Genomic DNA, 52,266 nt, shown 5'->3' on the forward strand with positions numbered 1-52,266 from the left:
GTGTCGGTGCCGTCGCTGGTCTGCACGCGCACCGAGTAGGAACCGGCGGCGAGGGCGGAGGCGTCGTTGGCGCGCAGCGAGCTGCCCGAGATGTTGAAGGAGGCGTTGTTCGTGTCGCCCGTGCCGGAGACCAGTGTGTAGGTGTGGCTGTCACCGCTGTCGGAATCGGTGGTCGACAGGGTGCCGACGGTGGCGTTGGTGCCACTGGACTGGCTGACCGAGGACGCGCTCAGCGCAATGTCCGTCGGGGCCGCGTTACCGGAGGCTTGCTTGAGATTGATGGCCAGGTGGAGGAGGGCCGCGCCGTCGTGGGACCAGTTCATGGTGACCGAGGTGGCACCCGGTTTGAAGGCGGTGGTGTAGGTGCCATATCCCGAACCAAGGGGAATTTTTGAGTAGCCGGTCAGGGTGCGCGCGGTCGTGGGGGTCAGGGTCGCGGGCCCGCCACTACGATAGACGTCGAAGATTTCATACACCAAATCGCCGGTCGCGCTGGCGACCGTAAGGGAGGACGTGGTGCCACTGGTGGTTTGGGCGGTTTGGAGTCCGGAGGTCGGACTTGATTGGTCAACTCCGGAGAACGCTATGGCGTGGATGAATTGGATGTCGCCGCTACCCGCGTGGGTCACGACCACGTCGCCCGTGTCACTGGAGGCGGAGGTGCCCAAGGCTCGCACCCAAATGGAGTCGACGGCGGTGCCATCCTCCCGTTCGCCAACTTGCGTCATGGCATTGCCGCCGAAGGTCACGCCGGTGATATCGGTGGAGCCGGAGTTGCTGGCGACAACCAGCAACACGCGATCGGTTCCGGCCGGAACTTCATAGCTCTCGAGGGTGAGGTCGTCGGCGCGGAGTGACGTGCGCGGCCCGCCGATCGGCAGGACCGCAGGTGAAATATCGTCACTGACGGTCAGCGCGGAAATGGTGGATCCCGTGGCGTAGGGCACGTCTTCGTCGCTGTCCCAGTTGGCGGGATTGTTGAGCGAGTAAAGGAGCTGTGTGCGAGTGCCGGCTGTGAGGGCACTGAGCTTGTAGCGAGCGTTGTCTATCTCGCCATAGTAAGTCTTGCCAGTGAGCAGGGTGTCGTCAGCTGTGACGTTGTAGTCGGCGGAACCAAGTTCGCGGTGCGCGGGGTTAGGGAAGAGGGAAATGACGTTGGCCCCGTTGGTCATGCCGGTGGGCAGGGCGGAGTCTGCGGTGGAGGTGGTGTTGATCTGATTCCAAGTGGTGGTGGGGTTGTATTTCCCGACCGCCCAATTGTAGTCGGCGTGGATGCCGGCGACGAAGTTGGGCGAGGCGGGGGCGGCACCCGTAGAACTGGTGTAAACCAGAATCTGATCACCGGCCAGCAGGCTGAAGCCGCTGTTCAGAGCCAAGCTCATCGTGCCGCCGCCACCGGAGACCGTCAGCACATCAGCGGTGGCGGACTCATCGACGTGGACTACGGTGCCTTTGCTCAGTCCACCCGCAGGCGTGGTGTAAAGATAGTGGGGTTCGCTGGTCGATTGCCAGGACGAGCCCAGCCAGCCTTGGTCGGTGAAATAGAACGTGGCGCCAGCCGGGATATCCACGAGGGTCACGAAAGAATAGCCGTCGTTCCCGTCCGTGTTGTAGCGCACGAAGGCGATGTCACCCGGGTTAAGCGATGCCGGAGCGGCCATCGTCGCCGCACTGGTCATGAAAATGAGGCATGCGACCGACAGTGAGCGCTTGGACAAGAGTAATTTGATCGAGCTAAACATAACGAGTTGAGGGGGTAAAAGTGGAATGGGCCGGTGCGCCTGTGGGTGACCGCGGTAGGGAAGGAAGATGCTGTGGGTCCTGAGAGTGGGGTCGCCCACTTACGGATGAAAGATACGGATCTCGGTATTGTAGCGCTTTCAGCTGTGGCTACCTTTGGAAAGGCTAAATTGTCGTATCAGGCGTGACTTTACGTTCTCGCCACAGAGAGACTTGTCCGGCCGACTGGTGGGCACGATAAATTTTTGGCCAGTCGCTGTTTGGGGAGAACTTGGCGGGTGAAATTTCATCCGATTTACGGAGCCTGATCGGGGGGCATCGCCGTTCGACGGCTGAGCGGAGAAATGGCCTGGGTGCAGCGGTGAGTGCGCTGCCTACGGTGCGCACGGATCGGGTGGGGAGTCGGTCGCTTGGCATGCTGACTGCGTGGTGGTTCGGCACCTCGACGCTGAACTTTAGAACTTCTCCCTGGAACTGAGTTTTCCGCAGCGGCTTCGAGCTTGGCAAGGGGCCGGAGCCCGAAGGATGTTGCGTGCGATGAATATGAGTGGCGAATCTTCGGCCGCATTGGCCTCTTCCTGGAATTGGGCGGTGCGCCTGCTCGTGCGCTGGCGCGACGACGAGGAGCGGCTCGATTGGCTGTTGGAGTCGTTGCCGACGGATCTTTCCTCGGGGGAGCGGGCGCGGATTCAGGCCTTGCTGGTCGGCGCGGTGCGCCACCTGAGCCGGATCGACGGCCATCTGGATCGCCTGATGACGCGGCCGCCGCGTCCGTCGGTTTGGGCGGGTTTGGTGGTGGCCGGCTTTGAGTTGATTGAGGGTGGTGCCGACGAGGGCCTGACCGCGCGAGTGGGGCACCATCTGGTCGAGCAAGTGAAGCGGCTTGCGACCGCGAAGGAGGCCGGTTTCGCCAACGCGGTGGTGCGCAAACTCGCCGCGGCTTTGGCGGAGGACGTCGCGCCGACAGCGGAATCCGCGCTGGAGGAATGGGCTCGTTGGGCCTCTCACCCCGAGTGGTTGGTGCAGCGGTGGCGGATGAAGTTTGGCCGCGAGGCGGCGCAGGCGATGTTGAACTGGAATCAGTCGGTCGCGCCGGTGGTGGTGCGGCGACGTCGCGGTGATTCGGCTGAGCTGCCGGAGTGGTTGCGGCCGATGGATGGCGCGGCGGGATTTTATGCGGCTGAGTCCGGCCATTGGCCGGAGCTGTTTGCGTTGATCGAAGCCGGCGTGGTGCAGGTGCAGGACGCGGCGACGCGGCACGCGGTGGAGTTGTTGCAGGTCGAGCCGGGCGAGACCGTGCTCGATCTTTGCGCGGCGCCCGGCGGCAAAAGTTTGGCCATCGCGGATCGCTTAGGCGGCGCCGGGCAGGTGGTGGCGATGGATTTGCCGGGCAAGCGGCTGCCGCGTCTGCAGAGCAATTTGCGGGCGGTGCCGGCCGGCGTGACCGCGACGGTGGTGGCAGGCAACGTTGGTCGCGGGGCGGCCCGGGTTTTGGCGGCCAAGCGGCTGCCGGCCACTTATGCGGCGGTGCTGTTGGATGTGCCCTGCTCCAATACGGGCGTGATGCGCCATCGCGTCGATGTGAAGTGGCGCTTGGAGCCGGACAGTTTTCGGCGCCATGCCTTGCAGCAGCTCGACCTGTTGCTGGCCGCGTCGGAGCTCGTCGCCCCCGGCGGCCGTCTGGTCTACAGCACCTGCAGCATCGATCCGGAGGAGAACGAGCAGGTGGTCGCGGCGTTCGTTCGGCGCAGTCGCGGCACGTTCACGCTCGAGGCGTCCGTCGTGAGTCTGCCATGGGAAACCGGCTACGATGGTGCCGGGGCGTTTCGCTTGCGCCGGTCCTGATCCGGACCGGATTACGGCACCAAGACAAAAGTCGCGGCGGAGAGGGGCACCTCGTCGCGGCCCTTGATGAGGGTGTAATCTATCGTGCCGCCGGTTTCCACCAACTGGCGGAAGCGTTCGAGGTCCCAGTTTTCGACCGGGTCTTGGTTGATGCGGCTGATGAGGTCGCCAACGCGAAATCCGGCGGCTTCGGCGGGGGATCCGTTGGCGACGGCGTTGATCTTCCAATACGCGCGCGCCTTGGAGAAACTCAGGCCGGCGCTGTGGCGGGCCGGGGTGGTGATCCGCAGGTCATCGCCGGGGCGGTAGAAGGCCACGCGATTGGTGGATTGATCGAACGTGACCTGGAAGTTTTGCAGAATCTCGCCGCCGATGGAGGTGAGTTGTCCGCTCAAGTCGGCGATGGGTTCGATGAGCTGGTGGTCACCGATGGTGAGCGTGTTGCGCAGGCGGCCGACGATCTGTTGGTGGTTGCCGTGCAGGGTGCCGATGAGCGTGCCGGGGCGCGGCGGGCTGACGAACTCCAGGTCGAGGCCGGCGGGGTCGAGGTTGAGCGAGCCGTCGCTGCCGGTATCGATGAGGGTGACGAGAGAACGCGAGCCGAGCGACAGTTGCACGTAGGGCACGTCGTTGTGAATGGTGACCGGGAGGACGCAGCCGCGCAGCGGCTGATCGTCGTCGAGGGTCGACATCACGACCTGCCGGCGCGGGTAGTCGAGGGTCAGGCGCGCGTTGCCAAACAAGGTGAAACCCAGCACGCCATCGATCTGGACGCCGAGGTGGTCGGAGAGCTCGCCGCAGTCGTAGACGAGCGCGCGAACGTTTCTGAAATTGGCGGGACCGAAGTCGATCTTCTCCAGCATCACCGACTCTACCGGCACGGCCCGGCCGGTGGCGTCGCGCAGCCAGACTTTGGGCGGGTCGGGGTCGGCGGGACGTTGCAGGTTGCGGATCGCGAATTCCGGTGAAACCAAGGTGCGGGAAGCACCCGTATCGATGAGAAAGCGCCAGGGACCGTCGGAGCCCCGCGTTTCCACGACGACCAGGCCACCGATCACCTGCATCGGAATCTCCACGCGGGTGCGCAGCGTGGGTTCGGCGACAACGGGCAGGGGCGCGAGGTCAATCGGCGCGGAGGAGGCACCGGTTCGGCGCGCATCGGACGGTCCCGTTTGGCAACTCACCATGAGCAGCGCCAGGGCGCTGCCGAAGGTGGAGAGACAAACGGCACGCAGGCGGGTCATTTCTGCGGGGGCGGCAGCGTGCGGGCGATCCGCCACGCTCCAAGGGCGAGGGCCGACGCGGCGGCGAACACCGCGGTGCCGCTGACCAGCCAGAAAACGACGCCGGCGAGCACGGGCGTGACCGCGCGAGCGAGGGAACCAAGCGAACGAAACACGCCGAGGGCCCGACCCTGTTCCTGATCACCGCTGTAGAGCGAGATGAGGCCGGAGGTGGCGGGGTTCACAAAACCTGCGCCGATCGCGAGGATGGCGAGACCGACGTAGAGGGTGGGCACGTTGGGCGAGAGGCCGACGATGGCGAAACCGACGGTGGCCGTGACCAGCCCGGTGGTGAGCACGCTGATCTCGCTGCGCTTCTTCAGTAAGCGACGCACCAGCATGCCCTGGGTGAGGATCGACCAAAAGCCGAGGTAGGCGAGCATGATGCCGTTGCCCTTGGCGGTGAACCCGAAGCGATCGGCGCCGAGGAAAGTGAGCGAGAACTCCATCGCGCAGAAGGCGAGGGCGAAGGTGAAGCCGATGAAATTCACGCGGCGCGCGGCGGGGGAGGCGATTTCGGCGACGTTGCGCAGGGGATGGCGCAGGCGCAACTGGGCGGGCGCGTCGGTGCGGTTCTCGGCCTTCAGGGTCTCGTCGAAACGGGCGCGGATCCACAGCAGGTTGATCACGCTCAACACCAGGGAAAACAGCGCCGGCACCGTGAACGGGTGAATGCCGAAGCGGGCGAGGTCGGGGTTGTTGGCGAGCAGGTTCCATTGGGCGGTGGCGGCGCCGATCGCCGGACCGGTGACGAGACCGAGGCCAAAGGCGGCGCCGACCAAGCCCATCGCCTTGGCGCGTTCCTCGCGCGAGGTCACATCGGCGACCGCGGCCGTCGCCACCGAAATGTTGCCGCCGAAGACGCCGCCCAGGAGTCGGGCGAGCACGAAGAGCCAGAAGGAGCCGCTGAATACCCAGAGCACATAACTCAGGGCGGTGCCGGCCACGGTGAGGCTGAGGATGTGGCGGCGGCCCTTTTGATCGGAGGAGGCGCCCCAATACGGGGCGAAGACAAACTGGAGCAGGGCGTAGAGTGAACTGAGCACCCCGCCGAGCAGCACGGCCGCGAAGTTGGAGTCCTTGCCGATCAGCGCCGCGACCCACTCGGTCGCGGCCACGGCCGAACCGAGCAAGCCGCCCGTGCCTTCCGTGCCCAGGTAGTGCTGGAGGATGTCGGGGACCAGCGGGAAGATGATCGAGAACCCGATGAGGTCGATGTAGAGGGTCAGGAAAATGACCCCGAGGGAAAGCGGACGGCGGGAGGCTGGAGCGGAGGACGGCACAGGCGACAAAAGGGCAAGGAAGACAAGAGAGGTGGCCGATGGAAAGACTACTCTCGCCGCGAGCGAGACGTGGCGGAGCGATTTTGGTTTCCCCGGGCGGCGGTCGATGCTTGTGCTGGGCCCATGGTTTTGCAGATCGCCCTCGTGCTGATTCTCCTGCGGCTCGTCGCCGAATGGGTGCTGGCCCAGCTCAATCGCCGCGAAGTGGAGCGCCACGCCGAGCAGGCGCCGGCGGCCGTGCGCGCGATCATGGATGCGGAGACCTACCGGAAGTCCGTCGCCTACACGCTGGCCAAGATCCGTTTTGGGAATCTGACGCTCTTGTTCGACGCCGGCGTGCTGGCGCTGCTGTTGGTGAGCGGTTTCCTGCCGTGGCTGTTCGCCCAGGTGGCGGCGTGGGCGCCGGCGGCAAAATGGGACGACGCGCTCTACGTGGTGTTCGTGTTCATGCTGCTGAGTGTGCCGAGTCTGCCCTTTGATTGGTGGGGGCAGTTCCGATTGGAGGAGCGCTTCGGTTTCAACAAAAGCACGGTGACCCTGTGGATTACCGACAAGGTGAAAGGCATGCTGCTCGGGTTGGTGATCGGCTTTCCCTTGCTGTGGGGCCTGCTGGCGTTGGTGGCCTGGGTGGGCCCCAACTGGTGGCTGTGGGCGACGGGTCTACTGTTCGGCTTTCAGCTCCTGATGTTGGTGCTCTACCCGAAGCTCATTTTGCCGCTGTTCAACAAACTCACGCCGCTGCCGGAGGGGGAGTTGCGAGATCGACTGATGGCCTTGGGCGAGCGCACCGGTTTTCTCGCCTCCACCATCGAGGTGATTGATGGCAGCAAACGCTCGGGGCACTCGAACGCCTACTTCACCGGTTTTGGACGGTTTCGCCGCATCGTGCTTTTTGACACGCTGATCGAGCAGCTGCAGCCCGAGGAACTCGAGGCGGTGCTGGCGCACGAGGTGGGCCATTACAAGTGCGGGCACATTCCGCAGCGGCTCGTGATCGGCGCGGTCTCGCTGCTCGGCTCCTTCGGCGTGCTGGCGTGGTTGCTGCAGGCGCCGTGGTTTTTGGCGGGTTTCGGTTTCCCGGGGGGCGAGATGGCGCCGGCGTTGCTGCTGTTCGCCCTCTTGAGCGGCACGCTCACGTTCTGGTTCACGCCGCTGAGCAACCTGTTGTCGCGCAAACATGAATACCAGGCCGACGCGTTCGCCCAGGACGCGATGCGCAGTGCTCAGCCGCTGGTCGGCGCTCTGCGCAAGTTGGCGGAAAAGAACCTCAGCAACATGACGCCGCACCCGTGGTTCAGTGGATTCTACTACTCGCACCCGACCATCGTGGAACGCGAACGGGCGATGGCCGACCGCGCGCCGACCGCATGAAGCGTTTAGGCTGGCGACTGCTTTTGTGCGCTTGGTCGGTGGCCCTCGCCGTCGCCGAGCCGTTGCCAACCTCGTTGTCGGTCGCGACCTACAACGTCGCCAATTACAATCTGACCGACCGGCAAATTGAAGGGGCGTTCATGACCCAATACCCCAAGCCCGAGCGCGAGAAGACCGCGCTGCGGCGCGTGATCCGGGCGCTCGATGTCGATGTGTTGGCGCTGCAGGAAGTGGGCGGGGAGTCCTTCGTGCGCGAGCTGCGCCGGGATCTACGCGCGGACGGGATGGACTACGCCCACGCCTTTGTTTTGGAGGCCAACGATGCGACGCGCCGCCTGGCCGTGCTCAGCCGCGTGCCGTTCACCTCGATCGGCCGTCACACCGATCTGGATTTCAAATATTTCGAAGGCCGCGAGCTGGTGAAGCGGGGTATGCTGGAAGTGCGGTTTGATACCGCGGCGGGCGAGGTGGCGCTTTTTGTGGTGCACCTGAAAAGTCGCCTGACCGAGCGGCGCGACGACCCGCAGGCGAACCTGCGTCGCGGCCGGGAAGCGACGGCGGCGCGCGATCGCATCCTGGAGCTGTTTCCAGAGCCGGCGGCGGCGCGCTTCGTGATCCTGGGCGACTTCAATGAAGGCCCGTTGGGGCGGCCGGTGCGGGCCTTCGCCGAACGGGGTCCGCTGGAGATCGCGCGGGTGGTGCCGGCGGAGGATTCACGCGGCGAGACCTGGACGCACCTGTATCGCCGCAACGACGAATACTCGCGGGTCGATTTTGTGATGGTGTCGCCCTTGCTGGAGCCGGCGGTGCAGGATGGGCAGGGGACGATCCTTGATGGCGACCTGGTGCTGCGGGCCAGCGACCATCGGCCGGTGAAGCTGGTGTTCGATTTCACGCGGCCATAAAAAAACCGGGCGCGGGGCCCGGTTTTTAAAAGAGGGTTGGAAGACGGCGGTTTAGCGGACCGTCACCGGGATGGTGATCTCACCGCCTCCGAAGCCGGTCAGGAAGAGGCTGCCGTTACCGGGCAGGCCACCGCGCACCGGGATGGTGACGGAGTTGCTGCCGGCGGGCACCACGACCTCGGGCATGATGACGCTGTCCGGCACATCGGTGGTGATGTCGAGCAGCAGGCCACCGCTGGGGGCGGTCTGGGGCAAGGTGAAGGTGACGTTTTGGGTCTGGCCCTGGGCGACGTCGATCACCGCCGGGAAGACCTCGATGGCGAGGCCATCGACGCGGAAGGTGCCCACGGGTTGCATGCCGTTGGGGCTCTGCACGGCGACCTGGTAGTTACGGCCGGGCGGAACGGAAGGCACGTAGAAGCTGAGCGAGTTGGTCGAGTCGAAGACAGTGCGGGCGGGGGCGCCGTTGAGCGTCACGACATCCTGCGGGGTGAAACCCTGGCCGACGATGCCGATGCGCGCGCCGACGGGACCGCGGTTGACGACCATGGACAGCACGAGGCGGCCCTGCAGGCTGGTCTTGGTCACGGCGGTGTAGGCCTCGCGTGGGGTGACGGTGCCCTGGAATTTCACGTCGAAAGTGGCGAGGTAGTAGTATGAAACCTCGGAACGGCCCGCCGGAATCTGGTAGTCGAACTCGTAGATGTCCTCGCCGAGGGGGCTCGGCTCCATGGTGTAGATCTTGCCGTCGATGACGATCTGCGGGGTGAGGGAACCTTCCACGTAGCCACGGGACTTGGGGCTCACGCGCGCCGAGAACGTGTAGATCTGCGACGGGTTCACCGGCACGGCCGACGGGGTGAGGTTGGTGATGGCCATCTCTTCGCAGCCGGCGAAGAGCATCAGCGCCATCGCGGCGGCGAGCCATTGCCAGATTCGTCTCGCGTGGGGGATGCGGTTCTTTTGCATGTGCGTTCGCATTAAAAAGTGGTCGATTCGCAACACAATCAAACAGCGTTGGCAATGAGCGAAATGCCTCCTGACGCGTCGAGCGGTGACTCCGGGCCGGAGACGCCGCTCGGTGTGTATGTGCACGTGCCGTTTTGCGCGAGCACCTGCGATTTTTGCGCGTTCTATCAGACCAGCCCGACGGCCGAGGGGGTGCAGGGTTTTCTGAATGGTATTGAAAAGGAAATGACACTGGCGCCGCGCGCGCGCCGGGTGGAGACGGTTTTTTGGGGCGGGGGCACGCCGGGGTTGCTGTCGCCGCGTGATCTCGGCCGGCTCGGAAACCTGGTCCGCGCTTACTGTGGTGACGAGGCCCCGGCGGAATGGAGCGTGGAGATGGCGCCGGCCAGCGTGACCGCGGCGCGCCTGCAGGCGCTCAAGGACGTGGGCGTGACCCGCATCTCGATGGGCGCGCAGAGTTTTCAGCCCGCGCTGCTCGACGCGCTCGGCCGCCAACACACGCTGGAACAGATCCATCGGGCCTACGAGCGCATCCGCGCGGTGGGTTTCGCCAGCGTGAACATCGACCTGATGTTTGCGCTGCCCGGCCAGGATGAGGCGGCTTGGTTGGCCGATCTGGCGGCGGCCCTGGCGCTCGCGCCGGACCACCTCTCGACCTATTGCCTGACCTTTGAGGAAGACACCAAGCTCTGGGTGAAGTTGTCCGAGGGGAAGGTGAAGCTCGACCCGGAGCACGAGGCGCGGCTCTACGAAGTGACGTGGGAGCGCCTCGCGGCGGCGGGTTACGCGCAATACGAAGTATCCAACTTCGCGCGCCCCGGCCATCGCTGTGCGCACAATCTGAATACCTGGGCGATGCATGAGTGGCAGGGCTTCGGTCCCTCCGCGGCGTCGCAAGCCCAGGGTTGGCGCGGCGCGAACACGGCCGATCTCACGCGCTGGCGCGAGCAGGTCGAGCAAGGGCAGCGGATGACGGAGGACCGGGTGAAGCTGACGCCGGCACTGCTGGCCGAGGATGCCTTGATCTTCGGCCTGCGCACGAACGCGGGCATTGATCCCGTGGCGTTGGCGCGACGGTTCCCGGCCGGCAACTGGTCGGCCGCCCGCGGGGTGTTGGCGCGGTTGATTGACCAGGGATTGGCCGCGCGCGGGGAAGACGGCTCGGTGCGACTCACCACCGCCGGCCGACTGGTGGCCGACGCGGTGGGGGGCGAGATCATGGAGGCAATGAGCGCATGAGCGATTTGCGCCAGCGCGGGTTCGTGACTTGGGTGGTCCGGGTGAACCGTTTTGTGGCTCTTTTCGTGATCGCGTTGAGTGCGGTCGTCGCGAGCGTGGCGCAGTCCTCGCCGGATTACCGGCTGCGTTTGGGCTGGCCGACGGCCAACCACGCCTACGCCAACGGCGAAGGGCTGGAGGCTTTTATCCAGCCGACGGTTTCTGGCGAGGTGGAGTCCGGGCTGTTCGGCTGCGTGCGCACGGGTGGGAATCAATTTCATGAGGCCCTCGATTTGATGCCGATCTCGCGTGACCGGCGGGGGGAAGCCACGGACGAGGTGTATGCGGTGCTCGGCGGGGTGGTGCGGCATGTGAATCCGCGGGCCGGCGCGAGCAGTTACGGTCGCTACGTGGTGATTGAGCACGTGGGCACGGCACCATCGATCTACACGCTTTATGCGCACTTGGCGGAGGTGGACCCGGCGATCCAAGTCGGGGCTGGCGTGACGACCTCGCAGGTGATCGGGATCATGGGCCGCAGCGCGGGAGGCTACACGATCCCGAAGGACCGGGCGCACGTGCATTTCGAAATGGGACTGCGGCTGACGGACGGTTTTCAGCGCTGGTATGACTGGAAGAAGTTCGGCAGCAAGAACCAGCATGGGGTCTGGAACGGCATGAACCTGGTCGGCTTCGACCCCTTGGCGTTTTACAACGCCTTTCGTGCCCAACAGGTGGATACGTTTGACGACTATTTGCGCGGCCTGAAGCCGGCGGTGAAGGTGCGGGTGGCGGCGCGGCGCACCCCGGACTTCGTCGAGCGTTACCCGAGTTTGCGGGTGGGACCGACCCCGCCGGGGACTCCGGCCGGCTGGGAGGTGAGTTTCGATCGCTTTGGGCTGCCCTTTGCCTGGCGGCAATTGCGGGCCGAGGACCTCAAGGGCTTTAAGCGCGACGAAGTGCGGGTGACTTGGACCGACGAGGACGAGCTCAAAGTCTGCCGTTGCAAGGACCTCGTGCGCACACGACGTGGTCAGCCGGTGCCGGATCGCGATCTCCAGACCAGTCTGCAGCTGCTGTTTGGCTTGCGGCGCTGAAACGAAAAAGCCGGCCCCACCGCAGCGGGACCGGCTCATTGCAGGTAGGTTGGTGTTTAAGCCGAACTAGTTGCTGATCTGGAAAGCTTCGGCGATGGCGATACCGGTGGTGTCGGCGACGCCATTTACGGTCATCGTGTGCGGGCCGGGCGGCAGAAGCAGCATGGCGGTCGCCTCGGTGTCCATGGTCGGCAGGAAACCCGAGCTTTGGATCGAGCTCAGGTAGAGCGCATCGGCTTTGTTGTCGTTCCAGGCGAGTTGGTTGCCCCAGCGATCGTGCACATAAAGCACGGGATCGGCAAGGGCGCCACTGACGCCGAATTCGGTGAGCACCGGACCGCGGCCGGTGACGACGACCGCGAGCGGCTCCGTGCCTTCCACCACGAATCCAACGACGAGGGACGCGTCCCCGGTGCCGACCATGCCGCGACTGGATACGTTGGCGAGACGGGAGCCCGTGGTGGCGGTGGAGACCCAGAGCTGGCCGCGGATTTCGCCCGGGGCGTAAACGTCGGAGTGCACGTTGATGTAAGCGCCACCATTGAGAAGGGTGAGGATGTTACCGGCGTAGTCGACGTCGCTCCACATTTGGGAATAAGTGTTGCCATTCTGATTGTAGGCATCGGCTGCTCCGAGACCGTTGACCACACCTCCATTGGCGCCGACCGCGCCCTCGTGAATGTGAGAGTTGGCGAGCGTGTTGGTGAAGTTGTAGGCAAAAACCGTCAGGCTGAATTTACCGGTGTTGGGGTTGATCCACATTTGCGCGGCGCCATAGGCGCCGCTCTCGACGGTGGCGGTCTCCTGCCCGGGAGTGAGGTTTGCCCACAGCTTGATCGGGTTGGCGGTGAACTGCCCGCGAATCTCTCCACCAGGGTAGGTGGCGCTGTGCAGGTTGAGGTAGGTGCCGCCACTCAGGAGCGTGGCGGGGTCGCCGCCGTAGGTGAGGTTGGTGAAGGTGGCGGTGCGTTTGTTGCCGTCGCGGGTGTAGACCGACTCATCTCCCAGACCGGTCACCACGCCGCCGGCGGATCCAGCCGGGGCTTCGTGGAGATGGGATCCGGTGATGGTGTTGGCGAAGGCCTTCACATCCACGTCGAGTGTGAAGGTGTTGGCGGCGGTGTCATACCAGAGCGTGGCGGTGCCGAAGGCGGGTGAGCTGCTGGTGGTGGTTTCCTGTTCGGCGTTGAGGGTCGCGTCGAGCCGGATCACGGCGGCGGACAAGGGCAGGGCGATGAGGCACGCGAAGGCGGCGAACAGCGCCCGTTTCGTTGAGTGGATACGCATAGGGTAGGGATTTGGGATTAGTGGTGGGGTGAACCGCCCTACGGTTTCCGGTCGCGCGGGGCGCGAGAAACCCAAATGATAGGGGCAGATGCACGCAATGACCACCTCGCCACGCGCTTGTTCGATTTAATGCCTAAATAATGCAAAAAATTTTCAGGTAACCCGTGCGCCCCGTCGAATGCGGGTGGGCCGGAACTCAGGCGCGGCTCCAGTCAAGCATGCGCTGGATGGGGGCGAGGGCGGCGCTGCGCAGGTCCTCGGGCATCTCGATTGCCGGGGCCATGTTCTTGAGGGCGTCGCGCACCTTCTCGATCGTGTTCATCTTCATGAAGCGACAGTCGTTGCAGGCGCAGGTGTTGGTGGGGCCGGCAATGAAGGTCTTGTGCGGCACGTCTTTTTGCAGGCGGTGCAGCATGCCGCTTTCCGTCACCACAATGATGCGTTCGGCCGGATGTTCCTGGGCAAACTTCACCATGAGTTCGGTCGAGCACACCTCGTCGGCGAGGTCGCGCACGGCCTGGACACACTCGGGGTGGGCGACGACCGGCGCGTCGGGAAACTGCAGGCGGATCTTCTCGATGGCGGCTGTGGTGAACTGCACGTGGGCGTAGCAGCTGCCCGGCCACAGTTGCATCGGGCGGCCGGTCTGCTGGCTGACCCACTGGCCGAGGTTCTGGTCGGGCACAAAGAGGATTTCGCGATCGGCCGGCACCTGGCTGACGATCTTTTTGGCGTTGCCGCTGGTGCAGATGACGTCGGAGAGGGCCTTCACGCCGGCCGAGCAATTGATGTAGGCGACCACGTAGACCTCGGGGTGCTCGGCCTTGTAGGCGGCGAGGCGGTCGGCCGGGCAGGAATCGGACAGCGAACAACCGGCTTCGAGATCGGGCAGGAGCACGGTGCGGCCGGGATTCACGATCTTGGCGGTCTCGGCCATGAAGTGCACGCCGCAGAACAGGATGACGTCTGCCTCGGCGGCCTGGGCCTGGTAGGAGAGGCCCAGCGAGTCGCCCACGTAGTCGGCCACCTGTTGAATGGCTTCGATCTGGTAGTTGTGGGCCAGGATCACGGCGTTGCGCTCTTTTTTGAGCTGCAGGATCTCCTCCTGAATGGCGGTCAGCGCGGGCGGCGCGGCGCGGGGAGCGACGATGAGCGGTTCGTAGTCGAGGACGGCAGGCATGGGCAAAAAGGGAGGCGGGACTACTTCGTTTTCAAGTAGGTGATCAGGTCGTGGAATTCCGGATACTCGCGCAGGCAGGTGAGGTCGGGGTCGTTTTCCATCCAGTCGTAGTCGGCGTAACCGAGTTCGATGGCGTGGCGCAGGGTCCTGATGGCATCGGCCCGGCGGTCGGTGAGGGCGAGGGAGCAGGCGAGGTTGTAGTGCGCGGTGGCGTCCTCGGGACAGAGTTTGACCATGCGGCGATCCATGCGGAGCCCATCGGCGATGCGGCCGGTTTTGGTGTAGAGGCCGCCGAGGATCGCGATCACGTCGATGTAGCGCGGGTCGCGTTTGAGCACGGACTCAAAAAAGCCGATTTCCCATTCCGGGTCTTCTTTGCGGGCCATGGCGGGCGAGGGGAGCGAACCGAATCGGACCGGTCAGGCCGAACGGTGTTTGCAGACTCCGGCGTCGCGCAGCGCGTTGCAGCGGGCGGAAACCTGCAGGCGCTGGGAAACGGGACGCAGGCCCACCTTGGAGGCGACAGAGTTGCCATACCACTCCATGAAGGGCGCGTTGATTTCGAAAATCTTGTCGCAGTCGAGACAGATGACCTGCGCGACCTCGGTGCCGCCCTCGAGGTTGGGCAGGTAATATTTGAGATTCTTGCCGATATCGACTTCGCGCAGGAGCGCGCTCTCCACCATGATCGGCAGGGTGCGGTAAACGGTGGCGCGGGAAACCGAGTCGTCGATGGCGCGGGCGTGTTCGAGCAGTTCCTCCGCGGTGACGTGTTCCGTCTGGGCAAAGGCAGCCTCGAAGATGGCGATGCGCTGGTTGGTCACGCGCAGCCCCTTGGTTCCGAGGTAGGTTTTGAATTTTTCGCGCGCGGCGTCGTTGCTCACAGTCGCAGACTGTCACGGGCCCGCGGCGGGAGTGTCAATGTCGGGTTACGAGCCGGTGGCGGACTCCTGCGCTTGCTTCCGGCGACAGCCCGGCCAATGCAGGGGGCCTCATGATCGTCGGGGTGCATCCCATCGCTGGATTCGACAAACTGCTCCACTACAAGGTGCCGGAGCGCTTGCAGCATGCCGTGGGTCTGGGGTCCTTGGTGCGGGTGCCGATCGGGCGGCGTTTCACGCTCGGGATCGTGGGAGCGGTGGGTGCGCCGAGTGATTTTCCGGTCGATCGGCTCAAGAATCTGGCCGAGCTGGTTTACGACTTTCCGGCCCTGCCGCCGGATCTGCTGGAGTTGGCCAAGTGGATGGCGGTCTACTACGCCGCGCCCTTGGATGGCATCATCGAAACCATGTTGCCGGGGGCGGTACGGCGGGCGGCGGCGCTCAAGCAGGAGAAGCTGTTGGTGGTGGCGGAAAAGCTGGCGCCGGAGGAGGTCGCGGCTTTGGAGCGCAAGGCGCCGCAGCAGGCCAAGTTGTATGGCTTCCTGGTGCAGCAATTTCGGCCGGTGGCAAAGACGCTCGTGTTGAAACGGTTGGGCGTGGGCGCGGCCTCGGCCAACGCCTTGCTCAAACGCGGCGTGCTGCGGGAAGAGACGCGCCGCGTGAACCGCGTGGCCTACCAGGATGACTTTGCCGCCGGCGAACTGGTGGCGGCGCTGCCGCACAATCTGAATCCCGAACAGCAGGCCGCTTACGAAGCGCTGAAGGCGGAGATCGAACGGGACACCTTCGGGGTGACGCTGCTGCAGGGCGTGACCGGTTCGGGCAAAACCGAGGTCTACCTGCGGGCCATTCACGAGGCGTTGGAGCTGGGAGGCGGGGTCGTCTTTTTGGTGCCGGAGGTCGCGCTCACCCCGCAAACGGTGGCGCGGCTGCGCAGTCGTTTGGAGGCCATCGCGCCCGGTCATGCCGCGGTGGTGTGGCACAGTCACCTGAGCGAGGGGGAACGCGTCGATGGCTGGCATGACCTCGCGACCGGGCGGGCCCGCATCGTGGTGGGCGCGCGCTCGGCCATATTTGCGCCGGTGCAGAACCTGCGCCTCATCGTGGTCGATGAGGAACACGAGCCGGCCTACAAGCAGGATGAGACCCCGCGCTATCACGGGCGCGATGTGGCGGTGATGCGGGCCAAGTTGAACCACGCCCATTGTGTCCTGGGCTCGGCCACACCCTCGTTGGAAACTTACGCCAATGCGCAGGCCGGGCGCTACAAACACCTGCGCATGACGCAGCGCATCGACGATCGCCAACTGCCGTTCATCGACGTGGTCGACATGCGCATCGAAGTGATGCGTTCACGCGGGATGGCGACGCTCTCGCAAAAGCTGGTGCGCGAGATGCAGGACCGGTTTGAGAAGCGCGAGCAGACGATCCTGTTCCTCAATCGGCGCGGTTATTCGTCCTCGATGATCTGCCGCTCCTGCGGGCACGTGGAGGAATGTCCGCATTGCAGCATCTCGATGACTTACCATCGCACCGATGAAAGCCTGCGCTGCCACCTGTGCGGCCATGAACGCGGTGCGCCGGTGCGGTGTCCGGAGTGTGATTCGCCGGAGATTCGCTGGCGGGGCCTCGGCACGCAGCGCGTCGAGGAGGCGGTGCAACGGGTGCTGCCGCGCGCGCGCATCGAGAGAATGGATACCGATACCATGACGAAGAAGAACCGCTTTCGGCAGGTGTTGGCGGAGTTTCGGGCGGGCAAGATCGACGTCCTGGTGGGCACGCAGATGATCGCGAAGGGACTCGATTTTCCCAACGTGACGCTGGTTGGCTTGGTCGACGCGGACATCTCGATGCACATGCCGGACTTCCGCGCGACCGAACGCACCTTTCAATTGTTGGTGCAGGTGGCCGGGCGCGCCGGGCGGGGTGATCGGGCCGGCGTGGTGGTGGTGCAGACCTTCACGCCGCAGGCGGAGGCGATCCAGTTTTCGCGCTCGGCGGATTTTGACGGTTTCGCCGCAGGGGAGCTGAAGCTGCGGAAGGACTTTCGGTATCCACCTTTTCAACACCTCATTCACCACTCGTTCCGCGGACCAAATCCGGAGAAACTGCAGTTCTTCGCGGAGCAGTGGGCGCGGAAGGTCGAGACCGAGATGGGGGATCGCTTGGAGGTGCGGGGGCCGTCGCCGTCTCCGATTGAAAAGGTGAAGGACCACTACCGGTTCCAGGTGTGGTATTTCACCCACGGCGTGACGCGGGTGATCGGCGATCTGAATGCGATGCGGCAGGCCTTCGCCTGGCCGGACGACGTGATCCAGGTGCTGGATGTCGATCCGGTGAACTTGGGCTGATCTAGTTCTTTTTGCGCAGGTGGCGGATGTCGAGGGGGGTGTCCGAGGGGTAGAGCGCCAGCAGGTCGGGCATGCGCATGAGCACCCAGGGGGCGGCCGCCCAGGAACCGTTCTTGGTGAAGACGAGATCGCCCGCGATGTGGACGCTGGCATGGAGCACGATTTCCTTCTCCGTCACGAAAAGGAAGAGATCGCCGAGTCGCGGGTCATCGGTGACGGGCAGGTAGTTGCTCTGGTAGGCGTCGCGCACGAATTGGAGGTCGCGGTAGCGGTCGTCCGGTTCGCTGTTGGCGAAGTTCAGCGCCGTCCAATGGCAGTCTCGAAACGGTTCCTGGCCGGGTGGCGGGGGCGAGTCGTAGGTGTAAACCAAGCGGCGGGCGACCGGGGGCAGGAGGTGCACGATATCGATCGTGAAGCCGTCGCCGTCGCGCGGAATCGAGCGCAGGAGCGGGGCGATGTCGCGGTTGCGTTGACTGCCCGACCAGTAGTCGACGATGGCGTTGAGATCCGACTGGGCGTGGATGCGCAGCTTGGCGAATTGGGTGGTGGAGCGGGCGAGGGTGCGCAGCAGAAGCAGACGTTGGCGCTGGGTCTTGATGTCCGCGAGGATCAGCGACAGATCGGAAAAAAGCAGGGAGTTGCCGCGGCGATAGAGCAGGGGCTGCACGATGGCGACCGTGTCCGCGGTCAGGCCGCTGTTGGCGAACCAGTCGTGGGCCGATTCGGCGCGAAAACTGGCGGGAGCCCACTGCCCGTTGTTTTCGCGGAAAGGCGAGAGCACGGCGTAGATGACGCGGCGGGCCTCCGGACTCAGACCCAGCACGATCGGCTTGGGCACGCGCACCACGATACGGTCGCTGCGCAATTGCCAGTTTTGGCGGTCAAGCAGGACCTCACGTTGCTCGGGGTTGAGTTCTTCGTGACTCAGCAGGGCGGTGACCTGCGCCTCGGCGAAACCGGGAAAGTGCCAATCCACAAACTCGATCCGGTGGGCGTCCACCGTGATGAGTTCGTCCGGGGGTTCGATGACGACCCGATTCAGTTCCAACTGCCCCCAGGGGCCAGTCACGATCTGGGTCGGCAAGGCGTCGTGCGTCACGGCCGGCGCGGCCGAGGCGGCCGTCGGGTCGCCGGGCACGGCGGCCGGCGCACGCAACAAAAGAATGGCGACGACCAAACCGCACCAGGGAAGGCCGAGCGCGACGGCGATCCCAAACCAATGGCGGCGTTGGAGCATGAAGCCGGCGGGAGACGTTGAGGATGGCGCGGACCGCATGGTGAAAAAGGGGAGGGCGAGTCTTGCTCTGGCGTGGATTCGCGTTCGCGCCAAGCCTAGTTCATCGGGATGCACCGCGCGGCGGTTCGATACCGGCGGTCGCCCAATGGTATCGGTTCCTGCGAAGTTTTTGCCCTCGCCCCGCCGGTCCGGGGCGCAAAGGTGTCTGGCTTCCCCACCTGCGGCCTTCGAGCCGCGCCCAACCCCATTCCCCCAACCCCACCATGGCCATTGATTACAACGTGGAGCGTCCCGAGGACGCGGCGATCGAAGCAGCCGCCAACAGCGGATTTTTCGGCAAGCTGGCAACCTACGCCAAATTGTCCGGGCCCGGGTGGCTGCAGGGGGCGATCACCCTCGGCGGTGGCAGCCTGGCGGGCTCGCTCTTCATCGGCATCGTGGCCGGCCCCCACCTGTTGTGGATTCAACCCTTCGCGATGCTGTGTGGCATCACCATGCTGTCGGCGATCGCCTACGTGACGCTTTCGACGGGGGAGCGGCCGATGCTCACGGTGAGCCGTCACCTCACGCCGGTGCTGGCGATCGCCTGGGCGTTGGCGACCATTGTGGCCAACGTGGTGTTTGCGCTGCCGCAGTTTGCGTTGGCGACCTCGACCTTCCTGCAAAACCTCACGCCCGGTTGGGCGAACAGCACGGTCGCGCCATGGATCATCGGCGGCGTATTGGCCGTCTTGTCGGTGCTCATCGTGTGGGGTTATGAATCGGGCAGCAAAGGCATCCGCCTATTCGAGCTCGTGCTCAAGGTGCTCGTGGCCGTGGTGGTGTTGTCCTTCTTCCTCGTCGTGGGCATGCTGATCAGTCGGGGGCAGATCGACGTGGGCGCGGCGCTGGCCGGCTTGATTCCCCATCTGCAGCAGTTGCACGAACCGACGCCGCAGCTCGCCGAAGTCGCGGCGGCGACGGGGGCGCACGAGCCGCTATGGCGCGAGATTATTTCCAACTCCCAACGCGACATCATCATCGCGGCCGGTGGCACTGCGGTGGGCATCAACATGACCTTTCTGCTGCCTTACACGCTGCTGCGCCGCGGTTGGAAGCGGAAGCATCGCGAGCTGTCGATGTTCGACCTTTCGCTCGGCCTCTTCATCCCCTTTGTGATTGCGACGAGCTGTCTGGTGATCGCGGCCGGCAGTGCCTTTTACACCAAGACCGACGACGTGCTCGCCGCCGACGGCAGCGTGCGGCCGGCCATGGTGCGCTCCTACAACGCGTCGGCGGACGGTTTCCTGTCCGCCCGCGACGGCGCGGCGTTCAGTAGCCTCGAAGCGGATGGCAAAGCGGTCGCCCGCGCCGCCCTGGCTCCAGCCGACCGCCAGATGGCCGCCATGCTCGCTTCGCGCGACGCGGGGCAACTCTCCGCCGCGTTGGCCCCGGTGCTGGGCAAAGCTGGCGCGAATCTCGTTTTCGGCATCGGCGTGATCGCGATGGCGTGGTCGAGCATCATCATCCTGATTCTGATGAACGGCCTGGCCATCGGCGCGTTGTTCAAGCGCGACGAAAGTCCGACGGTGTTCAAGATCGGCACGCTCATGCCGGCGATCAGCGGTTTCCTTGCGCCGGTGGTGTGGACGGGGGCCTCGCGGGCAGCGGTCGCGATCCCCGCCTCGGTCATCGCCACGACGCTGCTGCCGATCGCCTATTTTACCTTCCTTCTGCTAATGAACAGCAAGGGCGCGCTGGGCGAAAACCGCCCCACCGGTGGCGTTCGGATTGTGACCAACCTGCTGATGGTGGGCGCCACGAGTGCCGCGACCCTGGCCAGCATCTGGGCCCTGAGCAACCGTGGCACGGCCGGCACCTGGGGCCTCGTTGGCCTCGGCCTCCTCTTCGCCATTGGCCTCTACAGCTTCGTGCGTAAGCGCGGCGCGTAGCCGTCCACGCACCGGCGTCTCGAGCTTGGCTTGTGAATTGACCTGACGTATGGAATTTAGAGTCTATACGTCATGAAAACGAAACTCACGCTTCGCATCGATGAGGGCCTGGTTCGCAAAGCCAAACGCATAGCTCATCGCAGGGGGACGTCCGTTTCGCAGGTATTTGGAGAATATATCGCCGAACAGGAGGATGAGGCTGCAGCAGCCGACCTGCCGCCTCTGACGGCCTCAATGCTCGGCGTGATGAAAAACAGTCGGTCGACGGTTGCCGGTGCTGATTACCAAGCCCATCTGGAAAAGAAACATCAGTGAAGGTGCTCATCGATATCAATGTGGTCCTGGATGTGTGGCTCATGCGGGAACCCCATTGGGCGGATTCCGCAGCCGTATTGGCCCGGGTGGAGGCCGGCGAAATCGAAGGTTGGTTGAGCCCTAACACCATCACGACCCTGCACTATCTCGGACGCAAAGCGTTGGGCGAAGTTCGGGCCAGGAGGATGGTTTCGACGCTCCTGAAACTGTGTCGATTGGGTCAACTGAACTCGCGGGTCTTCGGTCAGGCGCTGGAGAGCGATGTGGCCGACTTTGAAGACGCGGTGCAGGAAGCGGTCGCGTTGCAGAGCAAGTTGGACGTCATCATTACCCGCAACGTGCGGGACTTTCGACGTGCCCGCGTGGAGGTAAAGACACCGAGCGAGCTCCTTCGGACTTAGCTCACGCCGAGCTAGATTTGGTCGTCGTCGCGACCAGAGACATAGCGAGTATTCTACTGGTGTCCACGCTCCGTCATCAGCTTCGATTCGTTTTTGAAGTGGTGCCAGAAGAAGGTGAGCAACATCACGCAGATCACCTGGGCGCGGATGAACTCATACTTCGAAACACGATCGTAAGCGGACCACCCGGTAACCATCACGATCGCCACGAGGCAAAACATGACGAGGCAGAGATTGCGGTAGAAATTCATCTGCGCGTGCCTACCTGTTGATGCATTGAATTCTGCTTTGCGCTCGACAGCACGAGACCAGGAGGCATGACCTGAGGTCGTGAACTCCGCCATCATTATTGCCGCGATTATTACGGTTGCCCGTGCGCCCGGGCAGGTCGATGCGGCATGAGCGGTTGATTCAATCCTCGCCAATCTCCCTGAAACCCCGGGCCCGCCGCCCGGGGTTTTTTGTTTTGGCCCGACCTCAGCAAACCGCCAAACCTGATCCTCCCCCTCATGAACAACCAAACAGTCAAGATCTACGACACCACCCTTCGCGACGGCACGCAGGGTGAGGGTATTAGCTTTTCGGTGACGGACAAACTCCTCATCGCCGAGAAGCTCGACGCCTTTGGCGTGGATTACATCGAGGGCGGCTTCCCGGGCTCGAATCCGCGGGACATCACGTTCTTCGCCGAGGCGCAGAAGCTGCAGCTCAAGCACGCCAAGCTCGCCGCGTTTGGTTCCACCCGCCGCGCCGGGGTGAAGGCCGAGGAGGACGCCCAATTGCGCACCCTGCTCGACAGCGGCATGCCGGTGATGACCTTGGTGGGCAAAACCTGGGATCTGCACGTCACCGAGATCCTGCGCACCACCCTCGAGGAGAACCTGGCCATGATTGAGGACTCCGTGCGCTACCTCGTTGCTCAAGGCCGGGAGGTGATCTATGACGCCGAGCACTTCTTCGACGGTTACCGGGCCGATCCGGACTACGCCCTCAAGACCCTGGCTGCCGCGCTGAAGGGTGGGGCGAGCAACCTCACACTGTGTGACACCAACGGCGGTTCGATGGTGAACGATTTTCAGGCCATCGTCGCGAAGGCCGTGGCCGAGTTCGGCGGCGACAAGATCGGCGTGCACTGTCACAACGACTGTGGGCTCGGCGTCGCGCTTTCGCTCGCCGGCGTCGCGGGCGGGGCGACCCTCGTGCAAGGCACGGCCAACGGCTACGGCGAGCGCACCGGCAACGCCAACCTCATCTCGGTGCTCCCGAGCCTCTTCCTTAAGATGGGCAAAACCGCGCCCTGTGCCGCGAACCTCGGCGAGCTGCGCGAGTTGTCGCTCTACTTCGACGAGCTGGCCAACCTGCGCCCCGACACCAAGGCGCCCTACGTCGGCGCCTCGGCCTTTGCCCATAAGGGCGGGCTGCACGCCAATGCGGCGCAGAAGGTGAAGTCGTCCTACGAGCACATCGACCCGGCGCTGGTGGGCAACCGCACCCGCGTGCTGGTCTCCGATATGGCTGGCCGTTCGTCGGTCGCGATGAAGGCCCGCGAGCTCGGCCTCGACCTCGAAGAAAAGGGCGAGGCCATGAAGACGCTCATCGAGGAGCTGAAGGAACTCGAGTTTAAGGGTTACGAATTCGAAGCCGCCGACGCTTCCCTGAAGCTCCTCATCGCGCGCTCGCTGGGGCAGGCCCCGGCTTTCTTCGAACTGGTGAGCTATCGCGTGATGATCGAGCACCAGGCCGGCGAGCTTTGCGCCGAGGCCACGGTGAAGGTGAAGGTCAACGGCGAGGTGGTGCACACTGTGGCGGAGTGCGTTGGTCCGGTCGGCGCGCTCGACAAAGCGCTGCGCCTCGCCCTCGACGGCGCTTACCCGCAACTCCGCGAAATGGAGCTGCGCGACTACAAGGTGCGCATTCTTGAGAGTGGCCTCGGGGCCAATAGTCGCACCCGCGTGCTCATCGAATCGAGTGATGGCGAAGACATCTGGGGCACGGTCGGCGTGAGCGACAACATCATCGACGCGTCTTGGGAAGCCCTGCGGGATGCGGTCAACTTCAAGTTGGTCCAGTCGGTTGCGAGCTGACCCAGTGTCGGCTCCGGCGTCTGGCGATCGGGTATGAATATTTTCCATTGATAGGCGCTTAAGGTTGATCCCCCGGGTCGGGCGCTGTGGGGTTGGGACTTCGCTTTGAATACCCCGTCCGAAGCCGTTCGTCCCAATCCGCTCACCGGGACCCACACACCGACGCAGGAAACCCCGTATTCACGGGGTGAATGGCGAGTGGTGGAGTGTCGGGAAACGGGAATGGTTTTCTTGGAGAACCCGCCCACCTACGATCGGCTGGCCGAGGAGTTCGCGTGGGAAAAGACCTATGCTGCGGAGAAGCAGCGCCGGCGGCGCGAGGAGCCGGTGCTGTCGTGGATCAGCGGCATCGTGAAGTGGATGCGGCTCAACCTCCGCCGTCCCCACATCGTGAAAACGACCCTCCGGCACCTGCGCGATCTGCGGCGCACGATGCCGGGCGAGGAGGCGTTGCGCTTCCTCGATGTCGGCTGCGGGGACGGGAAAAAAACGGTCCAGATTCCGGAGTTGATGCAGCAGCGCGGCGAGGAGCCCGTGCGGCCGGTGGGAATCGAGGTCTCCACCGCGCAGGCAGTTGAGGCGCAGGAACGTTTTTCCGCCTTTGAGGGCGAATGCATCGCCAAGGCGGCGCTGGACGGCATGGCGGAGATCGAAGACCGCAGCATTCACCTGATCGTCCTGTTGTCCTTTCTCGAACATGAGGTGCAACCGGTGAACCTGCTCAAAGCCTGCGGCTCGAAACTGGTGCCGGGTGGCCGCGTGATCATCAAGGTGCCGAATTTCGCCAGTTGGAACCGACGGATTCGACGGGAGCGTTGGTGCGGGTTTCGTTACCCGGACCACGTCAACTATTTCACGCCCGAGACGCTGACGCGGGCGGTGGAGGCCGCGGGCCTGAGGGTGCGCAAGCCGGGGTGGCGCGACCGTTTGCCCACGAGTGACAACATGTGGTTTGTGGTCGAGCGGCCGGCGGAGACCTAGATTCGAGGTTCTCCCTCGGAAAGCGGTGCCGCTGAACGGCCAGCACGCGGCAAAAAATACGCAGTTTTTGCGCTCGCTGCGCTCGGTCGGGCCACCCACGGTCGGACTCCTGTGCCATTTCGTATTCCCGGAACTCAAATCAACTGGACCAACAGCTCGTTTCTAATCGGAACGGGAATCGCGACGCTGACTGCGGTTCCTTACTACATTTGGAAAGTCGGGCTCGATTGGTTCCAGATCTCGCTGTTTCTCGCCTTCTTCATCGCGACGGGCCTGAGCATCACGCTCGGTTACCACCGCCTCTTCGCGCACAAGGCCTTCAGAGCCGCCTGGCCGGTGCGTTTCCTCACGCTGGTGTTTGGCGCGGCCGCGTTTGAAAACTGCGCGTTGGCCTGGGTGTCCGACCACCGTCGTCACCACAAGCACACCGACCACGATGATGATCCCTACGATATCTCGAAGGGGTTTTGGCATGCCCACATCGGTTGGATCCTCTTCAAGATCAACCCGGAGCCGCCGTGGGACAACGTCGCTGACCTGCGCAAGGACAAGCTCGTGATGTGGCAGGACAAGTATTACGTCCCCATCGCCGTCACCGCGGGTTTCCTGATTCCGGCCGCGCTCGGTTGGCTCTACAGTGGCCCGGTCGGCGCCCTCGGGGCCTTCCTGCTGGCGGGTGTTGCTCGCGTCACCGCGGTTCAGCACATGACCTTTTTCATCAACTCCCTCTGCCACAGCGTCGGCAACCGGCCCTACTCGAGCCGCACCAGCGCGCGCGACAGCTGGATCATGGCCCTCTTCACCTTCGGCGAGGGTTACCACAACTACCACCACGAGTTTCAGCACGATTATCGCAACGGCGTGAAGTGGTGGCAGTTCGACCCGACCAAGTGGACGATCTGGGTGCTGCACAAACTCGGTTTGGCGGACGACCTGCGTCGCGTGGATGAGGACAAGATCATTGCCGCTCAGCTTCAGGAAGCGCGCCGCCGCATGAGCGACCATCTGGCGCAGGGCAAACACACCCTCAACGAGCGCACGCGCGAACTGCTGCACGCCAGCCACCAGCGTCTCGAGGAGCTGCATGCCCGTTGGGACGAGCTGCGTGAGCACTACCGCTCCCAAGTCAGCGCGCTGCGCGAGGATTACGCGCACAAGACCGACGAGAAGTGGAAGGAAGCCTGCCGCGCCTTGGACGACATGCGACGTGAAGTGCGCAACGCCGTCGCGTTGCTGGATCGCTTGCCGGCCCTCGCCTGAGCGTCGCTGACCTCGAATTAACCTTTCTGAGGGTCGGGCATCTCGCCCGGCCCTTTTTTGGGCTATAACAACGGGGCGAGCAGGCGGCTGAGTTCCTCCGCCAGATTGCTGAAGATGCGGTAGGGGCGACGACCTGGCGGGGCCCATGCCCGGCAATCGCGCACGAGTTCGCCCGCCCAGCCGCGGATGGCCGCGACGTCGGCCTCGGAGTATACGCCGACGCCGATTTCGAAATTCACGAACAGGCTGCGCAGGTCGAAGTTGGCCGAGCCAAACAAGGCCACGCGGTCGTCCACCACCATGGCCTTGGCGTGGAGCATGCCGGGCGTGTAGAGCAGGACCCGGGCGCCGGCCTGGTGCAGTTCCCGCAGGTATTGGCGGCGGGCGTAGTCGGTGATCTTGTGGTTGGAGCGCGCCGGGACGATGAGCGTCACATCCTTGCCGGCACGGGCTTTCACGAGCAGCGAGCGTTGCAGCACCTCATCGGGGATGAAGTAGGGCGTGATGATCCAGACGCTGTGTTCAGCCTCCTGAATGAGCGACACGATGCCCTCGTAGAGCGGATCGCCTTCGACATCGGGCCCGCTGGCAATGATCTGCAACTCACCCTCTCCGGCCGAGGGAGGGCAACAGGCCTCGCTGTCGTCGCGCAGGGTTTCGATGTCCTGATCCGAGGCGTGACTCCAATCCGCATAAAACACCTCGTTGATGAGGCCCACCGCCGGTCCCTCGATGATCGTGCCAAAATCGGTGAAGCGTTTGGCCCATTGGGTCGGTCCCATGTAGTCGCGGGCCAGGTTGTGGCCGCCGACCACGGCGATGCGGTCGTCGAAGACGGCGATCTTGCGATGGTTTCGGAGATTGGCCGAGTGGCGCGTCGCCAGCGGTGCCACCGGCATGAAGGTGACCACTTCGCCACCGGCTTCGCGCAGGGGATCACAAAAGCCGCGGGCGGCCAGAAAACTGCCCAAGCCATCGAGCAAAAGGCGCACCTTGACGCCGGCTTTGGCGCGCTCGGCGAGCAGCGCGACGATGGCCCGGCCGGTCTCTTCGCGGCCGAGGATGAAGGTGGTGATGTTGATGGTGTGCTTGGCCCCGCGAATGAGGCTGGCGATCTCGTTGAACGCCTTCTCCCCCTGGGTGATGAGCTTCACCCGGTTGCCGCCGACCGGTTCACCGGCCCCGTTGGCCACGATGGCGCGGGCGGCCGGGAGCTGCAGGGTGCTTTCGCGGGCGAGGGGAGCGCCCGCGAGGCGAGGGGAGACGCGGCTTTTGCGGGCGACCAGTTGTTGGATCTTGCGACCACCGATCAGCAGGTAAAGCGGCACGCCGATGTAGGGGATGAGCACGATGCCCAGCAGCCACGCGATGGTGTTACCCGGTTGGCGCTTGTCGCTCATCAGCCGGGCAATCGCGAACACCGCCAGCAGGAAGCCCCCGACCGTCAACAAATGCGACCAGATGCTGGTGGTGACGGCTTCGGTGACAGCGTCCGAGGGCATGGGGGCGACGAGGTGGCTGAAAGAGGGGAGCGAACCGGATTCGCGTGACAGGATCACTGATCCGCCCCGATCGCAACCGGTTCCGGAAATGACCGGAAATGAAAAGTTAACGTTTGGGGTGCCGCGGATTCGACAAGGTTTAAGGGAACAAAACAAAGTGATGGGCGATCTCGCGATGTCGGGCATTTGGATACCTTGCTGTCCGCCCGTCCCATCCGCTCTCCTCCAGCTTCAAATGAAACGTCCATTTCCCCTCCTGTTTGCCGGCTTGCTGCTGAGCGTTTCGCTCGTGCCGAGCCAAGCCCAGTCCAACCGGATTGACTTCCCTGCCGCCAGTCCGGCGGCCGAGTTGCGCCAACGCGTGGGTCTGACCGATTTTGAGATCATCTACTCGCGGCCCAGCGTGAAAGGTCGGGAAATCTTCGGTGAACTCCAAGCCTACGGCGAAGTCTGGCGCACCGGCGCGAACGCCGCGACCAAGATCACCTTTGATACCCCGATCGTCTTTGGCGGCGAGGCCGTGCCTGCCGGCACTTACGGGCTCTTCAGCGTGCCCGGAGAAGATGAGTGGATCGTGATCCTCAACAAGGTCGCCGACCAGTGGGGCGCCTTCAATTACGACGCGACCGAGGATCTGGTCCGCGTCACCGTGCCGGCCCATCGGCTCGCCGAACCGGTTGAAACCCTTTCGTTGTGGTTCAACGACCTGCGCGATGAGAGCGCCACCCTCAACATCACCTGGGAACGCACGACAGTCGCGGTGCCGATCTCGGTCGACGTGAAGGAGAAACTGGTCCCGCAGATCGAGGCCGTCATGGCGTCCGGTCAGCAGCAGCGCGACTACATCTATTTTCAATCCGCCGGGTTCTACTACGACCACAACCTCGACCTGCAAAAGGCCGCCAAGTGGATCGATCTCGCGCTCAAGCAAAACCCCAACGCGTTCTGGATGTTGCACCTGAAGGCCAAGATCCACGCCAAGCTCGGCAACAAGGCCGAGGCACTGGCGGCCGCCGAGGCTTCGACCAAATTTGCCGTGGCCCAGGAAGGCCCGGGCAGTGGCTACAAGGTCATGAACGACGCGTTGATCGCCGAGCTGCAATGACCACCTTCGCCGAACACAACGCCGCCCCAAATGCGGATGCCGAACTCGAGGCGCAGACCGGTTTGCCCGGCGTGTCCACGTGGCGTCGCGTTTACGCCGCGGTGCTCGTGATCTTCGGGATCATGGTGATCGTGATGACGCTCTTCAGCGTCCACTACGCATGACCGCCCTCGATTATATCGTCCTCTTCGGCGCCATTCTCAGCATCGCGGTCTACGGCGTGCTGGCGACCCGTCAGGTTGGCGGGCTCGACACCTATCTGAAGGGGGACCAACGCATCGGCTGGGGCACCATCGGCCTCTCGGTCATGGCTACGCAGGCCAGCGCGATCACCTTCCTGTCGACTCCGGGCCAGGGCTTCGAAAGCGGGCTCGGGTTTGTGCAGAACTACTTTGGCATGCCGCTGGCGCTCATCATCGTCGCGGGCGTCTTTCTGCCGATCTATCGCCGGCTCAAGGTGTATACAGCCTATGAATACCTGGGCAAACGCTTCGACGGGAAGACCCGCCTGCTGGGCGCCGCGCTCTTCCTGCTGCAACGCGGACTCGCCGCCGGCATCACCATTTACGCGCCGGCCATCATCGTGTCGTCGGTGCTCGACTGGCCGCTCGGTCTCACCGTGCTCGGCACCGGCATCCTCGTGGTGGTCTACACCGTGACCGGCGGCAGTGAGGCGGTGAGCCTGACGCAGCGCTACCAGATGGCGGTCATCCTGATCGGCATGGCCATTGCCTTCATCGTGGTCTTGGCGAAGTTGCCCTCCGACGTTTCCTCTGACGATGCCCTCGCGGTGGCCGGGGCCATGGGCAAGCTCAACGCCGTCAATTGGAACTTCGACATCAACGAACGCTACACCGTGTGGTCGGGCATCTTCGGTGGATTGTTCCTGTCGCTGTCCTATTTCGGCACCGACCAATCGCAGGTGCAGCGCTACCTTACCGGACGTTCCCTGCGCGAGAGCCGCATGGGCCTCATGTTCAATGCCGTGCTCAAGATCCCGATGCAGTTCTTCATCCTGCTGCTCGGCGTCTTCGTTTTCGTTTTCTATCAGTTCGACCGCCAACCGGTGTTCTTCAACGAAGCGGTCTGGCAACAGCAACTCGACGGTGAGCACGGCGCGGAGTTTGCGGCCATCGAAGCGCGCTTCGACGCGGCACAGGTCGAAAAACAAGCCGCCATCGAGAGCTTCCTCGCGGCCCGGGACAGCGGCGACGCGGCCACAACCGACGCGGCGCGCACCACCATGCTGGCGGCGCGCGAGCAGTCCGAGACGATCCGCGCCGAAGCCAAGGCCGCGCTCGTCGCGGCCGATGCCGAGTTGGCGGCCAGCGATGCGGATTACGTCTTCATCACCTTCGTGCTGGAACAGCTCCCGCACGGTTTGGTGGGCTTGTTGATTGCGGTGATTTTTTGCGCGGCGCTTTCTTCGACGGCCTCCGAACTCAACGCGCTCGGCTCGACCACCACGGTCGATTTCTACCGCCATATCTGGAATCCGGCTGCGGATGACGCGCACAGTCTCACCGCTTCCAAATGGTTCACCGCCATGTGGGGTGTTGTGGCCATCGCCTTCGCGCTCTTCGCCAATCTGGTCGAGAACCTGATCGAGGCCGTGAACATCCTTGGCTCGATCTTCTATGGCGTGGTGCTGGGCGTGTTCCTGGTCGCCTTCTTCCTCAAACACGTGCGCGGCACGGCGGTCTTCTGGGCGGCCATCGTGGCGCAGGCCCTGGTCATCGTGTTTTTCTTCCAACTCGAGATCAGCTACCTCTGGTATAACTTCATCGGCTGCGGTTTGGCTGTCAGTCTGAGCCTGGCGTTTCAGGTCTTCCTGCCCGGCAACAAACCAAGCGCAACGGCATGAGCACTTCGCCGGTGATCGCCTTTGGGCAGCAGCCCTGTGGTTTTTTCCCCCGCCGCTTTTTGGTGGCGAAGGTTTGGACCGCGCGCCGGTTGCAACAGGAGATGGGCGGCGAGATCGTCTTCTTTTATCACGATGCCGATCATGACCCGCGGGAGACGCAGACCACGCTGCGTCACCTGAAGACCGGCGAGCCGCAGTGCTTCAATTTCAGTTTCGCGAACAAACTGCAGCGCAAATACGCCCCGCTTTACGCGAAGGCGATCGATCTGACCTGGCAGGCCAACATGGCGCGTTCGCTCGGCGCGTATGCCGAACCGGCGGCGGTGGAGGCCTTCAAGGCCGTGCAGGCCGACAACGTGGCCGACTTCTGCCTCGAGCTCTACCGGGCGATGGGAATGTTGGATGGCGTGCGCGTGGTGCGCTCCGGCGATCCGGCGGTGCGCGAGGCCGCGTGCGACATCGATGACTTTTACGTCGACGTGCCGTGCGACGGCGAAACGGTGCGGGCCCGCCGCGTCGACGGTGAACTGAAGCTTCATCAAGGCGGTTCGTCGTGGCGGACCCTGCCGCCGTGCGATTACACCAAGGCGCAAATCAGTCCCGCCCGTGACACCCGCCTGGGGTGGATGCAATCGGTCCTGCATTGCACGCACTACATTGCGGGCGCGGGTGAACAAGCCTACTTGCGCAAGGAAGACGCTCCCGACATCACCTTCGTGGGTCGCGATGAAATCGACCACTCCAGCGAAGCCTATGCCCAGCTCCCCATCTGACCCAGCTCCCTTGCTCGTTTTCGGCGCGCATCCCGACGACATCGAATTTGGTGCCGGCGGGGTGATCGCGGCCGAAACGCGCCGCGGCCGTCCGGTTCACCTGGTGGTCGGCTCGCGCGGTGAGTCCGGCACCAATGGCACGCCGGAAATCCGCACGCAGGAGGCCGAGACCGCCGCCGCCAAACTCGGCGCCACCCTCGAGTGGATCGACCTCGGCGGTGATGCCAATATCGAGAACACCCGGGCCGGGGCGCGCACCATTGCGGCGATCATTCGTCGAGTGAGGCCGGAGATCGTGCTCACGCTCACGACCGAAGAGAACCAGCATCCCGATCATGTGGCGGTCGGCCGCATGACGCGCGATGCGGCGCGCCTCGCGCGTTACGGCGGCCTCGAGCAGCTCCGCGATCTGCCGCGTCATGCGATTCGCCAATTGTTCTATTACGCGGTCACACCCGACGCCGTGCCACGGGACCGACAGCCGTTGCTTTATGCGCTGAGCGACGAGGCCGTCGCGGTTTGGCGTGAGGCCATGGCGGCACACGCTTCACAAATGAAGACCCGTGACTACGGCGCGTTGCAGATCACCCGCGCCAGCCTGCTGGGGCAGAACGCCGGCGGGGGCCATGCGATCGCGCTCTACCCCAACGATCCGCTGATCATCGGCGATCTCGATCAAGTGGGGCAGAGCAGCCGTCACTTCTGAGCCTTCTGGTTTCCCCATGGCTGAGTCTCGTTCCTTACGCGTCGGCATCATTTGTTACCCCTCGGTGGGGGGCAGCGGCATCCTGGCTTCGGGCTTGGGCGACGAACTCGCGGCGCGCGGTCATGAGGTGCACTTCATCAGCTATGAGCGGCCATTTCGGTTGAAGCCGGGCAATGAGCGGGTGTTCTTCCATCCGGTCGAGATCAGCAATTACGAGCTGTTCAAGTATCCCGACTACACCCTGCCGCTCTCCGTGAAACTGGCCGACGTCGCGCAGAGTTTTCACTTGGATGTGCTGCATGCGCACTACGCGGTGCCGCACGCCACCGCGGCGATTCTGGCCCGTTCCATGTTGCCCGAGGGGGAGCGCCCGGCGGTGGTGACGACCCTGCACGGAACGGACACCACGCTACTCGGCCGTGACCCGGGCTACGCCCCGGCGATCCGCTACGCGTTGGAGCAATCCGACGCCGTGACCGCCGTATCCGATTTTCTGCGACGCGAGACCCACCGGATTGTCGGGGTCCAGCGGGAGATCGACGTCATTCACAATTTTTTCGATCCGCGGCCGGCCTCGCGTCCCCGTGAAGCGGTGCGGCAGGAACTGGGCCTGAAGCCCGAGCAGAAACTGGTGTTGCACCTCTCCAACTTGCGGCCGGTCAAACGGGTCGACGTGTTGCTCAACGCCTTGGCCCGAGTGCCGGAGCGCGAGCGCTTCAAGGTTGTGGTGCTGGCTGGCGGCTCATTCACGCCCTACCAAGGTTTGGTGAAGCAGCTCGGCCTGCAGGACACCATCGTGCTGCGTGAAAGTGTTTCGGTGGTGGAGGACTATCTGCAGGCGGCGGACGTGGGCGTGTTCACCTCCGATTCCGAGAGCTTCTGCCTGAGTATCCTGGAAGCGGCCAACTTCGGCTGCCCCAGTGTATCCACGCGAGTGGGAGGCATTCCCGAAGTGATGACGGATGAAGTGTCGGCGTTGTTGGTGCCGGCCGGCAGCAGCGACGCAGTGGCCAAGGCGCTTGATCGGCTGCTGAGCGACGATGACCTGCGGCAACGCATGGGCGAGGCCGCCAAGCAGCGCGCGCGCGCAGCGTTTGCGACCGAACAGATCGTGCCGCAATATGAGGCGCTCTACCGGCGGGTGATCGGTTAGAACTCGAGAGGGGGGGCTACCTCCCGGTTGCGCGGAAGCGTGTTTCCATCGAGACCTGCTGGATGCCTGCGGCACGCACTGCGTCGAGCAAGCGGATGGCGTCGCCGTAGTTGGCGCGGTCGTCGGAGGTGAGCATGACCTTCGGATCAAGTTGGGTCGCGTAGTGGGCGAGTCGCACCTTCACCTCCGGGAAGCTGATCAGCACCTGATTCCAATAGTAGTTACCGCGGTCGGAGACCTGGAGGAAAACGGGTTCGGCAGGTTCGATGACGAGGCGATCCTGCCGATCGGCTTGCGGTAAAATCAGCGGGATGGCCTGAGTGCGATCCAGCGAGAGGGTGAAGAGCACGAAGGTCGCCAGCAAAAAGAAGATCACATCGATCAACGGGATGATTTCGATGCGTGCCCTGGTTTCCGGGGCGGCATCGTAGTCGAAGGGAGAGGTTCCGTTCATGGCGCAAACAAGGTTGGGGGTGAACAGGGGAGGATCACTGCCAAGGGAACAAAGGCCGCTGGCGAACCGAGGTTGGCCAAGCCGGTGGGGAGCGGCGGGTCGCACGGTTGGGAGCGAGCGCCGTCGGGGTATGCCCGAAGTGTGCCCGATCGGGCGGTCGTGGCAAGCGAGCGCTGCGCTTTACCAACCGGCGGCCGCCTTGATTGCAGGCAGCAGATCCAGCGCGATCTGTTCATGCTGGAAGGCGATCGGATGCGGGTCGGTCGGGCCGCCGCGTTGATGACGCAGGGGCGTGAAGCTGACCGTCGCATCACCGTGCTGGTGGCGCCGGGCGACGACGGCCTCCAGGCACTCCCGCAATTGGGCGCGCATCTGCTGACGCACGGTTCCGGGCACGTCGCTGAGTTGCACGGCTTCGCTGAGCACGATCGGCGCCTGGGGGTGCGCCGCGCGCACTTGGTCGAGAAAGGCATCCCACGCCCCGATGTAGGCGGCGCTGTCGACCGGTTGGGCGAGGAAATCGGCGATACCGAAATGAATCAGGATGACATCCGGTTGATACCGATCGTGGTCCCAAAGCGAGGTGGGGTCGTCCGCGTTCGCGAGGGGAAAAAACTGCGGAGCGTTGTTGGTTTCGGTGCGACCGGCCCAGTCGGTCACAATGCCGCGGCCGCCGTAGGCGATGATGTGGTATTGCGCATCCAGCCACTTGGCGAGCAACACCCCGAAGGAGCGGCCGGCGTTGATCGTTTTCTGGTGGGAGTTGAGGTCCTCCGGTGGAAAGCGTTCGATGAACTCCCCGCAGGGAGCGGAATCGCCGATCAGCATAAATTTGCGCGCGGGCAGGTCCGGTGCCTCGAGCAGCGTGCAACCTTCCGGTAGGGTGAGCCCGCCGAAGTCGACGGTGCCCATCCAGGTTTCGTTGCGTCGGACCAGCTCGATCAGCCAACCCTCCGGCGGCGCGGGTGGCAGGGGTAATACGAAATCGTTGGCGCCCTCTTTGAGCCGCAGCGTGACGGGTTCCCAACCGTTGCAGGAAAGGTTGAAGGAGGTGTCGGCCGAGCTCGCATGGAGGTGAAGCATCGGCGCGACTCCGGCGTAGCGAAACCGCAGCGTGACGGCCGGATAGGCCATGGTGAGCGCGCAGTTGTTGGTCGCCACCGTGCGTCCCATCACCGCGACGCGGGAGTCCGTCGCCGGCACCCGCGTTTGCGCCTGAGTGGGGGAAGCGAACAGCGGGCATGCGCACACTGCGACGACACGAAGGAACAGGGGCAAACGGGGCATGCCGGTGAGTCAGCCCGCAAGCATGGCCCAGCGCCACTGGGCTCGCGCTCAACGTTCGACCACCTTCACCCCGTCCCAACAGGACCTAGATCGAAAACCAATAACTGAGCTTCACCAGGAAGGTGTTCTCGGCCGGGGAACGGAAGAGTCGGTCGTATTCGGTGAAGTCGTCGAAGGCGCGAACCAGATCGTCGTTGGCGCGGTTCTGGGTCCAGACCACGTAGAGATTGGATCCAGGCCGGTATTCCCAGCGCAGCACGAGGTTGGATTGCAGCTCGCGCACGTCGAAGTCGGGGTTTTCGAAGGTATAGGCTCCGGTGTCGTCGAGCGAGGTGAAGAGGTCCGAGGCAGCGTCGTAGCTCAGGTTGCCTTCGAGACGTTCGAAACGGTCTTCGTAACGATTGCTCAGCGGATCGGTCACGCGCTTGAAATCGGCAAAGGTGCCGGAGCTCCCAAACAAGCTGCCGAAGTAGGCGAGCGAAAGCCGCGCGGAGAAGTTGACGTCGAGGCGCAGCGTCGTCGCGAGCGTGTGTTGCTGCATGCGCCCGACGATGTAGCGGGTCGGACCGGGCGAGTCCGCGGTGTCACCCACCCATTGCAGGTCTTCCAGGCGCGATTGGTAGGAGACACCGGCCTCCACATTGAGAAAGTCCTTCACGCGGGCACGCACCCCGGGGCCGACCTCCCAGTTCAGCGACGGCGAATTGGCTTCGACATCAAGATCACTTTCCCAGGTGAACTGCAGGTTGCGGGTGGTATCGGTGACAAAGTCGAAGTCGACCGAGTAGCGCTCCGGCATGAGCATCGACGGTCCACCGCGCAGCCGTCGCGCGGCGCGCGTGCGGCCACGATGGGACAGGAAGGTTTCGAAGCGCCAATTGTGATTGGTGCGGCCATTCGCGAACAGGGCCACGAAATGATTTCGTTTCACCCCGTTCCATTCGAACTGGGCGGCGGAACGCAGGCGCAGCCGATACTCGCGCCACCATGCTCCCGGCTCGTCGACCACGTAGTCGACACCGAGCTGCGGTCGGAACTCATCGGCGCGGCGCATGAAGCCCAGGTCGTTCAGTTCGAGTCCGGGAGACTTCCAGGAAAACTCCCCCTCATAGCGCCAGCGGCTGCCGGCATCCCGCCCGATTTTCATCTCGCCGCCCCAACCCTCGAGCGAGGTGGCGGTGGGGTCGACCGCGAGGTGCGCGGCGTCGGGCCGTTGGTATTGATGGGTGGAGTTCTCCATCAGCGTGGTGATGGCGCGGGTGCTGCCTGCCACGTGACTGCCGATGATCGCGCCGTTGAAGAAATACTCCCGGTCGCCCCAGCGGTGTTGCCAATCGAAGCCGCCGGTGACGGCGAGGTCGGTGAGGTCGTCGAGCTGAGTGGGGAGGTCCGGCCGCCAGACCCCGGTGAGCATGCCACCCAAAACGGTGGCACCATTGGCGAAATCCTGTTGCACCCGCGCGGTGGTGTAATGCGTCGCGGGTTCGACCACCTCGCGGCGCCGGGCGCTGGCTTCGTCGATCACGGCCTCTTCCTCGGCGGTCGCGGCGTAGAGCAAACCGACGGCGGTGCCGTGCCGTGATTTGCCGGTTAACTTGGCTGCGCCGAGGATGCGGGTGAAATCCGGCGCGTCGACGTAGCCCGAGCTATCGACGTCGCCGGACGGCGGTCCGCCGATGCGACGCGAATAGAACAACTGATCTCCGCGCAGGCTGAAGTCGAAGAGCCGACGGCCCTCCAGAAAGAACGGACGCTGCTCGGGAAAGAAGGACTCGAAGGAGGACAGGTTGACTTCCGACGGGTCGGCTTCGACCTGGCCGAAGTCGGGGTTGACGGTGAGATCCAGGGTGAAGTCGTTGGTGACGCCGATCTTCGCGTCGGCCCCGAAGTCGAAGGCAAAGGCGTCGCCGGTGCGAAAGGGGTTCCCGGGTTCGGCGGGGTGAGTGTTGTATTGGGCAACCAGATACGGCACGACCTCGATCTGCCGGGCCGGGCGCAGGTCGCGGATGCCGTGCAGCTCGCCGTATTCGTTCACGAAGGCGGGGGTGTCGCGCGGGATGAGCTGCCAGTTGCTCTCCTCGAAGTTGCGGCGCAGGCGGCGCCACACGTGCAGTCCCCAGACCGGCTCGGCGGTGCTGGCGTAGCGGAGCTGGCTGAAGGGGATGGCAAACTCGGCCGTCCAGGCATCGGCCTCGCGGCTCGTGCGCACGTCCCAGACCGCGTTCCATTGCGGGTCAAGGTCGTCGTTGGTGATGACGAGGTCCATTTTGGAGCCGCCGGCGGTGACGTTGAACTGGAAGGACGTGCGCTGATCGAAGTAGCTGTCGAGCGCGATGCCCACGATGTCACCGGTGAACTCGTCACGTTGGCCGCGGATGAAGTCGAGTTGCTCGATTTGGGAATCATAGGCCCGGATCGCCACGTAAAGCTGGGTGTCGTCGTAGAGCACCTTGACCTCGGTGGGCTCGGTGGGCGCGGCGCCCTCGGTCGGGCTGCGTTGCACAAAATCCCCCGCCCAGGAACCCAGCTGCCAGGCTGAGTCATCGAGCTGACCGTCGATGCGGGGCGCGTCGCCCTGCAGTCGGGCCGAGACATACACGCGTCGATCGGCGCGGGTGGGGCGGGGCGTCGGGGCGCTCGTTGACGTCGTTTGGGCCGCCAAGGTGGCCACGGCGGAGCAGCCCAACAAAACACGGCAAAAAGAGGTAAACACGCTGGCCATCAACCGGACATAACACCAGCGGGTGGGGCTTGGCGACGAGGCCATTTCCGCGCAGGCAGACTAAACGTTCAAAATATAGCGCAGGGGACCTTGGTTTTTGGGGTGAATTATCGGCGTGGATCCGTTTCGCTCGTCGGCTTATGTCATCCCTTTATCGCGTTTACCCCTCTGATGGCACCCTCGTGATCGAGAGTGAAGGTGTGTTCAAGCAGGCGCCGGTCGACTTCGGTTTCGATGCGCTCTTCACCGCGGCCGATCCCGTGGCGGCCACCCGCGACGCTTTTGCCGCCGGGGTGATCATCGAAAAAACCGGCACCCCGACGCCGATGATCCAGAATCAGGAAGTCTGGGCGGCGGGCGTCACCTACTACCGCAGCCGCACGGCGCGGATGGAGGAGTCCAAGGACGCCGGCGGCGGCGACTTCTATGACCGGGTCTACGATGCCGATCGTCCGGAACTCTTTTTCAAAGCGACCCCGCAGCGCGTCGTCGCCCCTGGCGATGCCGTGCACATTCGCTCGGACTCGAAGTGGAACGTGCCGGAGCCGGAGCTTACGCTCGCAATCAGCTCCACCGGGCGCGTCTTCGGTTTCACGGTGGGCAACGACATGAGTTCCCGCGACATCGAAGGGGAGAACCCGCTCTATCTGCCGCAGGCCAAGAGCTACGCCCGCAGCGCGGCGATCGGTCCCTGCATCGTCGTGAGCGACACCTTGCCCGGTCCTGACACCGTGATCGCGATCGCCATCAAACGGGCTGGCGCCACGGTCTTTGCGGGCGATACCAAGCTCGACCAGCTCAAGCGTCCCTTGCCGTCGCTCGCCGAGTGGTTGTTCCGCGACAACACCTTTCCCGCCGGCGCGTTTCTGATGACGGGCACCGGCATCGTGCCGCCGGATGAGTTTACCCTCCAAACCGGCGACGAGATCCACATCACCATCGAGCCCGCGGGCACCCTGGTGAACGTGGTTGGTTCCTGATCCCGGCGTCGTGGCCATGGGCGCCAACCCTCTCTTCGATTCCGGCGACGCGTCGATCTACGAACTGCGCACCACCGCGCCCGGGCCGACCGGACGGCTGCCGCTCGGCGCCGAGCAATTGCGCGCCATGTCGAGCGGTGAGCTCTTTGGCTGGACGCAGAACGCCGGCATGGGCTGGGACCCGGCCAAGCTGCGGGGCAAGCAATTCCTCGTGCTGAGCACGCAGGGGGGCCTCCGCGCGCCCGACGGACAGCCCATTGCGCTCGGTTATCACACCGGGCACTGGGAGGTCGGTCTGCTCATGGAGGAGGCGGCCAAGGTTTTTGCCTCGCAGGGAGCCATTCCCTTCGCGGCCTACGTGAGCGACCCCTGCGACGGCCGCACCAACGGCACCGCCGGCATGCTCGACAGCCTGCCGTATCGCAACGACGCCGCCGTGGTATTCAGACGTTTGATACGTTCGCTGCCCACGCGGAGCGGCGTGTTGGGCGTGGCCACCTGCGACAAGGGCCTGCCGGCCATGCTCATGGCGCTGGCTGGAACCCCCGATCTGCCGACCGTGCTCGTGCCCGGTGGGGTGACGCTGCTGGCCGAGGAAGCCGAGGACACCGCCAAGGTGCAGACCCTGGCGGCGCGCTTTGCCCGCGACGAGATCACGCTCGATCACGCCGCCGAAATGGGGTGTCGCGCCTGCGGTTCGCCCGGGGGCGGTTGTCAGTTCATGGGCACGGCCGCGACCACGCAGGTCGTGGCGGAAGCCCTGGGGCTCACCTTGCCGCACGCGGCGCTCAGCCCGTCGGGCGCGCCGATCTGGCGCGACATGGCCCGGCGCTCGGCGCTCGCGCTCATGGGGCTGGAGCAGGCCGGCAAAACGACGCGCGACATTCTCACCGAGGATTCGCTGCACAACGCCATGATCTGTCACGCGGCAGTGGGTGGCTCCACCAATCTCGTGCTGCACATTCCGGCCATCGCGCACGCCGCGGGTTTGCCGCGCCCGACGGTGGCGGACTGGTCGCGCATCAATCGCGAAGTGCCGCGGCTCGTCGATGCCTTGCCCAACGGGCCGCAACACTACGCGACCGTGCAGGTGTTTCTGGCCGGCGGGGTGCCGGAAATGATGCTGCACCTGCGCGAGCTCGGTCTGCTCAAACTGAATGCGCCAACGGTCACGGGCCAAACCCTGGGCGAGAACCTCGAGTGGTGGGAGAAGAGCGAGCGACGCGCCCGCTTGCGCGAGAAGCTGACGGCCTTTGACGGCATCGATCCGGACCACGTCATCATGTCGGCGGAGAGTGCTCGCCAGCGCGGCCTGAGCAGCACGGTGACTTTTCTCGGTGGCAATCTCGCGCCGGAAGGCGCCTTGGTGAAGAGCACGGCGATCTCGCCGCAGCGGCTCAACGCCGATGGCATTTACGACCACGAAGGACCGGCGCGGGTTTTCCCCAGCGAAGCGGCCGCGATCGAGGCGATCAAGGCCGGGGCGGTGCAACCGGGTGACATCATGGTGTTGATCGGCATCGGTCCCGGCTCGGGCATGCCTGAGACCTATCAAGTGACCTCCGCGTTGAAACACGTGAAGGGCGGCGACCAGATCGCGCTCGTAACCGATGGACGCTTTTCCGGGGTTTCGACCGGAGCCTGCATTGGCCACGTGAGTCCGGAGGCTTGGGCTGGTGGTCCGATCGGCAAGGTCCGCGACGGTGACCGCCTGCACATCAAGATCGATACGCGTTCACTTGAAGGCACCGTCGATGTCGTGGGAGCCACGGCCGAGGACCTGGCGGCCAGGGAGATCAATCCGGCGCTCAAGCCTGACCCGCGAGTCCCGGCCGACACCCGTCTGTGGGCGGCCCTGCAAAGCGCCAGCGGCGGCAGCTGGGGTGGCTGCGTCTACGACGTGGATGCGATCGTCGATTTGATGGAAAAGGGCAAACGCGCTTAAGCCCAACGGTGGTCTCTGTAGCCGGGGGCGGTGACCCCGGTTGTTGCCGCTCCATCGACCCACCGGGGTCACCGATCCCGGCTGCAGCTCGGCTATGGCTGCGGACCTTATTTCCGCACGACGCGCATGCGCAGCCACTTGTCGAGCAGGGAACGGCGATCCGGTCCGCTCCAGATGGGAGTGGCGTTGGCGGCGAGGAAGAGGGCGGTCATGAGCACGAGGATGAAGTGCACCGGACCCAGGTTGCGTGGCACCATGCCGGTGGGGAGGATGACCAGCGCCAGCATCAGAAAAAAGGGCAGGGGGCGAATCAGCGCGATGATCAGGTTGGGCCGTTGGCTCGGGTCTTCGGTCGATTGCAGTTTCAGCTTCATCAACGCGAGGCCGGGGCTGCTGCAGGCCTGGCCGCAGATGAGCCAGAAGATCACCGAGAGGCCGAAGAGCGCTTGCATGGCCACCACCGCGCGGGCCGCCGGGGTAGGGGCGCTGGAGGTGGCGGCAATCCACTCCGCAAAGGTGACGAAACCCAAAATGATGAGAGTGTTGATCGCCGCCGCGGCGACGCGCAGGGATGGTTTGGCAGGCTCGGAAGCGGACATGAACCGGCATCCGAAGCGGCGGGGGAGGCGGGGTCAACGCTAGGCAGACCACTCGATTCTATAGTTTGCGGGTCGGTCTCGGTTGCGCCGGGGCGTTTTGCGTTCTGGATTGGAGGCAACCATGACCCCATCCCGACTCCTTCTATCGGTGTTTGCCGCGTGCGGCTTGCTCACCCTTTCGCTGACCGCAGCCCCCTCCGGCGGCCCCTACGGCCCGATTCAGCAAACCTACCCGGTGCCGACGACCGCGGGCACGGTTTATTACGTCGCGCCCGACGGTGATGCCGATGCGACCGGTGCTGCGCTTGATGCACCGACCTCCCTCGAAGCGGCGATCGAGCGCGTCGTGACGGGCGATGCCATCATTCTGCGCGGCGGGGTGTATCGCACCGGCAACCTCCAGCTCAACCAGGGCATCACGCTCCAGCCCTACGCCGACGAGCAGCCGGTGCTGAAAGGCACCTTCGTGGTCGAAGCTGAGCAGGCCGTGAAACAGCGCAACGGCCTGTGGCGCATCGCGTGGGACCATCTCTTCCCGCTCGCGCCGCAACCCTGGTGGCGGCGTGAGCGCCACGGCGACACGACCCCGCAATGGCTCTTCAACAACGACATGGTCTTCGTCGACGGCCAACCCTTGAAGACGGTCGGTTGGGAAGGCGAAGTGGAGGCCGGTTCCTTCTCGGTCGATTACGACGCCGGCAACATCTACATCGCGGTCGATCCAGCCGAGCACCTGGTGGAGATCACCGCCTTCGACAACGCTGTCACGCGCACGATCAACGACGTCCACGGCAAGTCGTCCGACGGCAAGGGTTTTGTCATGCGCGGGCTGACCCTCACGCAATACGCCTACCGGGCGATCGAGATCGAGGGTTATGACCCCGAGGAGATTTCGCCCGAGGACCAACACGGCAATGACGTGATCGGCACCACGCTCGAACACTGCACGATCACGCACTGCTCCCGCGTGGGCGGCTACTTCCGCGGCGACAACATGGTCTTCCGTCACAACCTCATCAGCGACACCAGCACGGAGGGTATCTTCATTCTGGCGTCAGACGACGCGCTGCTGGAGAAAAACATTTTCCGTCGCAACAACGTGGAGCAGATCGAGGGTTATTACCCGGCCGCGGTGAAGATCTTCAACCAGACCCGCCGCGTCGTGGTGCGCGACAACCTGCTGATGGATAACCCGGGTTCCAACGGCATCTGGTATGACGTCGGCAACGTCGACGGCGTCTTCATCAACAACTGGATCCAGGACGGCTACAACGGCTTCTTCTTCGAAATCTCCAAGGGTGTCACGGTCGCCGGCAACGTCTTCGTGAACAGCGGCGCCTGGGTGCTGAACAGCTCCGGTGCGAAGGTTTACAACAACACCTTCGTCAACTCGAGCATGCGCTTCACCCGCGATGGACGCAGCGCCGACGGCGATCACTTTGACTGGCATCCGGCCAGCGGCCCGGGCGTCGAGGAACGCATCGGTCACGAGGTGCGCAACAACCTGTTCGTCAGCGACGGATCGGTCGACGAACCGCTCGCGCGCGTCGAGCAACCCGACTACCTCGCCGAACGCCTCACCGACCAGCCGGCGGCGTGGGATCACAACGTTTATGTGCGCATGGGCGACGCACCGACCGCGCTCTTCCGTTGGGCGCCGGTGCCCGAGGTCGAAGGTGCGCAGGCGGAGTTTGCGTCCCTGGCCGATTTGCAGGCCGTGGTGCCGACGGCCGACCCCCACGGGGTGGAGCTGCAGAACTACCGCGGGCCGCTTTTCCATGGCCTGCAACTCAGCCGCTTCGAGCTGCAGAGCGCCTTTCCGGCGGCCAAAGTCGGCGGCGAGATCCCGGCGGAAATTGCCAAGTTGATCGGCGCCGAGCCCGGCACCGTCGGCGCGTTTCCGGTCGAGTAGGTCAAGCGTCGCGGCGGCTACAAATTCGTTGCGATCCGCGGCTTGCCGCGCGGGTGGTTCATGGCACTTTCGTCGGCCATGAACCGCTCCCGTTTTCTTTTGCTGCTCACCTTCGGTCTTTTCCTCAGTGCCTTCGCCGCCCTGCGCGCCGAGGAGACCCAAACCCGCTCGTGGGGGCCGTGGGAGGCCATCGTGTTCGATGAGACGGTGGTGAAGGATGTGCGCGTGAGCGGTGACGACATTTTCATCATGCTCCAGCCGGCGCATCGCAACGACCAGCTGACCATGAAGGTCTCGATGCAAAAGGGGGCGGGCTACCGCAAATGGTTCACCGGCAACGAGGTTTTGGTCGCTCAGGAAAACTCCGGTCGCGCCGCCAACACGTGGACCGACCGCATCCAAACCTCGGCGAACTACCTCGAGTATTACGCCGGCGACAAACTGTTCCTGCACCTGAAGCGCAAGTAAGCGCGGGGGGCGACGCGACGACGCCCCTCAGTAGGACAACTCAAACTTCACCGTCGGCGGCTCTTCGCTCGCCGGCGGCAGGGTTTCGCCTTCGGGAGCGACGGGCGTGATGTGAATCTGTGGCACCTCGATGGTGCTGGCCGACTCGTCGGATTCAGCCGGAGCAGCGGTGACGGCGACCGGCTTTGGTTCGGGCGCAGATTCGACTTGGATACGCGCGGGCGCTTCCTCCAGCGGCATGGCTTGGAAGGGGCCGCTCGGCAGCTGCGCAAACGCGTCTTCGAGCAGCTCAGCCATCTTGATGTCGCGCTCCTTGGACGTGGGGCTGCCCATGATCACCGCGATCACCCGCCGTCCGTCGCGTTGGGCGGTGGCAACGAGGCAGAAGCCGGCCATGCGGGTGAATCCGGTCTTGAGTCCGTCAACGCCGCGCACGTGGCCGATGAGGTTGTTGTGATTGTCCATCATCACCGGCTTCTCGCGGACCCCCTCACCAAAGGGACGGCGCTCGATGGAAGTATACCGCAGCACGTCGGTTTCGCGCAGTAGCACGAGCGCGAGTTTGGCAAGGTCGCGGGGCGAGGTGACATCCGACTCGTCGATGCGGCGCGAGCTGGGCGGCAGGCCGTGGGGGCTGCGCCAAATCGTGTCGGTCATGCCGATGGCCTGCGCGCGGGCATTCATCCGGCCCACAAACTCCTCGCGTGTGATACCGGCGGCGTGGCTGAGGGCGTGCGCGGCGTCGTTGGCCGATTGGATCATGAGCGCGTAAAGCAGTTCCTCGACAGGGAAAACCTCGCGGTGTTTGAGCCACACCTGGGTGCCGCCCATGCGTGAGTCCGCGGCGGAGGTTTCGACCGGCGTGCGCAGCGACAGCTCGCCGGTGCGCAGCATGTCGTGGACGACCAGGAAGGTCATCAGCTTTGTGACGCTGGCGGGCGGGCCGACATAGTCGGCGCGATCCTCGAAGAGGATGTCACCCGTTGCCGCGTCGAGCACGATGGCGCCCTTGTAAACCTGGGCCGACCCGGTCGCCGCGAAGACCGTGGCGATCACACCGAACAGGAGGGTTTTTACAGAAGGCAAGGCAGGGAACGAAGGCATGAAGGGAGGCGTGTCCACTTCGTGACCTGAGATTCTTCCTGTAAAGGGGCTTTTAGGCGGGCAGCGTCTGACGGGCGACCAGGGCGGCGCCGATACACTGAGAGAGTTCGCCGAGCGTGGCCGGAACGAATTGCACCTGCTCGCGCTGACGCGGGAAGAGGTAGGGCAGCGCCGCGTTGCGGATGCCGTCGAGGTAGCGTTGGCGGAACTCCGCCGTGGTTGACTCGGGGTCGATCAGGCCGCCACCGATGACCACGTAGGCGGGATCGAGGGCGATGATGAGATTGGCGGCGTGCAGACCGAGCGCCTTGGCCTGGAAGTCAAAAATGTCGAGGGCGAGCGGGTCGCCTTGCTGCGCGCGGGTGCGGAGAGAGAGGACCTTTTCCTTCTCGGTCGCGTCGGAGGTGGCGAACTCGTGGTCGGGGTAGCGCTTCAAGGTGTCGCGCAACAACTGGGGCAGGCCGGAGATCGTGGTGTAGGCCTCGATGCAGCCCCAGCCCTTGCCGCATCCGCAGGTGTAGACGGGCGGGTTGCCGAGGAGGTGCAGCGGGGCGGGCATGTGGCCGGCTTCCATGCCGGCAAAGTTGTCGCCGGCGAGGTGCAGACCGTCGGCGTTGACGTAGGCGCAGCCGAGACCGGAGCCCGGGGCGAGCAAAACGACGCCCACCTTGCGCTCGCCGCGCACGGCGTGGGCTTCGCCGACGCCACCGAGGTCACCGTCGTTGCCGGTCGCGACGTGGATCGGGCGGCCGGCTTCGGCCGAAAGGGCGGCGCCGTATTCGGCCAGGAAGTTCCAGCCGATGAAGCTGTCGGGCAGGTTGGCGGATTTATCGAGCACGCCGTAGGCTTGGTAGGGGCCGGGCAGGGCGAGGCCGACGCCGCGAACCTGGTCCCAGGAGAGGTCATTGTCGGCCATGAAGCCCTTCACGCCCTCGACCCAGCCGGCGATGACGGCGGCGGTGCCGCCGACCGAATTGGTCGAGCTCTGGCGCAACTGGTGCGAGATCGGCGTGCCGTCGGCGTAGATGCCGCCGGTCTTGGAGGTGGTCGCACCGCTGTCGGTGCCGATGAAGATGTCGGGTTTGGCCATGGATCGGGGGAACAGATTAAGTGAAACGTCGAATCAGGACGTTCGATGGCGAAAAAACAAGCCCTGCTTCCGGCCCCGCCGGTCCCGTGCGGGAGGCAGACGTTGGGGCTGTTGAGGGCTTCAGGGAGCGGGGGAGAAGCCGTCCTCGGTTTCGGCGTCGAATCGATAGCGGCCCGTGCGCGTGGTGCCGGTGCGCGTGTTGTAGAGCTCAATCACGCGCAGCAGCTCGGACAGATCGATCTCGGCGTTGCGATCGACATCGGCCGAATGGAAACGAGCCAGCCCCGCGGTGGTGCCGCCGGCCACCTCGGATTCGGGGGTGAAGCCGTCCTCCGAGCTGTCGCTCAGGCGATAGCGGCCGGTGCGCTGGGTGCCGTTGCGGGTGTTGTAGAGTTCGATGACGCGGAGCAGCTCGCTCAAATCGAGTTGGAAGTCGCGGTTGATATCCGCGCTGTGACCGAGCTCGCTGGGGTCAACCTGCACTTCGTCGAGCACCACGTCGGCCAATCGCAGACGAAACTGTTCGGCGGGATCCACCAAGTCGGTCACGAGCTCAAACTGCCCGTCCACCACCGCGGCCTCGACATCGACCGCGATCCACGTGCCATCACCCAAACCGAGGTCGCTTTCAACGACTGCATCGATGCCGGCGGCGAGCGACCAGGTGAAGCGCACGCGACCGTCGGGTTGGGGAATCTGCGTGAAGGCGACGTCCCGCAAGGAGGCGAAGTCCACCGTCGCAAGGCGATGGGCGCCGTCGCTCAACTCGGCGTCGATGCTGACGGTGTAGAGACCGGCGCCGAGTTCGCCAAGGGTGGCGGTGTAGATGCCGTCGCCGGCCGCCGCGTCATCGCCGAGGCCATCGTCGAGCAAGGTGAAGGGCACGTTGGCGGCATCGGCGCGGAGCAACGCCGCCGTCACTGTGGCCGGGGCGGGCGAGAGCGGGTCAAGTTGCGCGCTGATGATGGGCGCCCCGGTGTCGGGGTGGAAGTTATGCGAAGTCGTGAGGGTTTGCGCCGCACCGATCTCGACAGCGGCGGCCATCGCGACGATCGGCTCGCCGGAGTTGTTGGTGAGCGTGAGGGTGTAGTCACCGGCCGTCGGCGCTTCGAGCAGCTGTTGACGGAAGAAGGAACCCCAGGTGCCGGCCGCAAGCTCGGGTGTGGGGCTGACGGGGTTGCCCCCGGCATCACTGATCGTGTGCGGAACATCGGCCAGATCGCTCAAAATGAATACCACGGCCCGGGCGGTGGAAACCGCGATCGTGAAGCTCGCGGATTCACCGACGGCGATCTCCGTCTCGGCGAGAAACGAGAGCGACTGCGTATCGTCCTCCAGCGCGGGCAACTCGCCCTCGGTGTGGGGTGGTTCGGCGACGAGTGGGGATGAGGCCGGCAAGCCGACGCCGCTAAGGATCGGTTTTACGAAGCTACTGAAGACGGCGGCGTCCGCCGACTGGTTCAAGTGATTCGATGCCACGACCTCGGCGTTCGCGAAGCTGAGGGTCGGGGTATTGACGGCGAGGGCACTGTCCACCGCGACGATGCCGTCGTTGGGCCGATCCAGCACGGCGAAGGTGCGGATGACTCCGCCAATCAGGGCGTCGCCAGCCGCGATGGAAAAGGGCACGTCGCGCTGCTGGGTGACCCAAGGATTAAAGAGCTGCTTCACCCAAAACGGCTTGAGCTGAAAAATGTTGTAGGGGAACTGCGCGGCATCGCCTCCGCTGCGGGCGTAGAGCAGCGGAAAGGCAATGTCGGCCAGATCGGAACCTTCGTTGGGGGTGCCGAGCATGACGAGGTTGCGGGCGAGCGGGTGCTCGTCTGGCGAATCGGGCATGATCGACTGCAGGTAGCGCCGGGAGATGAGTCCGCCCATGGAGTGGACCACGAGGTCGAAGTGCACCGCGCCGCGATCGTTGCGCATCGCCTCGACGTAGGTGGCGAGCGCCTGCGCGTTTTCGCGCACAGTTTTGGTGCCGATCGCGAGGGTGCCGTTACCGGTGTCCATCAGCCCCGGATAGGTGCCATCGCCCACCGGATAGAACTCCCAATCGTCGCGCTCCGCGGCGACGAAACCGGGATAGGCGTGCCAGGTGCCGGCGCTGCTCCAGAGGCCGTGCGCGGCGATGATGGGACGCGGGCGGACATCGATCGGTGCGTCGAGGGCCGCTGCGAACTCGGTGTTCTCGATCGAGAGCTCGACGCGGAACAGGTAGTCCTCGGCGGGATTGACGCCCAACCACGCCAACCCGTCGGTGTCCCAGTCAAAGGTGACCGTGGTGCTGCCTCCGGCCGGAATGTGACCGGAGGCGGAGGTGCCGGCCAAACCGGGCGGCAGCTCGCCACCGTTGGCCTGCACCAGTCGCGCCACAAAGGTGACGGAGCTGGCACTGCTGTTGGTGCCGGTCACTTGGAGACGCGCTTGGTTGCCGTCGTAGGTGTAGGGCAGGCTCTCGGCGGTGGGAGCCGGCTTGAGCGAGTATTCCGGCGCGGGGGGAGCGAAGTGGAACCACGCGGTCGAGAAGCTGTAGGCGTCGGCATTGAGCGTCGCCAAACCGATGTCTTCCGCGCGGACGAATGCGTCGGTCAAGACGGAGGCAAAGGCGGCCGGTGGCAGGTCGGCTGGGGTGCTGACGCGCGGCGGGCGCGGGGTGGTCTGAATCTGAGTCGTGCCCGGCACGAGGCGGACGTAGTGGGTGCTAGGTTCGATATTGGAAAACGTGTATTCGCCGTCGGCGCGCGTGACGGCGCTCCGGGGTGTGCCGACGCGCGGGTCGGTGTGCTCGAAGGGCACGAGATAAACGGTGATGCCCGCCAGGCCGGGTTCGCCGGCGTCCTGCACGCCGTTGCTGTTCTGGTCGTCAAAAACCACGCCGGTGATACCGCCTTGGCCGGCAGCGTTGACGGCCAGGCCAAAGCTCGGCCCTGTCGCGGTGGTGCCGGTGCTCACGGTCACGGGGCCGGTGCCGCCGGTGGTGGCGGAGTCGCCGGAGTCGGGTGTGACGGTCACGGTGGCCTCGCCGTTGGGCAGGGTGCCGACGACGTAGGTGCCGTCAGGGTTGGTGGTCACGCTGTGTTCCTGGCCGTCGGAGTCGGTGACCACGACGGTGCGACCGCCGAGCCCGGGTTCGCCGTCGTCGCGCACGCCGTTGCCGTTCTGGTCATCGTAGACTTCGCCTGACACTTCACCGGTTGGCGCGGTGATGCTGAATGCGGCGCTGCTGCGGTTGTTGGCGCCATTGGCGTCGAAGTAGCTGGAGGTGACGATACCCTCAAGGGCGGCGGCGCCTTCCTGCAGGCCCTCGATGTCGGCGGTGAGGGTGAGCGATTGGCCGGGCGCGAGTTCGTCGATGTCGATCGTGGCGAAGGCCGAGTCATTGGCGAGGAAGGCGTAGCCGGTGCCGGAGTTGGCGTTGCGGAAGACGTAGCGATCGTTGCCGGAGGAAGGACCGATCGATGCGATGACCCGGGGCACGGCAAGGGCGCCGTGGTTGGTGATCGTGATGGTGACGGTGGAGCGGTCCCCGCGGGGGAAGGAGGTGGGGGCGACCGCGACGTCGATGCCGAGGTCGGTCGGTGCGACGATGCCAAAGTTGACCTCGGAGGTTTGGTTGCCGGCGGTGCCCTCGACGGTTTGGGCCGGCTGGGGATCGGCTTCGGTCGGTGCGGGCGAGGACTGGGAAAGCAAGGCGGGCAGCACGCTGCGCACGTCGAAGGTGGCCGGGGCGAGGTCAAACAGCCGGTAGAAACCCGTCTCGTCGGGGGTGGTGCTGGGTTCCCCGTCGTCCAGCACACCGTTTTGATCCAAGTCGATGTAGATCATCACGCCGTCGGGCGGAGCGCCATTTTCATCCTCATCGCGTTCGCCGTCGTTGTCGGTGTCGAGAAAGGCGAACCCGGCCACGGCGGTCTTGTCGGTGTCGATACTGGTGAACCCGAGCGGCGGCAATTGCACCGGCTCGCCAGGGGTGACCGGAACGACCAGCGGTTCGAGGAAGGAAGGACTCAGGCCTTCCGGAGGATGGAACCGGACAGTGATGTTGGTGGCGGGTAGCAGAGGGGAGAAAAATTCTCCGTTGGAGAACGAGTGCGTTTCGCCGAACTTTTCCTGAGAGGCCGTTTCCAGAAACTCGATGAACATCGTATTGAGGCCCGGTTCCCCCTCGTCTTGACGATTGTCGCCGTCGGCGTCGGCAAAGACCTTGCCGTGGATTTTTCCGACTTCGTTCGGATCAACCCGGAGGTTGAAGCTCGAAGAATCGTTTTCGTTGTTCGTGTCTGTCAGCGTCGACGAAGCAACGCTGGCCGCACCTGCGACGTCGCCAGAAAAGAGCATTCTTGCCGATCCCGTGATGCGGACGGATTCGAGAAACGGCAGCGCTTCGATCTTAACGGTGAAGAGGGCGGGGTTGCCGCCCAATCTGGGGGTGATGGTGACTCCGGCCGGCAGGGGATCGAAAATGTATTCGGGCTCATACTCGGCATCCATGCCGGCGCCCACTGTGATGTTGGTGGCGTTCTCGCTGCCATGGTTGGTGATCACGATTTCGAAGCCGACGCGTTCGCCGAAGGACGGCATTGTTTTGTCAAAGGTGATCCGGACGCCGAGATCGGTGGCGCCGGGTCGGGGAGCACGGTTGGTCTGGGCCAGATTGTTCTCAATGTTCGGATCGGTCGTGGTGGCTGCCGCCGCGCTGCGAACCGGGGCCAAGTTGTCGGGGAACGCGGGCGGGGTGATCAGCATCACCGTAACCACCAGCTCGGCGGTGGCATCGGCGTTAAACGCCGGGAATTCGACGTCGACGTAGTGGAAGACCTCATCGCTGCTGAGGCCGATTGTGCCCGACACCACGCCATTGATTCGGGTATCCAGAATCTTGAAACAGACCGGGATGTCGGTGAAGAGGTTGGCGTTGTCGGCGGCATCGGGACCGTTGTTCTGAATCGGGAAGACGATATCGAAGGCCTCCCCGTATGGCACCTGGGTATAGGCTGCGGGGAACTGGGGCGCGCCCACTTGCAGATCGGCTGCGGCGGGCGGACCGAGCAGAAAACCAATGGCCCAGAATGCCTCCGCCGCCGTGGTTGAGCGGGCGGTGGCCTCGGCGATGGTGGGGGCGATGCCGCGACCGGCTCCAGGGAGCGCCCCTGGCAGGAATCCGGGGGATGCGGCCGGGTAATTGTAGGTGCCGGCTGCGAGCGGGAGATGTGGAGTAAACGAATCCGACGGCGTCGCGCTCAGGTCGTTTGAGACGCTGGTGATTCCGTCTTCTCCGGGGCCGCCGGCGAAGGTCAGGCGGTGGAAGTCTATGAACTGAATACTGTTGCTCATCAGGCCAACAAAGCCGTCGGAGACTCCGCCTCCGTAGTCAGGCTGGCCGGGGTCGGAATAGAGGTAGGATGATGTATTCGGGGCCGGCAAAGAGGTGGAACTGGTGACACCGCCGAAATGGAAGGCGCCGAACAGATTGGCATCCCGCGCGATCGCGCGGACCGCGTCGTCACCGGCGCCGCCAAAATAGGACGCGGTGCCGTCGGAGACGGACGACGAAGTGCTGAAACGGTGGATAAAACCGTCGGAGGTGCCGCCGCCAAAGTTGGGCTGAATGGCGGAGGAAGAGGTCGGGTAGTCGGTGCTGGTGGTGGTGCCGACAACAATGACATTCACGGAGTCCACCATTTCGACGTCGAGCGGCGTATCGTCGCCGGAACCGCCGACGAATTTGCTGAAACGGCGCGCGCCGGTGTCGTAGGCGATGCGGTTGACGAAGACCTCGAGGCCGCCCTTGCCGCTCGTGTCGAAGCCGGTGTCCCAAAAAGCCTGATCGGTCGTCGTGCCGGTGATCCAGAATCCGTCGCTGCCGAGGTCGCGGCCCACGCCAAGGATGATGTTTTGATCACCAGTGCCGCGGCGATGGAAGCCGGCAAGTTCGATGGTGTGATTGCCGTCATCCGACATGCCCACAAAAAGCCCGTCGGTGTCGGTGGCCGTCTTGGTGGTGGTCACGGAAGCGCCGTTGGTCTCAGGAAAGGGGAAGTCCTGCGAATTGGAGAAACCGCCAAAGGCCCAAGCGGAGAAGTTGGGCAGGTAGGCGAGATCGGAGAACTGATCATCGCCGGAGCCGCCGACGTAGGTGGCATAAACCAAGGCGCCGGTCTCAGCGTTGAACTGCGCGATGATGGCGTCGCTGAGTCCGCCGGACGTGGACTGGCGGGCATTCTCGGTTACGGGGAAGTCGGTCGAAGTGGTCCAGCCGCCGATGGTGAGCGTGCCGTCGTTGTTGAGATCGATGCCGTTGCCGAAGTCGCTGGCGCTGCCGCCGAGGTAGGTGAGCCAGACCGGCTGACCGGTGGATAGCGCAACGCGCCCCACGACGATATCACCCACGCTCGGGTCGCTGGAGTCGCCCGCGTAGGTGGAGCCATCGGTGACCGGGAGGTCGGAAGAATTGCTCACCCCGACGAAATAGAAGTCGGTGGCCGTGGTGACGGATCGAACAATCACATCAGCGCCGGAACCGTCGATCAGCGTTTGATCGGTGGGGGTGAAGGCGCGGGCCGCGGAGCCCGCGAACCAAACAAACCCCAAGGTCCCGAGGAGGAAGGACGGCCAAGAACGAGAACCCGAACGGCGTCCGAGCCTGCACCGGGTGAGTCGGCTGAAGGCGAGCATGGGGCCACCGCCTTAGGGAAAACGGTAGCTATTTGCAATAACGGGACTTGGCCCGTGGCCGGACTTAAGCGGTGCTTACTCTGGGATTTCGTAGATTTCGATGAGGGCGTTGCCGACTTCGCCGCTGGCGGCGGCGCTGACTTCGACGGAGTAGGCGCCGGGAGCGAGGGTGATGAGCAGCCCGGCGTCCTTGGTGCCGTCCTCGAGGGCGAAGGCGCCGACGGTGGAGTTGGCGGTGGTGATCTCGGCGGCGGTGGCGGTGCGCTGGCCGGCAAAGACCGGGGTCGGGGTCTGCCAGTCGTTGTTGG

The 52,266-nt window shown here is 64.4% G+C and carries 41 protein-coding genes; 22 read left to right on the forward strand and 19 right to left on the reverse strand.

The genetic code is table 11. The features are described from left to right. Positions 1-1,742 (reverse strand): hypothetical protein (locus AC0MRV_RS20385; RefSeq protein ID WP_472766366.1); only part of this gene is annotated, 1,742 nt, incomplete at its 3' end. Between the two features lie 541 nt (positions 1,743-2,283). On the opposite strand from AC0MRV_RS20385, the gene AC0MRV_RS20390 reads away from it, so the two are divergent. After that, a complete protein-coding gene (locus tag AC0MRV_RS20390; protein ID WP_472766367.1) occupies positions 2,284-3,585 on the forward strand; it encodes an RsmB/NOP family class I SAM-dependent RNA methyltransferase in 1,302 nt (433 codons plus the stop codon). 11 nt (positions 3,586-3,596) lie between these two features. Here AC0MRV_RS20390 and AC0MRV_RS20395 read toward each other — a convergent pair whose 3' ends face one another. Together AC0MRV_RS20395 and AC0MRV_RS20400 are read right to left on the reverse strand one after the other, a co-directional pair. Then, a complete protein-coding gene (locus tag AC0MRV_RS20395; protein WP_472766368.1) occupies positions 3,597-4,829 on the reverse strand; it encodes a retropepsin-like aspartic protease in 1,233 nt (410 codons plus the stop codon). Next, positions 4,826-6,151, reverse strand: a complete 1,326-nt coding sequence (locus tag AC0MRV_RS20400; RefSeq protein ID WP_472766369.1) for an MFS transporter — start codon at positions 6,149-6,151, stop codon at positions 4,826-4,828. The genes AC0MRV_RS20395 and AC0MRV_RS20400 overlap by 4 nt, the downstream gene beginning before the upstream one ends. 123 nt (positions 6,152-6,274) lie before the next feature. Between AC0MRV_RS20400 and AC0MRV_RS20405 the strand changes: the two genes are divergently transcribed. Then, on the forward strand, positions 6,275-7,522 hold the full coding sequence (locus AC0MRV_RS20405) for a M48 family metallopeptidase (RefSeq protein WP_472766370.1): 1,248 nt from the start codon (positions 6,275-6,277) through the stop codon (positions 7,520-7,522). Then, positions 7,519-8,427, forward strand: a complete 909-nt coding sequence (locus AC0MRV_RS20410; RefSeq protein ID WP_472766371.1) for an endonuclease/exonuclease/phosphatase family protein — start codon at positions 7,519-7,521, stop codon at positions 8,425-8,427. Before AC0MRV_RS20405 ends, AC0MRV_RS20410 begins: the two co-directional genes overlap by 4 nt. Positions 8,428-8,478: 51 nt before the next feature. Here AC0MRV_RS20410 and AC0MRV_RS20415 read toward each other — a convergent pair whose 3' ends face one another. Beyond that, complete coding sequence (locus AC0MRV_RS20415) at positions 8,479-9,396, reverse strand: IPT/TIG domain-containing protein (RefSeq protein WP_472766372.1); 918 nt, start codon at positions 9,394-9,396, stop codon at positions 8,479-8,481. A gap of 54 nt (positions 9,397-9,450) precedes the next feature. Between AC0MRV_RS20415 and hemW the strand changes: the two genes are divergently transcribed. Both hemW and AC0MRV_RS20425 read left to right on the forward strand, forming a co-directional pair. Next, positions 9,451-10,635: a radical SAM family heme chaperone HemW gene (gene hemW, locus AC0MRV_RS20420; RefSeq protein ID WP_472766373.1), complete on the forward strand. Its 1,185-nt coding sequence runs from the start codon at positions 9,451-9,453 to the stop codon at positions 10,633-10,635. Continuing rightward, positions 10,632-11,711: a peptidoglycan DD-metalloendopeptidase family protein gene (locus AC0MRV_RS20425; protein WP_472766374.1), complete on the forward strand. Its 1,080-nt coding sequence runs from the start codon at positions 10,632-10,634 to the stop codon at positions 11,709-11,711. Before hemW ends, AC0MRV_RS20425 begins: the two co-directional genes overlap by 4 nt. Positions 11,712-11,777: 66 nt before the next feature. Here AC0MRV_RS20425 and AC0MRV_RS20430 read toward each other — a convergent pair whose 3' ends face one another. The 4 genes from AC0MRV_RS20430 to AC0MRV_RS20445 form a co-directional block, all read right to left on the reverse strand. Continuing rightward, a complete protein-coding gene (locus AC0MRV_RS20430; RefSeq protein ID WP_472766375.1) occupies positions 11,778-12,998 on the reverse strand; it encodes a CHRD domain-containing protein in 1,221 nt (406 codons plus the stop codon). A 196-nt stretch (positions 12,999-13,194) separates the two neighbouring features. Further along, the gene (gene nadA, locus AC0MRV_RS20435; protein ID WP_472766376.1) at positions 13,195-14,178 is read right to left on the reverse strand and encodes a quinolinate synthase NadA; all 984 of its coding nucleotides are present in this window, start codon (positions 14,176-14,178) and stop codon (positions 13,195-13,197) included. Between the two features lie 20 nt (positions 14,179-14,198). Continuing rightward, the gene (locus AC0MRV_RS20440) at positions 14,199-14,564 is read right to left on the reverse strand and encodes a TPR end-of-group domain-containing protein (protein WP_472766377.1); all 366 of its coding nucleotides are present in this window, start codon (positions 14,562-14,564) and stop codon (positions 14,199-14,201) included. 33 nt (positions 14,565-14,597) lie between these two features. Further along, complete coding sequence (locus AC0MRV_RS20445; protein WP_472766378.1) at positions 14,598-15,062, reverse strand: Fur family transcriptional regulator; 465 nt, start codon at positions 15,060-15,062, stop codon at positions 14,598-14,600. 122 nt (positions 15,063-15,184) lie between these two features. Between AC0MRV_RS20445 and priA the strand changes: the two genes are divergently transcribed. Then, complete coding sequence (gene priA / locus AC0MRV_RS20450) at positions 15,185-17,410, forward strand: replication restart helicase PriA (protein ID WP_472766379.1); 2,226 nt, start codon at positions 15,185-15,187, stop codon at positions 17,408-17,410. Between the two features lies 1 nt (position 17,411). On the opposite strand, the gene AC0MRV_RS20455 is transcribed toward priA, so the two are convergent. Further along, positions 17,412-18,686, reverse strand: a complete 1,275-nt coding sequence (locus AC0MRV_RS20455; RefSeq protein ID WP_472766380.1) for a hypothetical protein — start codon at positions 18,684-18,686, stop codon at positions 17,412-17,414. 224 nt (positions 18,687-18,910) lie between these two features. On the opposite strand from AC0MRV_RS20455, the gene AC0MRV_RS20460 reads away from it, so the two are divergent. The 3 genes from AC0MRV_RS20460 (at position 18,911) to AC0MRV_RS20470 (ending at position 21,294) form a co-directional block, all read left to right on the forward strand. Further along, positions 18,911-20,578 carry a divalent metal cation transporter gene (locus tag AC0MRV_RS20460; protein ID WP_472766381.1) on the forward strand — a complete coding sequence of 556 codons (1,668 nt, stop codon included), beginning with the start codon at positions 18,911-18,913 and terminating at the stop codon, positions 20,576-20,578. A gap of 72 nt (positions 20,579-20,650) precedes the next feature. Then, positions 20,651-20,893 carry a DUF6364 family protein gene (locus AC0MRV_RS20465; RefSeq protein ID WP_472766382.1) on the forward strand — a complete coding sequence of 81 codons (243 nt, stop codon included), beginning with the start codon at positions 20,651-20,653 and terminating at the stop codon, positions 20,891-20,893. After that, positions 20,890-21,294 carry a PIN domain-containing protein gene (locus AC0MRV_RS20470; RefSeq protein WP_472766383.1) on the forward strand — a complete coding sequence of 135 codons (405 nt, stop codon included), beginning with the start codon at positions 20,890-20,892 and terminating at the stop codon, positions 21,292-21,294. The genes AC0MRV_RS20465 and AC0MRV_RS20470 overlap by 4 nt, the downstream gene beginning before the upstream one ends. Before the next feature lie 53 nt (positions 21,295-21,347). Here the strand turns inward: AC0MRV_RS20470 and AC0MRV_RS20475 are convergent, their stop codons facing one another. Then, positions 21,348-21,545, reverse strand: coding sequence for a hypothetical protein (locus tag AC0MRV_RS20475; RefSeq protein WP_472766384.1), 198 nt, complete (start codon positions 21,543-21,545; stop codon positions 21,348-21,350). Between the two features lie 258 nt (positions 21,546-21,803). On the opposite strand from AC0MRV_RS20475, the gene cimA reads away from it, so the two are divergent. The 3 genes from cimA (at position 21,804) to AC0MRV_RS20490 (ending at position 25,619) form a co-directional block, all read left to right on the forward strand. Beyond that, positions 21,804-23,378, forward strand: coding sequence for a citramalate synthase (gene cimA, locus AC0MRV_RS20480; RefSeq protein WP_472766385.1), 1,575 nt, complete (start codon positions 21,804-21,806; stop codon positions 23,376-23,378). A 105-nt stretch (positions 23,379-23,483) separates the two neighbouring features. After that, positions 23,484-24,359 (forward strand): class I SAM-dependent methyltransferase, encoded by an 876-nt coding sequence (locus AC0MRV_RS20485; RefSeq protein ID WP_472766386.1) that lies wholly within the window; start codon positions 23,484-23,486, stop codon positions 24,357-24,359. Positions 24,360-24,470: 111 nt separating this feature from the next. Continuing rightward, positions 24,471-25,619 carry a fatty acid desaturase gene (locus tag AC0MRV_RS20490; protein WP_472766387.1) on the forward strand — a complete coding sequence of 383 codons (1,149 nt, stop codon included), beginning with the start codon at positions 24,471-24,473 and terminating at the stop codon, positions 25,617-25,619. 62 nt (positions 25,620-25,681) lie between these two features. On the opposite strand, the gene cls is transcribed toward AC0MRV_RS20490, so the two are convergent. After that, positions 25,682-27,121, reverse strand: a complete 1,440-nt coding sequence (gene cls / locus AC0MRV_RS20495; RefSeq protein ID WP_472766388.1) for a cardiolipin synthase — start codon at positions 27,119-27,121, stop codon at positions 25,682-25,684. 235 nt (positions 27,122-27,356) lie between these two features. Between cls and AC0MRV_RS20500 the strand changes: the two genes are divergently transcribed. The 6 genes from AC0MRV_RS20500 to bshA are packed head-to-tail and all read left to right on the forward strand — an operon-like array spanning position 27,357 to position 32,722. Then, positions 27,357-28,226, forward strand: coding sequence for a DUF2911 domain-containing protein (locus AC0MRV_RS20500; protein WP_472766389.1), 870 nt, complete (start codon positions 27,357-27,359; stop codon positions 28,224-28,226). Beyond that, a complete protein-coding gene (locus tag AC0MRV_RS20505; protein WP_472766390.1) occupies positions 28,223-28,390 on the forward strand; it encodes a hypothetical protein in 168 nt (55 codons plus the stop codon). Before AC0MRV_RS20500 ends, AC0MRV_RS20505 begins: the two co-directional genes overlap by 4 nt. Further along, entirely contained in the window at positions 28,387-30,090 is a 1,704-nt protein-coding gene (locus AC0MRV_RS20510; protein ID WP_472766391.1) for a sodium:solute symporter family protein, read from the forward strand. The genes AC0MRV_RS20505 and AC0MRV_RS20510 overlap by 4 nt, the downstream gene beginning before the upstream one ends. Beyond that, positions 30,087-30,863, forward strand: coding sequence for a hypothetical protein (locus tag AC0MRV_RS20515; protein WP_472766392.1), 777 nt, complete (start codon positions 30,087-30,089; stop codon positions 30,861-30,863). Before AC0MRV_RS20510 ends, AC0MRV_RS20515 begins: the two co-directional genes overlap by 4 nt. Next, on the forward strand, positions 30,844-31,569 hold the full coding sequence (locus tag AC0MRV_RS20520; RefSeq protein WP_472766393.1) for a PIG-L deacetylase family protein: 726 nt from the start codon (positions 30,844-30,846) through the stop codon (positions 31,567-31,569). Before AC0MRV_RS20515 ends, AC0MRV_RS20520 begins: the two co-directional genes overlap by 20 nt. Before the next feature lie 16 nt (positions 31,570-31,585). Continuing rightward, positions 31,586-32,722: an N-acetyl-alpha-D-glucosaminyl L-malate synthase BshA gene (gene bshA, locus AC0MRV_RS20525; protein WP_472766394.1), complete on the forward strand. Its 1,137-nt coding sequence runs from the start codon at positions 31,586-31,588 to the stop codon at positions 32,720-32,722. Between the two features lie 16 nt (positions 32,723-32,738). On the opposite strand, the gene AC0MRV_RS20530 is transcribed toward bshA, so the two are convergent. From AC0MRV_RS20530 to AC0MRV_RS20540, 3 genes are all read right to left on the reverse strand, one after another. After that, complete coding sequence (locus AC0MRV_RS20530) at positions 32,739-33,176, reverse strand: ExbD/TolR family protein (RefSeq protein WP_472766395.1); 438 nt, start codon at positions 33,174-33,176, stop codon at positions 32,739-32,741. A 180-nt stretch (positions 33,177-33,356) separates the two neighbouring features. Beyond that, positions 33,357-34,463 carry a GDSL-type esterase/lipase family protein gene (locus AC0MRV_RS20535; RefSeq protein WP_472766396.1) on the reverse strand — a complete coding sequence of 369 codons (1,107 nt, stop codon included), beginning with the start codon at positions 34,461-34,463 and terminating at the stop codon, positions 33,357-33,359. Positions 34,464-34,548: 85 nt separating this feature from the next. After that, positions 34,549-37,134 (reverse strand): DUF5916 domain-containing protein, encoded by a 2,586-nt coding sequence (locus AC0MRV_RS20540; RefSeq protein WP_472766397.1) that lies wholly within the window; start codon positions 37,132-37,134, stop codon positions 34,549-34,551. Between the two features lie 191 nt (positions 37,135-37,325). On the opposite strand from AC0MRV_RS20540, the gene AC0MRV_RS20545 reads away from it, so the two are divergent. Both AC0MRV_RS20545 and AC0MRV_RS20550 read left to right on the forward strand, forming a co-directional pair. Further along, positions 37,326-38,165, forward strand: a complete 840-nt coding sequence (locus AC0MRV_RS20545; protein WP_472766398.1) for a fumarylacetoacetate hydrolase family protein — start codon at positions 37,326-37,328, stop codon at positions 38,163-38,165. A gap of 16 nt (positions 38,166-38,181) precedes the next feature. After that, a complete protein-coding gene (locus tag AC0MRV_RS20550) occupies positions 38,182-40,110 on the forward strand; it encodes a YjhG/YagF family D-xylonate dehydratase (protein WP_472766399.1) in 1,929 nt (642 codons plus the stop codon). Positions 40,111-40,217: 107 nt separating this feature from the next. On the opposite strand, the gene AC0MRV_RS20555 is transcribed toward AC0MRV_RS20550, so the two are convergent. Beyond that, entirely contained in the window at positions 40,218-40,709 is a 492-nt protein-coding gene (locus AC0MRV_RS20555; RefSeq protein ID WP_472766400.1) for an RDD family protein, read from the reverse strand. A 121-nt stretch (positions 40,710-40,830) separates the two neighbouring features. Between AC0MRV_RS20555 and AC0MRV_RS20560 the strand changes: the two genes are divergently transcribed. Together AC0MRV_RS20560 and AC0MRV_RS20565 are read left to right on the forward strand one after the other, a co-directional pair. Further along, the gene (locus AC0MRV_RS20560) at positions 40,831-42,621 is read left to right on the forward strand and encodes a right-handed parallel beta-helix repeat-containing protein (RefSeq protein WP_472766401.1); all 1,791 of its coding nucleotides are present in this window, start codon (positions 40,831-40,833) and stop codon (positions 42,619-42,621) included. Positions 42,622-42,699: 78 nt separating this feature from the next. Continuing rightward, positions 42,700-43,089 (forward strand): hypothetical protein, encoded by a 390-nt coding sequence (locus AC0MRV_RS20565; protein ID WP_472766402.1) that lies wholly within the window; start codon positions 42,700-42,702, stop codon positions 43,087-43,089. A 27-nt stretch (positions 43,090-43,116) separates the two neighbouring features. Here AC0MRV_RS20565 and AC0MRV_RS20570 read toward each other — a convergent pair whose 3' ends face one another. The 4 genes from AC0MRV_RS20570 to AC0MRV_RS20585 all read right to left on the reverse strand — a co-directional run. After that, positions 43,117-44,193 (reverse strand): D-alanyl-D-alanine carboxypeptidase family protein, encoded by a 1,077-nt coding sequence (locus AC0MRV_RS20570; RefSeq protein ID WP_472766403.1) that lies wholly within the window; start codon positions 44,191-44,193, stop codon positions 43,117-43,119. A gap of 52 nt (positions 44,194-44,245) precedes the next feature. Beyond that, entirely contained in the window at positions 44,246-45,283 is a 1,038-nt protein-coding gene (locus AC0MRV_RS20575) for an ROK family protein (RefSeq protein ID WP_472766404.1), read from the reverse strand. 120 nt (positions 45,284-45,403) lie between these two features. Next, positions 45,404-51,874, reverse strand: coding sequence for an SdrD B-like domain-containing protein (locus tag AC0MRV_RS20580; RefSeq protein WP_472766405.1), 6,471 nt, complete (start codon positions 51,872-51,874; stop codon positions 45,404-45,406). A gap of 159 nt (positions 51,875-52,033) precedes the next feature. Further along, the coding region (locus AC0MRV_RS20585) for a hypothetical protein (protein WP_472766406.1) at positions 52,034-52,266 on the reverse strand (233 nt) is incomplete at its 5' end.

The organism is Actomonas spartinae (genome assembly GCF_051209155.1).
In the GTDB taxonomy this organism is placed as follows: domain Bacteria; phylum Verrucomicrobiota; class Verrucomicrobiia; order Opitutales; family Opitutaceae; genus Actomonas.

Coding starts and splice junctions, on each gene's coding strand:
- AC0MRV_RS20390 (WP_472766367.1), top strand. CDS start 2,284: ATGAGTGGCGAATCTTCGGCCGCATTGGCCTCTTCCTGGAATTGGGCG.
- AC0MRV_RS20395 (WP_472766368.1), bottom strand. CDS start 4,829: ATGACCCGCCTGCGTGCCGTTTGTCTCTCCACCTTCGGCAGCGCCCTG.
- AC0MRV_RS20405 (WP_472766370.1), top strand. CDS start 6,275: ATGGTTTTGCAGATCGCCCTCGTGCTGATTCTCCTGCGGCTCGTCGCC.
- AC0MRV_RS20410 (WP_472766371.1), top strand. CDS start 7,519: ATGAAGCGTTTAGGCTGGCGACTGCTTTTGTGCGCTTGGTCGGTGGCC.
- AC0MRV_RS20415 (WP_472766372.1), bottom strand. CDS start 9,396: ATGCAAAAGAACCGCATCCCCCACGCGAGACGAATCTGGCAATGGCTC.
- hemW (WP_472766373.1), top strand. CDS start 9,451: ATGAGCGAAATGCCTCCTGACGCGTCGAGCGGTGACTCCGGGCCGGAG.
- AC0MRV_RS20425 (WP_472766374.1), top strand. CDS start 10,632: ATGAGCGATTTGCGCCAGCGCGGGTTCGTGACTTGGGTGGTCCGGGTG.
- AC0MRV_RS20430 (WP_472766375.1), bottom strand. CDS start 12,998: ATGCGTATCCACTCAACGAAACGGGCGCTGTTCGCCGCCTTCGCGTGC.
- nadA (WP_472766376.1), bottom strand. CDS start 14,178: ATGCCTGCCGTCCTCGACTACGAACCGCTCATCGTCGCTCCCCGCGCC.
- AC0MRV_RS20440 (WP_472766377.1), bottom strand. CDS start 14,564: ATGGCCCGCAAAGAAGACCCGGAATGGGAAATCGGCTTTTTTGAGTCC.
- AC0MRV_RS20455 (WP_472766380.1), bottom strand. CDS start 18,686: ATGCGGTCCGCGCCATCCTCAACGTCTCCCGCCGGCTTCATGCTCCAA.
- AC0MRV_RS20460 (WP_472766381.1), top strand. CDS start 18,911: ATGGCCATTGATTACAACGTGGAGCGTCCCGAGGACGCGGCGATCGAA.
- AC0MRV_RS20465 (WP_472766382.1), top strand. CDS start 20,651: ATGAAAACGAAACTCACGCTTCGCATCGATGAGGGCCTGGTTCGCAAA.
- AC0MRV_RS20475 (WP_472766384.1), bottom strand. CDS start 21,545: ATGAATTTCTACCGCAATCTCTGCCTCGTCATGTTTTGCCTCGTGGCG.
- cimA (WP_472766385.1), top strand. CDS start 21,804: ATGAACAACCAAACAGTCAAGATCTACGACACCACCCTTCGCGACGGC.
- cls (WP_472766388.1), bottom strand. CDS start 27,121: ATGCCCTCGGACGCTGTCACCGAAGCCGTCACCACCAGCATCTGGTCG.
- AC0MRV_RS20500 (WP_472766389.1), top strand. CDS start 27,357: ATGAAACGTCCATTTCCCCTCCTGTTTGCCGGCTTGCTGCTGAGCGTT.
- AC0MRV_RS20505 (WP_472766390.1), top strand. CDS start 28,223: ATGACCACCTTCGCCGAACACAACGCCGCCCCAAATGCGGATGCCGAA.
- AC0MRV_RS20510 (WP_472766391.1), top strand. CDS start 28,387: ATGACCGCCCTCGATTATATCGTCCTCTTCGGCGCCATTCTCAGCATC.
- AC0MRV_RS20515 (WP_472766392.1), top strand. CDS start 30,087: ATGAGCACTTCGCCGGTGATCGCCTTTGGGCAGCAGCCCTGTGGTTTT.
- AC0MRV_RS20520 (WP_472766393.1), top strand. CDS start 30,844: ATGCCCAGCTCCCCATCTGACCCAGCTCCCTTGCTCGTTTTCGGCGCG.
- bshA (WP_472766394.1), top strand. CDS start 31,586: ATGGCTGAGTCTCGTTCCTTACGCGTCGGCATCATTTGTTACCCCTCG.
- AC0MRV_RS20530 (WP_472766395.1), bottom strand. CDS start 33,176: ATGAACGGAACCTCTCCCTTCGACTACGATGCCGCCCCGGAAACCAGG.
- AC0MRV_RS20535 (WP_472766396.1), bottom strand. CDS start 34,463: ATGCCCCGTTTGCCCCTGTTCCTTCGTGTCGTCGCAGTGTGCGCATGC.
- AC0MRV_RS20545 (WP_472766398.1), top strand. CDS start 37,326: ATGTCATCCCTTTATCGCGTTTACCCCTCTGATGGCACCCTCGTGATC.
- AC0MRV_RS20550 (WP_472766399.1), top strand. CDS start 38,182: ATGGGCGCCAACCCTCTCTTCGATTCCGGCGACGCGTCGATCTACGAA.
- AC0MRV_RS20555 (WP_472766400.1), bottom strand. CDS start 40,709: ATGTCCGCTTCCGAGCCTGCCAAACCATCCCTGCGCGTCGCCGCGGCG.
- AC0MRV_RS20560 (WP_472766401.1), top strand. CDS start 40,831: ATGACCCCATCCCGACTCCTTCTATCGGTGTTTGCCGCGTGCGGCTTG.
- AC0MRV_RS20565 (WP_472766402.1), top strand. CDS start 42,700: ATGAACCGCTCCCGTTTTCTTTTGCTGCTCACCTTCGGTCTTTTCCTC.
- AC0MRV_RS20570 (WP_472766403.1), bottom strand. CDS start 44,193: ATGCCTTCGTTCCCTGCCTTGCCTTCTGTAAAAACCCTCCTGTTCGGT.
- AC0MRV_RS20575 (WP_472766404.1), bottom strand. CDS start 45,283: ATGGCCAAACCCGACATCTTCATCGGCACCGACAGCGGTGCGACCACC.